The organism is Bradyrhizobium sp. USDA 4541, assembly GCF_024171085.1.
GTDB classification, from domain to species: domain Bacteria; phylum Pseudomonadota; class Alphaproteobacteria; order Rhizobiales; family Xanthobacteraceae; genus Bradyrhizobium; species Bradyrhizobium australafricanum.
In genome coordinates this window covers 2,052,989-2,110,659 of the sequence record NZ_JALJZF010000001.1, presented here as the reverse complement: position 1 = coordinate 2,110,659, position 57,671 = coordinate 2,052,989, and the positions used below count along the sequence as shown (strand labels likewise).

Here is a 57,671-nt window from a genome sequence, read left to right as displayed (position 1 = left end):
ACAGCCTCGACGGCCGCTACTTCGGCCTGATCTCGACCGACCAGATCATCGGCCGTGCCGTCCCGCTGTGGACCGATGAAGACGGCACCGGCCGCTTCGAATGGCGTGCGCCGACACGCTGACCGCCTTCCCATTCGGCGGGAGCGGTGCTCGCCGATGGCTGTCCCAATCCCCACCGCGAAGGAGACTGACATGCCCCAGATTGGCGAATTCACGCATGACGAGACCGGCTTCGTCGGGCATCTGACGACGCTGGTTTTGAACCAGGACGTCATAATCATCGCAGCCGAACCGACCGAGGTTGAGAACGCACCGCAGTATCGCGTGCATGTCTTCGACGGCATGAACAATGAGCCGGGCGCGGAGATCGGCGCCGGATGGAAACGCTCCGGAGAGAAGGCCGGCGAATACGTCGCGCTGCTGATCGACGATCCGACATTCCCGCACCCGATCCGCGCCAACATGTTCCGCGACGACGATGGCGGCTCGGCCTGGTCGCTGCATTGGTCGCGTCCACGCGATCGCGGCGAGAAGGACTGAGCGATGCTTGGCTCTCGTCAATCGACGAGCCGTTCGATTGCGTCCGGGCCGCGCTGCGCTGCCCGGCGCATGGCTCTCCTCCTCCTCTCCGGCCTTAGCCTCGCGAGCATCATGCCGGCGATCACGATGGCGCAGGACTTGGGCGCCGCTCAACCGTCGCCACGCGATACCTATGGCGATCATATCGCCGAGGCTTCGCGGCGCTTCGGCGTTCCGATCGCATGGATCAGGGCGGTGATGCGTGCCGAGAGCGCCAGCGATCCGCGCGCGCTTTCGCCGAAGGGCGCGATGGGCCTGATGCAGATCATGCCGCCGACCTGGGCGGGCTTGCGCCTTCGCCACCGTCTCGGCGCTGATCCTTATGATCCGCATGACAACATCATCGCCGGCGCCGGCTACATCCGCGAGCTGTTCGATCGCTACGGATCGCCCGGCTGGATCGCGGCCTACAATGCCGGTCCTGGTCGTTACGAGGACTCGCTGAAGGGCCGCGCGCTGCCCGCGGAAACGCGCGCCTATGTCGCCGTGGTCGCACCTTCGGTGGACGGTGGCGATGCGGCCAGGCCCATCGTGGTCGCGGCTGTCGACCCGCTCGCCTGGACACGCGCGCCGCTGTTCATCGCGCAGCCGGACCGCAGACCAGGCGCCGATCCCGTACCGGGTGAGCGCACTTCCGATGCCGTGATGACGACATCATCCGTGCGCGACGTTTCCGCCATCGAACCGCAATCGGGCGGGCTGTTTGTGCCGCGCTCGGGCGGAAGGAATGCGCCATGAGCGGCCCGGTTCCCGATCGCACGATAGCGGGCTCAAGCGTATCACTGCGTGCGTGGAGGGTGGAGGCAAGCAACACGACCGTAAGCGTCCGGCGCCGGCACATGGTCCTATCTATTGACAGGATTTGCAGCCTTCCACGCCCAGGGGAACAGTTCGTCGAGCCGGTTGACGGGGTGACCGTCGACCATGCGCTGGAGGATATCGGCGAGATAGGCATAGGGCTCGACGTCGTTGAGCTTTGCGGTCTCGATCAGCGAGCACAGGATCGCCCAGCGCTCGCCACCGGCATCGCTGCCGGCAAACAGATGGTTTTTGCGGCCGAGCTTCACGGGGCGGATTGCCCGCTCAACCGGATTGGTGTCGAGCTCGATGCGGCCATCGTGGAGGAAGCGCGTCAGCCCTTCCCAACGCGACAGCGCGTAGCGGATCGCATCGGCGAGTGTGCTGCGGCCAGGGATGCGCTTGAGCTGTGCGCCCATCCAGGCATGCAGTTCGTCGACCAGAGGCTGGGATCGGCTCCGGCGGGTCGCCAGCCGGTAGGGCGGAGATTGGCCGCGGACCTGCGCTTCCACAGCATAGATCATGCCGATCCGGCGCAAAGCCTCGTCCGCCACCGGCGATCCCGTGGTTTGCGACACATCGTAAAAGTTGCGCCGCGTATGGGCCCAGCAGGCGGCCAATACGATCTCGCCCTTGGCGGTGAGCTGCTCGAAGCCGGCATAGCCATCGACATGCAGCACGCCCTTGAAGTGCTGGAGATGCGATACGGGGCGTTCGGCCCTGCGATCGGGAGCGTACAGATAGACCGCGGCCGGTGGCTCAGGCCCGGACCAGGCCCGTTGCTCACGAGCATAGACCCAAAGCCTGCCGGTCTTGGTGCGGCCACGGCCAGGATCGAGCACCGGGATCGACGTGTCGTCGGCGAACAGATTGTCGGAGGCGAACACGTTGCGGCACAGCCTTTCGTGCAGGGCTTCGAGCCACCAGCAGGCGCCGCCGACCCACCCGGCGAGCGTGGAGCGCGCCAGCTCGACGCCGTGCCGGGCGAAGATCTGCGACTGCCGGTAGAGCGGCGTGTGGTCGCAATATTTGCTCACCAGCACATGGGCAATCAGCGCCGGCGTCGCCATGCCGCCGGCGATCAGCCGCTCCGGCGCGGGCGCTTGCGCCACCGTCTCGCAGGTCCGGCAGGCATATTTGGGACGGACGGTGCGGATGACGCGAAGCTGTGCGGGAATCCAGTCCAGCATCTCGCTGGCGCTTTCGCCGATTGCATGCAACGCGCCGCCACAGTCCGCGCAGACGGTACTGTCGAGATCGATCCGCATGTCCTTGCGCGGCAGATGATCGGGCAAGGATTTGCGACGGGAGGGCTGATCGGAAGGTCTCCTCGCGGCAGCAGGATGGCTCTCGCGGATGCGGGCAATGTCGCTGTCGAGATCTTCCAGAGCGAGTGCCAGTTGGTCGGCGTCGAGACGCTCGGAACGGCGGCCGAACTGCCCCCGCTGAAGCTTCTTGATGATCGATTGCAAGCGCTCGATCTCGCCGTCGCGGCGCTCGACGACACCGGCCATCTCGCGCACGAGTTGGTGCAGGAGGTCGACATTAGAAGGCAGATTGTCGAGGTCGATCAACATGACCGACTCTATCATGAAGTGCCCCAAACCCCAAGGATTCCGGGCATTTACGCACTGTTTGGCGGTGGGTTCTCAGCCTGCCAGAGCAGGCTTCCACACCCGTTCGGGTGCGCGCCAGTCGATGCCTTCGATCAGCATGGCAAGCTGCGCCGGCGTCAGCGTGATCGAGCCATCGAAGCCGGCCATCACCGGCCAGGCGAAGCTGCCCTGATCGAGCCGTTTGGTGAACAGGCACAACCCGTTCCCATCCCAGAACAGGATCTTCAGCATCGAGGCTTTCCTGCCTCGGAAGGCGAACAGGTGGCCCGAGAACGGATCCTGCTTCAGTGTTTCCTGCACCAACATGGCAAGCCCATCGAGGCCCTTGCGCATGTCGGTGTAGCCCAAAGCCAAATGCACTTTCACGCCGGCCGGGACCATCATCATGATGCAAACTCTCCACGCTCGCCCTGCGCCCTAACGACATCGGGATTGCTGCCGACCGGCACGAAGGCTCGCCGCCCATCGGCAAGATCGACCGCCATCATGTCGGCGGGCGGCTGCACGAGGTCGCGCAGGGAAAGCGTCGCCAGCGTGCCATCAGCCTGTGTGACGGATGCGAGCCGGGCGCGCTTCTTCTGCGGCACGCCGCATTCCGTTCGCCAGCGGAACAGCAGCCCAGTAGCGATCCCATGCTTGCGGGCCACACTCGACACAGTGAGGCCGGGTTGGTCGCTTTCGAGGGCGATGGCGCGCTTCTGTTCGTCGCTGAAGAAGCGGCGGACTGGCCGCGCGCGTGTCGTCGGCTCACCGCTTGGCGCTTCCGTCAAGTCGTTTCTGGGAGCCCGGCCGTTAGTGATAGCACTAACGACCGGCCTGGCGGAGGGATGAAGATGCGCCCGCCAGTCGATTTCCACCTCGCCGCTCTCCAGCAGAAGGCACCATCGGCGCAGCGTATGCGGCGACAAATGCAGCGAGCCGGCGTAGTCGCGGATGCTCATGCCGCTCCAGTTCATCGCCTCGACATGCATCGCCCAGAACGCCTGGAGCGCCCTGTTGCGGGTATCCGTGCTGACGGCGTAGTGCCGCCGGACGCCGTTCCTCCGGCGCTTCTCGCGCTCAGCCAATCTCTTCTCACGGCGCAATTGTGCCTGATATTCCGCATGTTTACGAGCAGCGTCCGCGCCAAGAAGGTACTCGAGCCAGCGGTCGAACGTGCCTTTCGTCAGGCGATGCTTACGACAATATTCCGTCCTGGTCACACCGCTGCGGCGCCAGGCATCGATGTGAATCAGCCAGTAATACTGGCGTGCCTTGTTCCCGTAATGTCTCAAATTCATCGCAGATCCTCCTTACTGCGAAGGAACCCGACATGCTGCGATATTGCACGAGGGAAAGAGCGTGCAAGCGGGGCACGCTTACACACGACCGGACGATGGCGAGATAAAAAGCCGCGAGGTGCGGCGTCGGTCGGTTGTGCTGTTTCAATAGGTTATGGCCTGCTTTCGCGAGGTGCGGGATTTCCGCGCACCTCGCGGCGACGCCTGTTCCTCCGCGATTTCATGCGCTTGACGCGATGTGCGGGCTCTCAGCCATGAGCGGCGAGGACGATTTCCGCATCCGGCCTGGTCGCATCCGCTCATCCAGCGCGCAACGCGCCCGACCCTTCATCGCGCAGGCGCTCGCCGCCGCGCAGAAGGCCGGCGCGCGTATCTCTCGCACCGGCCGGATCAGTTCCGGCAACCGCTCGACCTTCGGGCGCGGCCGCACGGCGAGCGTGCGCGCCAATCGTCTGCTGACGGGCCGCTCGCGCATCGTCGTCATCAAGACCAGGCTCGTTCGCCATCACGCGCGCGCCGCGCCGCTTGCCGCCCATCTGAGCTATCTGCGCCGCGAGGGCGTCACCCGTGACGGGGAGAAGGCCCGGCTGTTCGGGCCGGAGACCGATGACGTCGATGGTCGCGGCTTCGCCGAGCGATGCCAGGAAGACCGGCATCATTTCCGCTTCATCGTCTCGCCCGAAGACGCCGTCGACATGGCGGACCTCAAATCCTTCGCCCGCGATCTGATGGGCCAGATGGAAAAGGATCTCGGCACCAAGCTCGATTGGGCCGCGGTCGATCACTGGAACACCGACAACCCGCACGTCCACATCATCCTGCGCGGCCGCGCTGATGTCGGGCAGGACCTCGTCATCGCGCGCGACTACATCAAGGAAGGCATGCGCGCCCGCGCCGCCGATCTCGTCACGCAGGAATTGGGGCCGCGCACCGATCTCGACATCTGCCGCAATCTGGAGCGCCAGATCGAGGTGGAGCGCTGGACCCAGCTCGATCGGCAGCTTGTTCGCGACGGCCGCGACGGAGGCGTCATCGACATGGCGCTCGATCCAAATACCCGGCCTGACGAATATCACGCCCTGAAGGTTGGACGGCTTCGCAAGTTGGAAACCCTTGGCCTCGCCGAGCAGGTCGGTCCCGGCCAATGGATGATCGACGGCAGGGCCGAGGCGACGCTGCGCGAGCTCGGCGAACGCGGCGACATCATCAAGCGGATGCACCGCGCGCTGACCGAGCGCGGTATCGAGCGCGGTTCGTCCAGCTATGTGCTGGCCGCCGAAAGTCTCGACACGCCGATCATCGGCCGGCTGGTCGATCGCGGCCTCGACGACGAGCTGAAGGGCACGGCCTATGCCGTGGTCGATGGTGTCGATGGCCGGACGCATCACATCAAGCTGCCCGACCTCGATGCGGCCGGCGACAGCGCACCGGGCTCGATCGTCGAGCTGCGCAGGTTCGACGACACGCAAGGGCAGCGGCGCGTCGCGATCGCCGTGCGCTCTGATCTCGATATCGACAGCCAGATCACGGCGTCAGGCGCGACCTGGCTCGACCGGCAGAATATCGCCCGCGAGCCGGCTGCCCTGTCCGAGGGCGGGTTCGGCGCCGAGGTTCGGCAAGCCTTGGAGCGCCGGGCCGATCATCTGGTCGGACAGGGCTTCGGCGAGCGTCATGGCCAGCGCGTCACCTTCACACGCAACCTGATCGACACGCTGCGTCGCCGCGAGTTGGAGGCGCTTGGCGAGAAGCTCGCCACCGAGACCGGCCAGCCGTTCAATCGCGCGGCCAGCGGCGAATATGTCGCCGGGTCCTACCGCCAGCGCTTCACGCTCGCATCGGGGCGGTTCGCCATGTTGGACGACGGCCTCGGCTTCCAGCTCGTGCCGTGGACGCCCTCCCTCGAAAAGCAGCTCGGCAAGCACGTCTCCGGCGTCGCCCGCGATGACGGCGGCATTGACTGGAGCTTCGGCCGCAAGCGCGGCCTCGGCCTCTGATCCCTCGCAGAAAGACCCATCGCTATGTCCGCTACGAAAATTCTCTGGGGCCAGATCCTCACCGTCTTCGCCATCGTGCTCATCACGACCTGGGGCGCGACCGAGTGGGTCGCCTGGCGGCTCGCCTTCCAGCCCGAGCTGGGGCAACCCTGGTTCCGGCTGCTCGGGTTTCCCTTCTATCTGCCGCCCTCTTTTTTCTGGTGGTGGTACGGCTTCGATGCCTATGCGCCGGCGATCTTTGTCGAGGGCGCCTACATCGCGGCGTCGGGCGGCTTCATCTCGATCGCGGTCGCCATCGGCATGTCGGTCTGGCGGGCGCGCGAGGCCAAGAAGGTGGAGACCTATGGCTCGGCGCGATGGGCCGAACGGCAGGAGGTGCAGGCCGCCGGTCTGCTCGGCGCCGATGGCGTCGTGCTCGGCCGATATGATCGCGACTACCTCCGCCACGACGGGCCGGAGCATGTGCTGTGCTTCGCGCCGACCCGCAGCGGCAAGGGCGTCGGACTGGTGGTGCCGTCGCTATTGACCTGGCCGGGCTCGGCCATCGTCCACGACATCAAGGGGGAGAACTGGACCCTCACCGCCGGCTTCCGCGCCAAGCATGGCCGCGTGCTGCTGTTCGATCCGACCAACGTCAAGTCGTCCGCCTACAACCCGCTGCTCGAGGTGCGCCGCGGCGAATGGGAAGTCCGCGACGTGCAGAACATCGCCGACATCCTGGTTGATCCCGAAGGCTCATTGGAGAAGCGCAACCACTGGGAAAAGACCAGCCACGCGCTGCTGGTCGGCGCCATCCTCCATGTCCTCTATGCCGAAGCGGACAAGACGCTCGCCGGCGTCGCGGCATTTCTGTCGGACCCGAAGCGCCCGATCGAGTCCACCCTCGCGGCGATGATGAAGACGGCACATCTCGGTGAAGCCGGCCCGCATCCCGTCATCGCTAGCGCGGCGCGCGAGCTGCTCAATAAGAGCGACAATGAGCGATCGGGCGTGCTGAGCACCGCCATGTCGTTCCTCGGCCTCTACCGTGATCCCGTCGTCGCCGAGGTGACGCGGCGCTGCGATTGGCGCATCACGGATATCGTTGGCGGCAAGCATCCGACCACGCTCTACCTAGTCGTGCCGCCCTCCGACATCAATCGCACCAAACCGCTGATCCGATTGATCCTCAATCAGGTCGGCCGCCGCCTGACGGAGGATCTGCAGGCGAAAGCCGGCCGCCATCGGCTGCTGCTGATGCTGGACGAGTTTCCGGCGTTGGGACGGCTCGACTTCTTCGAGTCCGCGCTGGCCTTCATGGCGGGCTATGGCCTCAAGAGCTTCCTGATCGCCCAGAGCCTCAACCAGATCGAAAAAGCCTACGGCGCGAACAATTCGATCCTCGACAACTGCCATGTGCGCGTCAGCTTCGCCACCAACGACGAACGCACTGCCAAGCGCGTGTCAGACGCGCTCGGCACCGCGACCGAGATGAAGGCGATGCGGAACTATGCCGGACATCGGCTCTCGCCCTGGCTCGGGCACCTCATGGTCTCGCGCTCGGAGACGGCCCGCCAGTTGCTCACACCCGGCGAGATCATGCAGCTCCCGCCGACCGACGAGATCGTCATGGTCGCGGGCACGCCACCGATCCGCGCGAAGAAGGCGCGCTACTATGAGGACGCCCGCTTCAAAGAGCGCATCCTGCCGCCGCCTGCGCTCGCGCAACCGAAACAGGGTCGTGCTGACGATTGGACCGCGCTCCCGCTGCCGGCTCGGCTTGTGATCGCCGAAGCGAAGCCTGGGGCGGAGACGGGCGACGAAGATCCGACCGAATCCGAGCGGCGCCAGCAGCCCGAATTGAGCCGCGTGACGCCGGTCGAGAAGAAGGCGCCGATCGAGAATGAGTTCGAGATCGGCCTCGCCGACGAGGCCGAGGATGACGCCGCCCACAACAGCCGGATGAACCGGTTGATGCAGGGTGTCGCACGGCAGGTGTCGCTCGATCCCGGCGACGGCATGGAGCTGTGAGATCACCATGTCGAAACCTTCGAAGAAGCAGCGCCTGTCTGTCTACATCGATCCCGCAGTGATGCGCCACCTCACCGAGCATGCTGCGCGCCGCGATCATTCGCGGTCGCTGATCGCGGAAGCCGCCATCGAATCCTTCCTCTCCCCGGATGCGGCTGAACGACAGGAGGCCGCCATTACCAAGCGCCTCGACCAACTTGATCGCCGCATGATGCGGATGGAACGCGATATCGGCATCTCCGTCGAGATGCTGGCGGTGTTCGTCCGGTTTTGGGTCGCGACGACGCCGGCCTTGCCGGAGCCTGCCGCGCAGGCTGCACGTGCGAAGGCCGGCGAGCGATACGATCAATTCGTCACCGCGCTCGGCCGTCGCCTCGCAAAGGGGCCGAAGCTACGGCAAGAAATTTCGGAAGACGTCACATCCACGCCCCATGAAGATTAGACGTTGACAGGGCATGATGCCGCTTACCGCTGATAGCGAGGGAAATAGGAGAAGGAAGAAGATCAATGACTACCAGAACTGTCCTGGCGATCGGTCTCGATCCGGCATTCGCCGATCTCAGCGGCCATCCAGAGCTTTCTGTCGAACTGGTACGGGCCTTCCTCGATCAACAGATCAACCGAATCCGCGACTTCGGTCACCAGGTCGATTCTTGCTTGGTGGATAACGGTGCGACTGCCGAGGCCACGGTGATGGCAGCGCTAAACGCGCGCGCCTACGATTGCATTGTCATCGGCGCCGGTATTCGCGAGCCTGCCGAGAATCTGCTGCTGTTCGAGAAGATCATCAACCTCATCCATGAGCGCGCGCCGCATAGCCGGATCGCATTCAATTGGAATCCGACTGATACTGCGGAAGCAGCGCAACGTTGGATTGGCTAACGACCCTCTATCGATACCATTCAAGCAGCCACCGATGTCCTTTGTCGCCGCTGGCTGTTAGGCTGGCGATCCACAGCCAACCGGGTAGGGTTATTCCACAAATCGCGCCAGATTCTCGAGCGTCGAACGCAGCCCCACATCGTGATCTTCCTTGCTGATCCCGGCAGGAACATTCTCGGCTACGATCGAAACGTCGGTCCCTTCGGGCGCGGGCGACAGGCTCCACGTCATGCGCATCTCGCCTGCAAAGGCCGGATCGTCGGACTGAAACGTCACGATCTGAACGACGCGATGATTTGGGATCAGCTCTGCGAAGCGACCTTCGACGACATCAGTGTCGTCGGAGGTTTTGCCTGCGCTCGGATGATCCCCGCGATAGGTCAGCGCCATCCTGTAGGTGCCACCTGGCCGGGCGTCGAACTCGTAGATCTGGCCGGTCATGCCATCCGGCGGAAGCCACTGCGGCCATGCCTTGGGGTCAACAAACGCACGATAGATCACGTCCGCGCTGGCGGCGATGAACCGCCTCGCTGAGTCGGTTCTCCCATGGCCGATATTCGCCGTCATTGATCGCTTACCTCGCGCTGTCTGGAGTCTTGCCCCGCCGTTCTCCTGTATTTGCACGCTACACTACTACGCCGATGGATCTTTGTTGAATCGGCCCAAAATCAGGCCCTTTTAATCATCCCCGTCCGGGGAAGGACTGTCTCGACCCCGATGGAACGGGGGTCATGTGGCGGCTTCACATCAACATGCGGAAGGTATCGCGCGCGGCGCACGGATGTTGCGTACTGCGCTCGGCCCTGCGATCGCCCGCTATCTCGACGACGCCAGCATCGTTGAAGTGATGCTTAACCCCGATGGGCGGCTCTGGATCGACCGCCTGTCCGAAGGACTATCCGACACGGGTGAGCGTCTGTCGGCGGCGGACGGCGAACGCATCGTTCGCCTCGTCGCGCACCATGTCGGCGCCGAAGTTCATGCCGGCGCTCCGCGCGTCTCGGCCGAGTTGCCGGAAACGGGAGAGCGGTTCGAGGGCCTTCTGCCGCCAGTCGTCGCAGCGCCGGCCTTCGCGATCCGCAAGCCCGCTGTCGCTGTCTTCACGCTCGACGACTACGTGCGCGCCGGGATCATGTCGGCCGGACAGGCCGAGACGCTGCGCCAGGGCGTGGCCTCTCGCGCGAACGTCCTCGTCGCTGGCGGGACATCTACCGGCAAGACCACGCTCACCAACGCGCTGCTCGCCGAGGTCGCGAAGACCGCCGATCGTGTCGTCATCATCGAGGATACGCGCGAGCTGCAATGCGCCGCGCCGAACCTTGTGGCGATGCGCACGAAAGACGGCGTCGCCTCGCTCTCCGATCTCGTTCGCTCATCGCTGCGCCTGCGCCCCGATCGCATTCCGGTCGGTGAGGTGCGCGGAGCCGAAGCGCTGGAGCTGCTCAAGGCATGGGGCACCGGCCATCCCGGCGGCGTCGGCACGATCCACGCTGGCAGCGCGATCGGTGCGCTGCGCCGGATGGAGCAGCTCATCCAGGAGGCTGTGGTCACTGTCCCGCGCGCGCTGATCGCCGAGACGATCGACATCGTTGCGGTCCTCTCCGGTCGCGGCTCCGCGCGCCGGCTTTCCGAACTCGCACGCGTCGAGGGCCTCGGCCCCGATGGCGACTACCGTATCGAGCCAGCCGTCATCGAAGGCGACGGCGGCCCGACCTCGCTCACCCGAAGCCCTGAAGGAGAAAGCCCGTGATCCAACGCTTGCGCTCAATGCGCCTGCATCAAGTGCGCCAACGTCTCGCCATGACCGTGTCCGTCGCCACGCTGTCGGTCGTGATGGCCGCGCCTGCCCACGCCTCCGGCTCGTCGATGCCGTGGGAGCAACCGCTGCAACAGATCCTGCAGTCGATCGAAGGTCCGGTGGCCAAAATCATCGCGGTGATCATCATCATCGTCACCGGCCTGACGCTCGCCTTCGGCGACACGTCCGGCGGCTTCCGGCGACTGATCCAGATCGTGTTCGGCCTTTCGATCGCCTTCGCCGCGTCGAGCTTCTTCCTGTCGTTCTTCTCGTTCGGCGGCGGGGCGCTGGTTTGATGACGGGCGTTGTCGAACAGGGCGGCGAAGTCCCGGGTTACACGGTCCCCGTACACCGGGCGCTGACCGAGCCGATCCTGCTCGGCGGCGCCCCGCGCGCCATCGCCATCATGAACGGGACGCTCGCTGGCGCCGTCGGACTGGGGCTGCGCCTCTGGCTGGTGGGCATCGCCATCTGGGCGATCGGCCATGTCGCGGCGGTTTGGGCGGCGAAGCGCGACCCGCTCTTCGTCGACGTGGTGCGCCGCCATCTGCGCGTCCCGGCGCATCTCTCGGTCTGACGGGGAACGCGCCGATGATGAACCTCGCCGAATATCGCAACCGCAACAGCCGGCTCGCCGACTTCCTGCCCTGGGTGGCATTGGTCGGCGCGGGCATCGTCCTCAACAAGGACGGCAGTTTCCAGCGCACCGCCCGGTTTCGCGGCCCAGATCTCGACAGCGCCGTCCCAGCCGAGCTGGTCGCGGTCGCCGGCCGCCTCAACAATGCCTTTCGTCGCCTCGGCTCCGGCTGGGCAATGTTCGTCGAGGCGCAGCGCCATGCCTCGAACCTCTATCCCGACAGCCGCTTTCCCGATCCCGCCTCGGCGCTGGTCGATGCCGAGCGCAAGGCGGACTTCGAAGAGGCCGGCGCGCATTTCGAGTCGAACTACTTCCTGACATTCACCTATCTGCCGCCGGCCGAGGACGCTGCGCGTGCGGAATCCTGGCTCTATGAAGGCCGGGAAAAGTCGGGCCTCGACCCCAACGAGGTGATGACCGGGTTCGCCGACCGCACCGATCGCATCCTGCGCCTGGTTGAAGCCTTCATGCCCGAATGCCGCTGGCTCGATGACGCGGAGACGCTCACCTATCTCCACGACTGCGTCTCGACCAATCGCCATCGGGTCCGCGTCCCCGAAACGCCTATCTATCTGGACGCGCTGCTCGCCGATCAGCCGCTCACCGGCGGGCTCGAGCCGCGCCTCGGCGCGTCGCATCTGCGCATCCTCACCGTCACGGGCTTTCCAACGGCGACGACGCCTGGCCTGCTCGACGAGCTGAACCGTCTCGCCTTTCCGTATCGTTGGTCGACGCGCGCGATCCTGCTCGACAAGACCGACGCGACCAAGCTGCTGACCAAGATCCGCCGGCAATGGTTCGCCAAGCGCAAGTCGATCGCCGCGATCCTCAAGGAGGTAATGACCAATGAGGCGTCCGTCCTCGTGGACACCGACGCCGCGAACAAGGCCGCCGATGCCGACATGGCGCTCCAGGAGCTCGGCGCCGACTATGCCGGCATGGCCTACGTCACCGCCACGGTGACGGTGTGGGACGAAGATCCGCGCGCCGCCGACGAAAAGCTGCGCCTGGTCGAGAAGGTCATTCAGGGCCGCGACTTCACTGCCATGGCCGAGACCATCAACGCGGTGGATGCCTGGCTCGGATCATTGCCCGGCCACGTCTATGCGAACGTCCGCCAGCCGCCGATCTCCACGCTCAATCTCGCCCACATGATCCCGCTGTCCGCGGTGTGGGCGGGGCCGGAACGGGACGAGCATTTTTCAGCGCCCCCACTGCTCTTCGGCAAGACCGAAGGCTCGACCCCGTTCCGGCTTTCGCTTCACGTCGGCGACGTCGGCCACACGCTGATCGTCGGCCCGACCGGCGCGGGCAAGTCGGTCCTGCTGGCGCTGATGGCGCTGCAGTTCCGACGCTATGCCCGCGCCCAAGTCTTCGCCTTCGACTTCGGCGGCTCGATCCGCGCGGCGGCGCTCGGCATGGGCGGCGATTGGCATGACCTCGGCGGCGATCTCAGCGACGGCGCGACCGATAGCGTCAGCCTTCACCCGCTCGCTCGCGTTCATGACGTGCCCGAGCGCGCCTGGGCGGGCGACTGGATCGTATCGATCCTGACCCGCGAGGGCGTGGCGATTACACCCGAGGTGAAGGAGCATGTCTGGACGGCGCTGACCTCGCTGGCATCGGCGCCTGTCGAGGAGCGCACGATCACCGGCCTGGTCGTGCTGCTCCAGTCGAACGATCTCAAACAGGCGCTCAGGCCCTATTGCGTCGGCGGTCCCTACGGCCGGCTGCTCGACGCCGAGCGCGAGTATCTTGGTTCGGCGTTCGTTCAAGCGTTCGAGACTGAAGGGCTGATCGGCACCGGCGTGGCGCCCGCGGTTCTCTCCTATCTCTTTCATCGGATCGAAGATCGGCTCGACGGCTCGCCGACTCTTCTCATCATCGACGAGGGCTGGCTGGCGCTGGACGATGACGGCTTCGCCGGCCAGCTTCGCGAATGGCTGAAGACGCTACGCAAGAAGAATGCCAGCGTCATTTTCGCCACGCAATCGCTGAGCGATATCGACGGCTCACCGATCGCGCCCGCCATCATCGAAAGCTGTCAGACCCGGCTCCTGCTGCCAAACGAGCGCGCGATCGAGCCGCAGATCACGGCGATCTATCGGCGCTTCGGCCTCAACGACCGCCAGATCGAGATCATCGCTCGGGCAATGCCCAAGCGCGACTACTACTGCCAGTCGCGGCGCGGCAACCGACTGTTCGAGCTCGGCCTCTCCGATGTCGCGCTCGCGCTCTGCGCCGCGTCATCGAAGACCGACCAAGCGGCCATCGCACGCATCGTCGCCGAACACGGCCGCGACGGCTTCCTCGCCGCCTGGCTCGATCACCGTGAAGTCGGCTGGGCCGCCGATCTCATCCCCACGCTCACCAACAAGGAGACGTCCCAATGAAACTGCGCAATTCCCGCGCAGCGCGTTTTGCTGCCGCGCTGCTGACCGCCCCCGTCGCGCTCGCGCCCATGCTGGCGACGCCTGTGCACGCCATCATCGTGTTCGATCCCTCGAACTATGCGCAGAACGTGCTCACGGCGGCCCGATCGCTCCAGCAGATCACCAACCAGATCACATCGCTTCAGAACGAAGCTCAGATGCTGATCAACCAGGCACGCAACCTTGCGAGCCTGCCGTTCTCGTCGCTACAACAGCTTCAGCAGTCCGTTCAGCGCACGCAGCAGCTTCTCAACCAGGCGCAGAATATCGCCTACGATGTCCAGCAGATCGACCGGATGTTCCAGCAGAAATACGGGAACGTCTCGCTGTCGGCCTCCGACCAACAGCTCGTCACCGATGCGCGCTCGCGCTGGCAGAACACGGTCGGTGGCCTGCAGGATGCCATGCGGGTGCAGGCAGGCGTCGTCGGCAACATCGACACCAACCGCACACAGATGTCGGCGCTGATCGGCCAGAGCCAGGGCGCGACCGGCGCGCTGCAGGCGACGCAGGCCGGCAACCAGCTCCTTGCGCTCCAGGCGCAGCAACTCGCGGATCTCACCGCCGTCGTCGCGGCCAACGGTCGGGCGCAGGCCTTGCAGTCGGCCGAGCAGGCCGCCGCCGCCGAACAGGGCCGCGAACAGCGGCGGCGTTTTCTAACGCCGGGCTCGGGCTACCAGCCCGGCAATGCCCGCATGTTCCCGAACAGTGGCAACTGAGGCTGGCACGATGGACGGCAAGACCCTCGCTCGCGTCGGCGCCATCGTCTTCGTCGCGGTCGCCATCACGGCGACCGTGATCGAGATGAACCGCAAGGACGTTTCGACGGACGTCCTCGCGATGCAGGGCCGTCCAGTCACAGCCTCAGTTCCTCTCACCACAGAACTGCTTCGCTGTTCCGAGATCGGCGAGGCTGGTACGCGCGATCCCAATTGCCTGAAGGCGTGGGCGGAGAACCGGCGCCGCTTCCTCGGCCGGCCGGCCCCGGTTTCATCACCGTCCCGGATCGCGCCGACTACGCTGTTTCCAAGCGCACCCGCGTCGGCTGATCCCATCCACAACGATGGTGCGGCAGCGGGCGTGACCGGGCCTACGATGCAGGCGGAGCCCGCTCGGCTGGAGGTTCGCTGACATGGGCAGCACCGGCGTCATCGACCATTTCCTTGAGGTCTTCACTCGCTACATCGACGGGGGATTCGGGCTGCTTGGCGGCGAAGTCGGTTTCATCGCGACGACGTTGATCGTCATCGACGTGACGCTTGCCGCGCTCTTCTGGTCGTGGGGCGCCGACGACGACATCATGGCGAGGCTGGTCAAGAAGACGCTCTTCGTCGGTGTCTTCGCGTACCTGATCTCCAACTGGAACAATCTCGCCCGCATCGTCTTCGAGAGCTTCGCAGGCCTCGGCCTGAAGGCTTCGGGCACCGGCTTCGCCGTCAGCGATCTCATGCGCCCCGGCAAGGTGGCGCAGACCGGTCTCGATGCCGGCCGCCCGCTGCTCGACTCCATCTCCAGCCTGATGGGCTACTGGTCGTTTTTCGAGAACTTCATTCAAATCGCCTGCATGTTCTTCGCCTGGGCGCTGGTGCTGCTGGCGTTCTTCATCCTCGCGATCCAGCTCTTCGTGACCCTGATCGAGTTCAAGCTGTCGACGCTCGCCGGCTTCGTCCTCATTGCCTTCGGCCTGTTCGGCAAGTCCGCCTTCATGGCCGAGCGTGTGCTCGGCAACGTCATCTCCTCCGGCATCAAGGTGCTGGTGCTCGCCGTCATCATCGGCATCGGCTCGACCCTCTTCTCCGAGTTCACCTCCGGCTTTGGCGGCAATACGCCGTCGATCGACGACGCTATGGCGATCGTGCTCGCCGCGCTGTCGCTGCTCGGTCTCGGCATCTTCGGCCCCGGCATCGCCAACGGCCTCATCTCCGGTGGCCCGCAGCTCGGCGCCGGCGCGGCCGTTGGCACTGGTCTTGCCGCCGGCGGCGTCGTCGCCGCAGGCGCGGCCGCCGCCAGCGCAGTCGTATCCGGTGGCGCTGCACTTGCTGGCGGCGCAGCCGCCGCGGCTCGTGGCGGTGCAGCCCTCGCCGGCGGAGCCTCCACCGCCTACAGCCTCGGCGCAGCCGGACAGTCGGGTGCATCGGGCGTCGCCTCGGGCCTCGGCAGCGTTGCCAGCACCGGCGCGAAGGCGGCCGTCTCACCGTTGAAGCGCGCAGCCGGGCGCGCCGCCGACAGCCTCAAGCAGAGCTATCAGGCCGGTGGCCAGGCCGCGACGGAGATCGCCACCGGCGCATCCGGTGCTGCGACGACAACCGCCGCTGAAGCCGCATCTCCAGGAGCCGCGTCCTCTGCCAGCGACGGCCCGCCGGCCTGGGCGAAGCGCATGAAGCGCTCGCAGCAAATGTCACACGGCGTCTCCGCGGCCGCCCACGCCGTGCGCAGCGGCGACAGCCACGGCGGCGGCTCCTCCGTCAATCTTTCCGAAAGCGACTGACCATGTTCAAACGACCATCCACCCATTACGGCAAAGCCCTGCAGCCCGAGACGCCCTATCAGCGCGCCGCTCAGGTCTGGGACGATCGTATCGGCTCCGCCCGCGTTCAGGCCCGCAACTGGCGCTACATGGCCTTCGGCTCGCTGGCGCTCGCAGGCGGGCTTTCGGCCGCGCTGGTCTGGCAGTCGGCCAACGGCTCGATCGTGCCCTGGGTGGTGCAGGTCGACCGGCTCGGTCAGGCGCAGGCGGTCGCGCCGGCGACTGCGGACTACCAGCCGAACGACCCGCAAATCGCCTTCTACCTCGCCCGCTTCATCGAGCAGGTCCGCTCGATCCCATCCGACGCGATCATCGTGCGGCAGAACTGGCTGCGCGCCTACGACTTCACGACACAGGGCGGCGCGCTCGCGCTCAACGACTATGCCCGCGCCAACGACCCCTTCACCAAGGTCGGCAAGCAGCAGATCGCGATCGAGGTGTCGTCGGTGATCCGCGCTTCGCCATCGAGCTTCCGCATCGCCTGGATCGAGCGCCGCTATCAGGATGGCTCGCTGGCTTCCACCGAGCGCTGGTCCGCCATCCTCACCGTTGTCGTGCAGCCTCCTCGCGACGCCGACACGCTGCGGAAGAATCCCCTCGGAATCTACGTCAACGCCATCAACTGGTCGAAGGAGCTTGGACAATGACACCGACCTTCCGCAAAGCCGGGAGGCCGGCTTTCCTCAACCGTGCCGTTCCGGTTTTCCGTAAATCCAGCTTGCCGCTTCTCCTGCTTTGCACATCAGCGCTCGCGGGCTGTGCCGGACACACGCCGCCGCCCGAGATTTCCTATGACGATGCCGCTCCCGCCGTCATCGCGGCCGATCCGCCGAAACCCGTGCGGGTCGTGGAGTTGCCGAAGCCGCTCCCGCTTCCCGGTCAGTTGAAACCGATCGGCAAGGACGGCAAACCCGAGCCGGAACCGGCCGATCCTGCCGTGCGCGTCAACCAGGCTAACGCCGCCGCGCGCGTTCAACCCGTCCGCAACGGCTTCATCAACTCGATGCAGGTCTATCCCTTCGTCGATGGCGCTCTCTATCAGGTCTACGCATCACCTGGGCAGATCACCGACATCGCGCTTCAGCCCGGCGAGCAACTCGTCGGTTCCGGTCCCGTCGCCGCCGGCGACACGGTGCGCTGGATCATCGGCGATACCGAGAGCGGCATCGGCGTGGCCAAGCAGATCCATATCCTCGTGAAGCCCACCCGCGCCGAGCTGATGACCAATCTCGTCATCAATACGGACCGGCGCACCTATCACATGGAATTGCGCGCAACGCCTTCGACCTACATGGCGTCGGTGTCTTGGCAATATCCGCAGGACCAGCTCATCGCGCTGCGCCGCCAGAACCAGCAGGCCGAGGCCGCGCAGCCTGTCTCCAGCGGCATCGATCTCGCGCGCGTCAATTTCCGATACGAGGTGACGGGCGACCGTGCGCCGTGGCGGCCGCTGCGCGCCTTCGATGACGGGAAACAGGTATTCATTGAATTTCCGCGCGGCATCGCCCAAGGCGAGATGCCGCCGCTGTTCGTGGTCGGGCCGGAGGGCGACACCTCCGAGCTGGTGAATTATCGCGTGCGCGGCAACTACATGATCGTGGATCGCTTGTTCGCCGCCGCGGAATTGCGGTTCGGCGCGGGCAAGAACCAGAAGCGCGTCCGCATCTCACGCACCGACGGGAGGCAGGCATCGTGAGCAACGAACGCGATCCCGAAAGGGAAGAAGGCCGGGCGCTGGGTTCAACGCCCCAGCCTCAGCCGGCCGACGATGATGACTCCCGGCCGCTGGCCGGCGAGCCCACCGCGACGATGCGGCTGCGCGCCGAACCGCCGCGCGTGACCCGCCTGTCCCGCAAAGTGCTGGCTGGGCTGGGGCTCGCTGCAAGCCTCGGTGTGGGCGGGGCGTTGATCTACGCGCTGCAGACCCGCCACGGCGGCCAGGGCCAGGAGCTGTACTCGACGGACAACCGCTCGACACCGGATGGCCTCGCTGGATTGCCGAAGGATTACTCCGGCGTCCCGAAGCTCGGCCCGCCACTGCCCGGCGACCTCGGCCGACCGATCCTCAACGCGCAGAATGGCGCCGCCGTGCCAGCGATCGGTGCGCCGACGACCGGCCCCGTGGGGCCAAGCCCGGAGGAGCAGCGCCGGGCGCAGGAGCTGGAATCGGCGCGGACCGCACGGCTGTTCGCCTCGACTGAGACTCGGCCCGCTAGTGTTGGGGCCTCTGCACAGCCCACCGCAACCGCCACGCCGACCGCCGATCTCGCCAGTCTCGGTCTCGCGCCGCAACCGGCGACGCCCTCGGCGCAGGACCGCCAGCTCGCGTTCCTCAACCAGGCGCCCGACAAGCGCACCGTCTCGCCCGATCGCGTTGCTGCGCCGTCGTCGAAAAACGTTCTGCAGGCCGGCGCTGTCATCGCTGCCGCCCTCATCACCGGCATCCGCTCCGACCTGCCAGGTCAGATCACCGCGCAGGTGACGGAGAACATCTATGATAGCCCAACCGGCCGCATTCTCCTTGTCCCGCAAGGCGCGCGCGTGATCGGCCAGTACGATAACGATGTGCAGTTCGGGCAGCGCCGCGTGCTGCTCGTCTGGAACAGGCTTATTCTACCGAATGGCCGCTCGATCGTCCTGGAGCGTCAGCCGGGATCCGATGGCCAGGGTTATGCCGGTCTCGAAGATGGCGTCGATTATCACTGGTGGGACCTAGCTAAGGCGGCCGGCCTGTCGACACTATTGTCTGTCGGAGCCGAGCTTGCCATCGACGACGGTAATGCGCTGCTTCGCGCAATCCGTAATGGTGGACAGGATACCATCAACGACGCCGGCCAGCAGATCATCCGCCGCCAGTTGCGGGTCGCGCCGACCTTGACGATCCGCCCCGGTTTCCCCGTCAGGATCGTCGTCACTCGAGACCTAGTCCTCGAACCCTACAGAGGCTGACCATGACCACGTTGAAACTCGGTCACATCGCCGATGACAGACCCGTGAAAGTAACGCTAGAATTGCCAGCACCAGTCTTTCGGGACTTGACGCTTTACGCGCGCCTGCTGGCAGAAAACGGTCAGCCTCCTATTGAACCCGTCAAGCTGATCACGCCGATGCTGGAACGTTTCATCGCAACAGATCGCGCGTTTGCGAAGGCTCGCCGCTCCCTGCAAACTTCGAAAACAAGTGCTTGATACTATCGGACTTCCGCAACGCCCGCGATCGCCGCGCGTCAGGCGGTGGCGTTCATTGCCTCGTAGCAATCGGAAACGAGGGCACCAAGCTGACGCGGTCGAGAAAGCTTTAACCCACGCAGAAAAACCCTTCCGGGCTGCCAACGATGGTGCCTTCATGGGCAGATTTTAACCGAAACCTACAGTGCTGAATGGCTGAATGTGCAGATTTAAGGCCAATGTCGGAAGATATGAATTTGCGCGAGGGGTGACCTGGTTCTTCTGGCCTGAGCCTAGAATCCCTTCTTGCTGCGCGAACTGACCGCCAGTTTCTCGACGAGTTCATCAGTGATAGGCTTGCTCACCGAGAACGTAACGCCGGTCTTGGTTGCCTTGAGTTTCAAAGACGCAATCTCATCGGCATGGGCAGCAATTGCACCCGGATCAACATATAGACCACATTGTTTGCTAAAGGCAGCATAGCCCGCGATGATCGTTTCTTCGATCTGAAATCCTGGCATATCGTACTTTATGACTTCATCCGCGTCTGGGAGTGCCCGCGATAGCTGTGCACGCAGTTGACGCAACATGGCGCGAAATTGCTCCGGTGCGGCGGCTATATAGGCGTCATGGCTATTTTTCGTCATGCTAACAGTATGCCTTTCTGCATGTCGAAGCTCAAGAACTGGAGGCGCATCCACACCGCTACGATCGCTGCGCCCCGTACCTACGTCTCGGCCATCGTCTTCGCCGCCGCCGTCATTTTCCTGATCTGCGCTCAATGAGTCCTAAGCCTATGCGGTTGTGTCCTCCTAACGCAAACCACCGCCATCGGCCCGTATCGCGCGATCAGGCTTGAGTTCGTTCTACACCTACAGCTCTCACGTTGGGGAGTACAACCCTACTCCGCCGCGGCTCTCCCCGCGCGAGGGTCAATGACCCTGATCTTTGGTGCACAGGCCTCAATCACAGCGCCGGCTTCGAATGCGACAGCTTCCGCATAGCGAGCGGTCGCGAGTTGCACACCGCATGGCGCTTCACCTTCGGTGAGGATCGGCACCGACAGTCCCGGCAAACCAAGAATAGGTAGCACCGTCTGTGGCGTTTGCGCTGCCATCAGGTCATGTTTTCCCGTGGGCGTCTGATCCGCATCAATCGGGAATGGGAGCTTCCACGACGAAGGCATCAGTAGAACCGGGTATTTTTCGAAGAAGAGCGTCCAGGCGCGTAGCAACGTTGTTCGGCGCGCGAGGCCCTGGATGAACCATTCAGGCGTGAACACCTTCGCGCGGTTCACTCCCTCCATCGACTTGCGAAGTGCCTTGTCGGCAATCTTTTCGGAAGGAACAAGCACGCCATCGAGGTGGTCCTGCGTTGTCAACAGAGTGCGCCAAAGATCAACGGTTTCCTCGAACGAGGGTGGCGCGACAACCTCAATAATATACCCCGCGTCCGCCAGCCAGCTTGCTGCCTGCTTCAATGCTCGTGTCACTGCCGCATCCGCCTTGCAACCGCTCCAGCTATCGAACAGTGCGACGCGGACTGGTCCGGCATCTGGTTGCCCTGTGACCGGTGATGCGGGAACATGCCAGGGGTCACGGGGATCGCGCATCGCCATCGCGTCAAGTCCAACGCTCAGGTCGCGGATCGAGCGGGCAAGAGGACCCTGCACCGACGATTGATGGAGAACGACAGAACGCTCGACCGTCGCCGTGGGATTGTAGGCTGGTACGCGACCGAAGCTCGGGCGAATACCGTAAACGCCGCAGGCATAGGCCGGATAACGGATCGAACCGCCGATATCATTGCCATGGCCGATCATACCGATCCCAGACGCTACTGCCGCTGATGCGCCACCAGATGAACCGCCGGGAGTGATCCGCGGATCGTGCGGGTTCAATGTCCGGCCATGTAGATCATTGTCGGTGAACCAACGACGTGAGAACGCAGGTGTATTCGTGATGCCGATGATGATCGCGCCAGCACGCCGCAGGTTGGCCACGACAGGCGAGTCATCGGCTGCGATATTGTTCTTGAAAGCAACGACGCCGTTGGTATTGGCATGGCCCTTGGTGTCAACGTTGATCTTCACAGTTACCGGGACGCCATGCAGGCCGCCTAGCCTCTCCCCACGTGCCTGTCGTTCATCGAGCGCCGCGGCGGTCGTGCGCGCCTCATCTTCCAGGCTTTCAACGACAGCGTTGATCTTGGGGTTGACGGCGGCCATACGCGTCAGCGCCTCTTCGGTTATCTCGCGCGCGGAAACCTTGCCGGCACGAATGAGATTGGCGAGCGCGACGGCGTCGAGTTCATAAAGCTTGGACAATGTGGGGCTCCTGAGACTTAACTTACGATTGTCGTGAGATAGCTGCCTGCAACCAGCATCCCTGGCCGTGCACCCACCGGGATGTGGCGCTATGTAAATCCGCGATTGAGCATGACGTCGCCCAGCGCCATTAATGCACGGCCGCGTACAGGATCTTGTCCTGCGTCGCGTCGGCGGCGTCGAATTCGGCGACGATACGGCCGGTACGGGCGACCAGGATGCGGTCGGAGACGGCCAGGATCTCCGGCAAATAGGACGAGATCACTACCACCGCCTTGCCCTCGTCGGCGAGACGGCGGATCTCGCCGTGGATATGCGGGATGGTGCCGACATCGACGCCGCGCGTCGGCTCGTCGAAGAAGATGATCGAGGGCTCCTGCACCAGCGTCTTCGCCAGCACCACCTTCTGCTGGTTACCGCCCGACAGCTCGATGATCCGCGCCTTGCGCTGCAACGCACTGATCTTCAGCCGCTCGACCCAATAGTTGGCCAGCTTGCTGCGGCGGGCGCGCGACAGCAGGAAGCTCCAGCCCTTGCGGGTGGCGAGGCTGCCGATATAGACGTTGTCATCGACCACCATGGTCTCGAAGAAGCCGTTGGCCTTGCGATCCTCGGTGATGTAGGCGATGCCGTCGTTGATCGCCTGGCGCGGCACGCGATAGCGGATCGGCTTTCCCCGCAGCCGGATGGTGCCGCCGTTGACCAGATTGCGCTTCAGTGCGCCGTAGACGATCTTTGCGATCTCGGTGCGGCCCGAGCCGATCAGGCCGGCGATGCCGACCACCTCGCCGGCGTAGACCGAGAACGACATGTTCTTGACCGCCATGCCCATGGTGACGTTCTCGACCGTCAACACCTTCTCGCGGCGCTGGTGGGTCTTTTCCTTACGGCCATAGACCGCTTGCGCCACCTCGCGGCCGACCATGTGCTGCACCAGCACGTCGCGGGTGAGCTGCTTGGCGGGCGCTGTTATGACCAGCTTGCCGTCGCGCAGCACGGTGATGCGGTCGGCGATCTGCAGGGATTCTTCCAGCGCGTGCGAGATATAGACGATCGAAACGCCGCGGGCGCGCAGGTCGCGCACCAGATGGAAGAAGTGGACGATCTCCTCCGGCGTCAACGATGCGGTCGGCTCGTCGAAGATGATGATGCGGGCCTTGTTGTAGATCGCGCGCGCGATCTCCACCATCTGCTTCTTGGCGGTGCCGAGCAGCGCCACAGGCGTTGCCGGGTCGACGTGGAAATTGAGCGACTGCAACAACTGCTGGGCCTGGATGTTCAGGGTGCGGAAGCGCGTCAAGAGCTTCTCGTTGCCAAGCTCGATGTTCTGCGCCGCGGTCATGGTCGGCACCAGGCTGGTCTCCTGATAGACCATGCAGATGCCGGCATCGAGTGCGTCGCGCGGCTGCTCGAAATTGGCGGGCTTGCCGTCGAGCAGATAGTCGCCGGAGGTGAGATTGATCGCGCCGGCGATCGCCTTGCACAGCGTCGACTTGCCGGCGCCGTTCTCGCCGACCAGCGCGTGCACCTCGCCGGGATAGAGATCGAAATTGACGCCCTCGATGGCATGGACGCCGCCATAGATCTTGGACCCGTTGCTGATCCGCAGCACCGGCTCGCGGGCAGCGGTTTGCGTCGCGGTCGCCGCCTGCATCACGCCATCATTCATCGCAGGTCTCCCGTGTAGCGCAGCAAACGGCCGGCGCCGCGCGCGGCGATCACAATGCCCGAGGGCGTGGCGCAAGCAGCGGTGATACCGTGGAACCGGCCGCCGGCACGGCTGTGCAGGCTGTCGCTGGCCTCGCCATCGGCATCGAGATGCACCAGGAGGCCATAGGAGCGCGGCGGCGCCCACGGCTTCTGGATGCCGAGCGCCTTGACGCCGCCGATCTGCATCGGCTCCAGGCAATCGCTGCCGCCGACCAACGCCGGCGCCACCCAATATTCGGGCGGCATCGTCGCCATCATCTCCTCGCGGAAATCGTCTTCCTTGAGCACGAACTCGATCAGATGCGTTCGACGTGCGAACATGCCGAGCAACAGCCCGCCATGTCCATCCGGATGCAGCCGCGCCGGATAGCCTGGCATGTTGGCGGCGACGGTCTCGCGCGGACCAAGCCCGTTGGCTGTGAGCGCGAACCGGCTGAGGCGATGCGCCCAGCTCTCGGTGAGCCACAGGCTGTTGCCGTCGGCCGACGCCAACACGCCATAGGGATATGGCAGGTCGCGCAGCATCACCTGCGGATTGTCGAGTCCGGCGCCGCAGCTGATCAGCCGGCCGCCGGTGCGCTTCTCCATCAGGTCATGCCGCCACTCGCCAGGACGGCGGCCGGCGCTGCCTTCGACGGCATAGATGCGGCCATCGGGCGCCGCCGTGACCGACAGCAAGCCCGTGAGCGCACTACCGCCGACAGATTCCAGCCAGCGCAGATCAGGCTTCGCAGGATCGATCGCGGCGAGACCCCTGCCCGCGACGCAGACCAGCAGGCGGCCGTCCGGATGCAGCGCTAGTCCCCCGGCATCGTCCTCGAACTCGGCCACGACCGTACGGGCCGAGAGATCCGCGCCGCTGAGCTTCAGCACCTGGCGGCCGGCGGAGACATAGACCGCGCCGTCGCCGGCGGCGATGACGTCGTCGATGCCGGGCAGCGGCTCGCCGATCGGTACGGCGGTGTCGAGCCGGTCGTTCGGGCTCAGCGCACCGTCGAGCGGCGGGATCGCGTTCTGGCCGCCGTCGCGGTGTACGACACTGCGGATGTCGCGCAGCAGATGATCGAAGAATCCCATTATGTCGTCACCCTGCCTGTTACGCGGCTCTTGGCGCCCCAGTACGCGTCGTAGCCGGTCCAGCTGTCGTCGACGCCATCGAGCTTGATGCGGCCGATCCGGTTGTTCTCGAGCCCGCCAAGATAGAGATAGCCTTTGTGTTCGCGCATCGAGGTCAAACTCGAGTGCGCGATGCCAGTCGGGTCCCACCACGACTCCAGCGCCTCACCATTCTCGTTAAATTTCAGGACACAGCCGTGATTGTGCGAGGGCACGAGCCATTCGTCGGAAGGCACTTTCCTGACCATCCGGAGACGGAAGCCAGGCTTGCGCGCGGCGAGGTCGAAGGTTGGCGTACGAATGCCGATCAGCGCCAGCCAGTAAGTGCCATCCGACGCGCGATTGATGTTGTCGGGGGTGCCCGGTAGCTCATCGATCAGAATCTCGGTGCGTCTCTTGTTCGGCCCCTCGATCCAGTACCGAAACACCTTGCATAGCGAAGTCGAAGCAATCAGCACCGACTTGCCGTCGTGAGAAACACAGATCCCGTTCGGGAAACAGAAGTGGCTGATCACCGTTCGTGTCGTCTTCGTTGCCGGGTCGTAGCAGATCACTCGACCGTTCGGTCGCCCTTCAAGAATATCGACGACGTTGGTCGCCATCTCGTAGCGAGTGGTGCAGTCGCTGAAATAGATCTTGCCGTCGGGCGCGATGTCGAGGTCGTCGGCCATACGTAGCCGCGAGTCGTCATTGAGCTTGTACCAGGTACGGTTTGTGGCATCGGTGATCTTAAAGATATGACCGTCGGGAGCGACGCCGTAAACGCCCATGCCAGCCACCGCCACGATCAAATTCTCGTCGCGGTCAAACTGCATGCCGAGCGGCCGGCCACCGATATGGGCAAACACCTCGCGGGTCTCAAAATTCGGACCGGAGAAGCGGATCACGTTGCCGTCGCGGGCGGAGCCATAGACCCGGCCCTGGCGGTCGAGGATAACGTCCTCAGGACCTTCGACCTGATCGAGGCCAATCGCCTGCGCCTTGGTCAAGCGATCATTCTGCGCGTAAGGCGACGCAGAGCCTCGCTGGACTGATGGCGCCGATGCCAGCGGCACGAAAATCGGATTGACGTAGATCCTCTGGATCACCCCGCCGAGGTTCATTGACCATCTGACATCTGTGCCGGCGGCGACGAGCAGAATGAGGCCCGTCAGCCCCGACGTGACATAGCCCGGAATGCCCATGCGCACGAGGCCATTGATCAGGAGAAAGATGATCAACGCCCCAATCATCGCCCCCCAAATCGTGCCCTTGCCGCCGGCGATTGACACTCCGCCGAGCACGACGGCAGTCAACGCTTGAAATTCCCAGCCCACTCCGGTGGTGGAATCCGTCGAGGCCTGACGCGCGGCATAGAAGAGGCCACCCGCCGCACATAACGTGCCCGACAGCACATAAGCCATGAATTGCATCGAGCGGACGCGGATGCCCGCATGGCGCGCTGCCCTGCGGCTGGCGCCGATCGCAATAAGATGCCAACCATAGCGTGAGCGCGACAAGAAGATCTGGCAGACAATGAGCACAATGAGCAGCGTTGCCGCGTTGATCGGAATGCCGAGCACACTTCCGCCGCCGATAAAATCCCAGGCATCGTTGTCGAGCGAGCTCGTCGCGAGGACCTGCGAATAGGTTTCGTTAAGCAAATCCACCGAAGCGCGAACGATGATGAGCGTCACCAACGTGGTCAGGAACGGCCTCGTTTTCAGGAAACCCACCAAAAGTCCGTTGATGCTGCCAAGTAGCGCGCCGATCAGAAGCGTCGCCAGCATCGCAACGGCAGCAGGCCATTCGCGCACGAAGACGAAATACTGCGCCGCAAAATTGCACATGGCAAAATTCGCACCGATGGAAAGGTCGATGCCTCCTGCGATGATGCAAAACGCCATCGCGGTCACGACGAAGCCGAATTCAGCGAACAGGCGCATCAACGACACAGAATTTTGCACCGAGGCATAGTCCGGAATCGTGCGCGCAAAATAGGCCCAGAGCCCGATCATGACGGTGAATGGAACCACCGGCTCGAACCAGCGCTTGAGCAGAAGCTCTGCAAGTAGAAGCCTCGGTGAAAACTGCCGCATTGTTGTGGCGAAAGAACCAACCCCGATCGACATCGCCTTGTACTCCCTCAATTGCGGCTAGCCTGCGCCGACTCCCTCGCCGTCATTAGTTTTTCTGACGCAGCGCAAAACACGTCCCGCCGGCGGAGGCGTTGCTCTTGTCGATCCAGACCGGATGCGTGTAGTAGGCAAGATTGCGAGTGCCTGGCCTCTCGCCGGACTCCAACAGGGTCTCGGCTGCGATCATCAGGTCGTGGCCCTGCTCAGTCGCATTGTAGCTCAACAACTTATAGAAATTGCCTGAGCTGACCTGATCACAATCGAGTTGCGACCCCTCCCCTGAAGCGAACACCTTTACATCGTTGATCTTGCCGGCATTGCGGATCGCCTGCGCGGCACCGGCCTCCATGACACCCCAGAAGCCAATCGAGGCGCAGAGATCGGGATGCTGCTGGATGACAGTCGCGGTGATGTTGAACGCGGTATTGGTGTCCCAGTTCGCCGCCTGGTTCGATACCACCTTGATGTTCGGATCCTTGTTCAGGACCTCCATAATCGCGCCGACCTGATCGACGCTGGCCGCCGCAGTCAGTTCGCCCTGTACGATCTGCACTTTGCCGGACTTTCCGGAGCCGGTACCGCATGCCTTAACGGCCTCGTTCGCGAGTATCCTGCCAATTTCGCGCCAATCGACCCCGACAAAGGCGCCGGACTTGTAGTTCGAAGCCATATTGACCTGGATCACATGCGTACCCTGGCTCTCCGCACGCTTCAGATCCTTCATCAGCAGTGTCACACTCGGGTTTTGTACGATCAGCACATCAGGCTTTTGGTCGACCAGCGCGCTCAAAGCCTGTTGCATCGCCGACGGGTTGCTGTTGGGATCGCGCACAATGAATTTCATGCCTCGCCATTCAGCCTCTCCTTGCACCACGCGGCCCCATTCATCTGACAACGGCACACCAAGCGAGATCGGCAAATAAGCGATAATTTTCCCCTGCAACGCTTTGTCGTAGACGGCACGCAGCTCACGCGCGGCCTTGGTGCCCTCCTCCTGCCCATGGGCCACGAGCGGCAACATAAGCAGCGCTACGCCTGCGAACAGGCCCTTCAAGATTCTGGTCACCTGCATCATCTCTTCCACACCCATATTTTTGATTGAATGGTCTAATGTCAGGCGACTTGTGGACCGGCATCACTCGCCCTGCCGTGCAGTCTCCTCGTCGCGAGGATGCAACCAGTTGTCGAGCACGAGCGCGGCCAGCACGACCACCCCCTTGATGATGCTCTGCAGCTCGATGTTGATGTCCATGATTGTGAAGGCGTTAAAAAGCGTGCCAATCAGTCCGCAACCGACCACGACACTGAACACCCCGCCCCGCCCACCAACCAAGCTGATGCCCCCGATCACGACCACGAGCACCACATCAAAGATCATGGTGCTCTGCGTAATCGCCATCTGCATGCTGCCGGTGGTGCCAACCCAGACCAGTCCTGCGACCCAGGCCAGCACCGCAACCAGCACATATTCCAGCACAATCAACGGACGGAGCGCGATGCCAGTCAGTCGCGCGGCCTCCGGATTGTCGCCTTGCGCATAGATGAAACGGCCGATCGAGGTGCGCGAAAGGAACAAGTGCATCGCGACCGCCGCGACCGCAAAAACAAGGATTGGAATCGGGATGCCGAACAATCGCCCAGCCCCGAGATACATCAATCCCGGCGCATCCTTTGGGGCATAAACCACCCAGGCTGGCGCGACCCAGAACGCGACGCCAAAGATCACGAAACCAGCGGCGAGCGTCACGAACAATGCTGGCGCCTCGACGAACGCAACCATCACACCATTGACGACGCCGATCGATATAGCGATTGCCAACGCCAACATCGCGGCGGGAAGCACCGGCATGCCATTCTGCATTTCGATCAGCGCGATCGCCCAAGAACCCGCCATGATCGCGACTTCAGAAAGGTCAATTCCGCGGCTGATCACGACCAGGCCGGCACCGAGGCCAAGCACGCCCAGAACTGAGATGCTGCGCAGTAAATTGAGAAAATTGGTTGCAGTGGCAAAGCCGCTCAGCGTCGAACTGAATATCAAAACCAGCACGATCGTGAGCAAGAGGACCATTTGCTCCTGACTTGGCTTGGTGATTATCGAGCCTGAACGAGTGTCAGCTGTCTCGACGCCAACGCCGCGCGATGACGATTGCACGTCCATCGCCTCCTCCCTGCATCGCCGCTGCCAAAACACGGCACCTTCCCACGTCTTTGATGTTTGATGCATCTTAATAGGAAATGCGTCTTTTACAAGTAGGAAAATTTAACGAATTCCTCCCACTTGATGCAGCGTGGCGGAAGAGCTGATCGAGCCGCCTCGCCTCAGCAGAATCCCCCGGGGGCCTGCGCAATTGCCTGAAGAAGCGACTAGAAGCTTGAAGAGGAGTGGAGCAAAAGCCCCGGACTGCATGAGTGGGAAGAGGGTAAACCTGCACCCCGTCGTGGTAGCTCGATATTACCCGGTTAAGGCCCGCGCTCTGCGCTCCCTCACCATGTTTCGGGCGATCTTGATGAGACGAAGCGTGGCGCGCTTAGGGGTTGAGGCAAGCCATACAGCCTTGAGTGAGCCGAAACTGGCAGCACCAACAATTGGCTGCCATACGGTGCCCGCCACGGCGAGCTCCTTGGCGAAACCCTCACCGGCAATCGTAACGCCCTGCCCCAACTTCACCTTGAGCAGGGTAGTCGCATGACTTGCATGGCAACGCTCGATGACTGGCGCGCGAGAGCCGGCGTCTAATTGCTTGAGAAAGCATGTATCGAGTAACGAACCCTCCGCATCCGTCGGAACGAGCAATGTCTCGTCCGCCAGATCTTCCCAGGTGAGTGCATTGCGTGGCGCGAGTTTATGCTCATCGGCAAGAAGGACAAAGATACGCTCTTCGCAAATCGCTAGACTACGACAACCGGCGACTTTGCAATTATTGCACATGAAAGAAACATCGACACTCCGACGACGGACAGCGACGGCCTGCGTGCCACAACTTCCGTCCTGGATCGTGACATTCATCTCAGGGTAGACCTTCAGAAACCGATCGATGAGCCGGAGTAGAAACTCCTGACCGACCGGGGCACAAAAGCCTATGCGGAGACTTTTGCTTCCCTGATTTCGGCGCGAGGTCTCCGTCAACGCTTCTTCCAAGCCTTCAATTCGAGGGCGATTGGCCTCGAGCCATCGAACCCCTTCATTGGTCAAGCGAACGCCACTCGAGAGGCGTTCAAATAGCTGCATATCGAGATACTGCTCCAACGCGCAGATGTTGCGGCTGACCGTCGATTCCTGCACCCCAAATGCTCGAGCGACGCGGCGCAGGCTTCCGTGCTCGGTTGCGGCCAATGCATATCTCAAAAGACGCAATGCGTTCAAGCCGAGCGGCAATCGAGTCTGATCAGCCGTGGACAGCAAGTTTCCCCGACTTGTTCCGGATACAATGAACTTCTTGTCGTTCGCTTGGTTCGCGTCGTGCACTTTTGCCACCGTCCTGCGGAGACCGCGGGGCATCTCTTGTTTCCACTAGAGAAACATTGGCCAGCCCCCCTCCAAGAGTAGCCCCGGCTCGGCCACCTCGTGACCATCACGATATGCGCGACAAAATTGGCCCTGTCGGCGGCGATAGACGCCGCCGCGATCGCCCGCCCTCCATTCTTGCGAATTGTCGAGAGCATCCAATAGGCAGGTGTAGGCTGCCTCGAGACACTGCTGAATAGCATCTCCACGACTCTATACTCTTGGCAGGCGTGGTGTACACGGCGTCAGTCAACCAACCGAGTAGCGGTCTCATGGCTTCCTCTCCGACACGCTGATCGCAGTCGAGCTTACGCCAAGGGCAAATGTTTTAGACCGCTTAACGTCCGATCGAGAGCGAGCCTAAAGCGAGCAACGAGATCGTCGACCTCACTCTCCGAAATGATCAGCGGCGGACAAAATGCGATCGCATCGCCCATGTTGCGGCTGATGACACCGACCGCCTGAAGCTGTGTGTTGACGAGTCCCCCTAACTCTCCCGGGGTGGCGAGTGCGGTTCGAAATGCTTTATCGGTAACCAACTCAACCGCCGCAATAAGCCCGACCCCACGCACCTCGCCAACCAGGGGATGATCGCGAAGCGCGTTGAGGCCGCCGAGGAGCCGCTCACCAACCTTGGCTGCATGCAATACGAGGCCCCGCTCCTCGATAACTGCGATCGATTCAAGTGCAACGGCCGCGGCAACTGGATGACCACCGCCTGTGAATCCATGACCGAACGTTCCGATCCGATCACTCTCTTCGATCACAGGCTCCAGCACCTTGTCGTTTGCGAGCAGGGCAGAAATCGGCAGATAGGACGAAGAGAGCGCCTTCGATAGCACCATGATGTCGGGTTCGATGTCGTATGTCTCGCTTCCGAACATGTTGCCCGTACGCCCAAAGCCGCAAATGACCTCGTCGGCCACGAGGAGAATGTCGTATTTGCGTAGAACAGCCTGGATCTTCTCCCAATAAGTCCGCGGTGGAACGATGACGCCGCCAGCGCCCATTACGGGCTCACCAAAAAAAGCAGCGATCGTCTCTGGCCCTTCGGCGATGATCAGTTCCTCAAGTTCATTGGCGCGCCGCGTCGCGAACGCCTCTTCGCTTTCGCCCAGCAGAGCGTCACGCCAGTGATGTGGGCTGCCCGTGCGCAGAATGCCTTGGATCGGGAGATCGAAAGCACGATGATTATTGGCAAGCCCAGTCAGACTAGCCGAGGCAATGGTCACGCCGTGATAAGCCCGCTCGCGCGCGATGATCTTCTTCTTGCCCGGCTGACCACGCGCGTTGGAACGATACCAGATCATCTTGATCGCGGTATCGTTGGCTTCCGAGCCCGAGTTGGTAAAATACGCCTTGCTCATAGGCACGGGTGCCATGGTGACAAGCTTCTCGGCGAGATCGATGAGCGGTCCATGCGACTTGTGCGAGAACGTATGGTAAAATGGAAGCTTCTCCATCTGACGCGTTGCCGCCTCGACGAGGCGCTTCTCGCCGAAGCCCACGGCCACGCTCCACAGACCGGCCATGGCCTCGATGTAACGATTGCCGGCGGCGTCGACGACGTGGATCCCCTCACCCCGGTCGATCACGAGTGGACCGACTTCGAGATGCTTCTTCGCGTTGGTGTAACTATGTAGATGATAGGCGATGTCACGCGACTCAATAGAATTCGGACTGGGACGCAACATATGAGAGAGGCCTTTCGTGAGACTTCAGGTTAATATCTTGTGAATTGATGCATCGCACTGGAGCACGACTATCGACGACAACTGGCTGGCTTCACGATTGAACGTAGACCGTCTTGACAGCGCTGTAGAATTCGCGCGCATAGGCACCCTGCTCGCGTGGACCATGGGATGATCCCTTCCTTCCGCCAAAGGGCGCGTGATAGTCGACACCAGCCGTCGGCAAATTGACCGTGACCATGCCCGCGCTCGATCGACGCTTGAAGTCCGATGCAAATTTCAGCGAAGTGGTGCAGATGCCCGAAGACAGGCCGAACTCGGTGTCGTTGGCAATTGCCAGCGCCTCTTCGTAGTCTCTAACTCGAATGACGCTGGCAACCGGCCCAAAGATCTCCTCACGGTTGATCCGCATTACGTTTTCGGTATCGGTAAAGAGCGCTGGCGACAGGTAGTAACCCGGCTCGTCACATATGAGCCGTTCGCCTCCGTAGACGAGGCGAGCTCCCTCTGCGCGACCGATCCCTACATAAAAGAGATCTCGCTCAAGCTGGTCAGCGCTCGTCACCGGACCTATCTGGCTGTCGGGTTTCAAAGCATGGCCCACCCGAAGTTTGACGAGTTGCTCCGTCAACCGTTCGACAAAACGTGCGTGGATTCCATCTTGCACAACCAAACGGCTCGATGCCGTGCAGCGCTGTCCAGTTGAGTGGAAGGCACCGTTGAGCGCGACACTCACGGCAGAATCGAGATCGGCATCATCAAGTACGATCAGCGGGTTCTTCCCTCCGAGTTCGAGTTGGACTTTCTTACCCCGCTCAAAGCAGGCGATACCGATGCGCCGACCGGTGGGAACTGAACCGGTAAAGCTGATGCCACGGATTCTTGGCGATTCCACCAGGATCTGGCCGACTTGCGGCCCTGGACCCATCACAAGATTGAAAACGCCCTCGGGCAGTCCGGCTCGCGAAAGAATTTCCGCCAGCGCCCAGGCGGACCCCGGTACGAGTTCAGCAGGCTTGAACACAACCGTATTGCCATAGGCGAGAGCCGGCGCGATCTTCCAGGCGGGAATGGCGAGAGGGAAATTCCATGGCGTGATGATGCCTATCACGCCTTCGGGTTCGCGCAGCACTTCTACCTCGATGCCCGGACGAACCGACGTGATGCGCTCGCCATTCAACCGTAGCGCCTCACCTGCGAAGAACTTAAACACCCGCCCGGCGCGCACCGCTTCGGCGACGCCTTCCGAGAGTATCTTGCCTTGCTCCCGTGATAGGAGTTCACCAAGTCCGTCGCGCTGGATGAGGATCTCTGTTCCGACGCGATCGAGAATGTCGGCACGAACCTCTGGACTGACTCGCGACCAAGCCGGAAAAGCTAATCCGGCAGCCTCGATGGCGCTTTCGACGGTGTCTCTATCCGCATTTGCGTACAGCCCTACAGTGTCGCGAATGTCACTTGGATTTATGTTCTCAACAAAACTGGACCCGTCAACCCAAGCGCCGGCAACGAAATTCGGATAAATGGTCAATTAGATCTCCTCACTGTACGATCGGGTCCCGCAACGCCTGAAAGCAGGCGCTCGGCGATCATGGTTCCGATTGGGATTGCGGAAGTGGCCGCCGGCGACGGGGCGTTGCAGACATGCAGCATCCGCTCACTTCCGATGAACAGGAAATCGTGCACGAGCGCGCCGTCCTTCAACACAGCCTGCGCTCGGATGCCAGCAAGGGGGGCGCCAAGATCGCTGAGCTTCAACTCAGGACAATATTTGCGGCACTCCTCAAGATAAGCGGCCTTCGACATGGAGTTTCTGAATTCGCGGACACCCGAACGCCAATTCTCGGCAAGGACCCGCCAGAATCCGGGAAAGGTGGCCATGCCAGCGACGTCGGCCAGATTTACGCTGCCCTTGCGATAGCCCTCCCGCGCAAAGCCGAGCACGGCGTTGGGTCCGACGATGACACTGTTATCGATCATGCGAGTCAGGTGGATCCCCAGGAATGGTAACTCGGGATCGGGAATCGGATAAATGAGATGTCGCACCAGGCCCGAACGCGCCTGGGGAAGTGAAAAATATTCACCTCGGAAAGGCACAATCTGGTGCGCTATGTCCAAGCCGGCCAATTTCGCCAGTCGATCCGACTGGAGACCGGCACAGGCAACGAGGCGGCGAGCGAGCAACACTGAGCCACCGGCACGCAAGGCGACGTGAGTGCTCTCCTCCCTGATCGACGTCACAGGGGCGCCCAGCCTGATCTCGGCCCCCCGTTCTCGCAACCCCTCCGCCATGGCGCCGCAGACGGCCCGATAATCGACGATGCCGGTCGAAGGCACTAACAACGCACCGACTCCGGCTATGGCAGGCTCTATACGGCCAAGCCTGTGCCCACTTAGCCGTTCGACGAGTATGTTATTGAGCTTCGCGCGCTCCTCCAGCGCCTCCATGCGCTGGAGTTCGCGGTCGTTGGTAGCAACCAGCAGTTTGCCACAGGTCTCGAAAGCGATGGCCCGGCTACGGCAGAACGCCATAGTCGCTTCTGCTCCCTCACGGCATAGTCGAGCCTTCAGGGAGCGGGGTTGATAGTAGATCCCCGTGTGTATCACACCACTGTTGTGGCCCGTCTGGTGCGTGGCAAGCGCCTTCTCTTTCTCAAGTAGAACGATCCGGGCTCCCGGTTCGGCCTTCGACAGAGCCATAGCGGTTGCGAGACCGACGATGCCTCCACCAATCACGCAATAGTCGAACGCAGAGTATTGAGCGGCACGGGTCGCGGTCATACGTGCTGCCCGCCGTTGACGTGGATCTCCGCGCCGTTGATGTAAGATGATGCACTGGTGCAAAGAAGATGGATCGCCTTCGCCACCTCTAAGGCATCGCCGATGCACCTCAACGGCACTTCAGCTGCCACGAGCTCGTCGGTCCCGGGAGACAAGATCGAAGCTTCGATCTCGCCGGGCGAGATGGCGCTTGCACGCACGCCTCGCCCATCAAACTCATGCGCCAATCCGCGCGTCAGCGACGCAAGAGCAGCCTTCGAGGCCATATAAGCGACACCCGCAAAGGGATGGACGCGCTCGCCTGCAATCGAGGTGACGTTGACAATCGAGCCCCTGGGAACCTCCAACTCCGTCAGCAGGGCCCGGACCAACAGTGCAGTCGAGACAAGGTTGACGTCGAGTACTTGCGCCCACGTCGCGGCATCCGTTGTGGCGACGCCGAGCCGAGCTTTGCTTGGACCTTCTGGGGAAATGTCAGCGTTGTTGACGAGGGCTTGCGGCCTGGCGTTCAGCAGGCGCCCGCGGACGCGCGCAGCGAGACGATCAATTTGAGAGTCATCTGACTGATCAGCCTGGATGTGATCTTCCCGCCCCGCTAGCCATGCACATTCCTCCGCAAAGGATTGCCGGGAAACCGTAAGAATCCGCCAGCCCCGTTCCTGAGACAGTTCGGCGGTGGCGTGGCCGACCCCACGACGGGCGCCGGCCAACAGCATGATTGGTTGATCACTCAACAGCAGCTTCCGTCCATTTGGATGTTTGATGCATCATGACTGAATGCAGCTCGCTTGACAAGGTCCCGCTGACCGCCACAACGCTATTCTTCCGAAATAAGCAAACGTTCTGGCTTGCTGGGACTAGCCCTCAAACTCTGCACGATTTCCGCACGGCCCCGTCTCGAGCTTAGGAGGTGAGTCCAGCAAGCGGATTTGGCGTGCGCAGCGCCCCGAAGCCCCTAAGCGAAGATCGGACAAGTAAAAAACAGGCCCGACAAGGCGTGCATGAAAATAAAACTCTACATCACTGTATCAATGCGTAATGAACCAGACGCGTTGCAGGATTACGGATTACGGAGCGGGAGATCGTTAAATCTGCCTGAATAGGAACGATGACCGTTTGATCGAAATCGTCGAAAATAACGATATGAAACATCTTGAAGATGAACATTATGGCTAGCTAATTGCCTTCCAGTCGAGACAATACTTTACATGACGTTGAGCCAGATCAGTCCGATTGCCTCTTCGCTCAGAGCCACCACGCCTGGGGGGGACCGCTTTCATTTAGCCCTTCGCCCGAATGCCGGAACCACAATTGAGCAGGCCGATCAGCTACGCCTAGCTGTACCAGCTAGAAGGTGATTTCGGCACACCACTTTCGAAGTCCAGTTCATGCGTAGCGATTAGAGCTGCTCCTTCGTCTCGCTCGATCTCCTCGATCCGAAGCCAACTTTCCACCATCGCATCGGGATTCCAGAGGAGACCCGGCAACGCCCTCTGCCGCATCTTTGCGACCAGATACGTTGCGTCCGCCAGCAGGAAGAAGCTCCTACCAGGCCCCGATCTAACGAGAAGGGATTGATGACCGGGAGTATGCCCCGGTGTGGGAACCAACAACAATGTGCCATCGCCGAAGAGATCGTATTCGCCCTCTATGAGGTGCCAGTTCAAGTCATGCTCAAAATCGGCGCGAACATAAGCCGCCCGCTGGTAGATAGCGGGATTGCGCGCAAATTCCAGCTCCGGTTTCTGGAGAAAAATCTCTGCATGCTTGAACCATTCGAGTGCACCGGCATGATCAAAGTGAAGATGCGACTGCACCACAACCGGGATATCTTCTGGTCTAAGCTCAAGTTCTGCCAGGCGGGGCACCACCCAATCCTCCGGCTGCATGACCACATCGAATGCGTCCGCGCCATTGCCCAATCTGCTCCTTGGATTGGTTCGCAGATCAGGATGTCCCGCCGTATCGAACAGCACATTCCCCCTTGGATGTGTGATAAGGTAGGCAAAATAGGGATTGAACATCTTCGTCCCAACATTGGGGTCGAATGGATCGAATACAGCCATGTCCATCTTGTCGCCGCCGCAGAACAAGGCGTAGATTCTAATTTCGCCAGTCTCGCAATACGAAACGGTCATTGGCATTCCCCCTACCCTACCGGACTGCATCCGCTTTTCCGAAAAGGCCGTGTGGATAAAATGTAAACACGCCAATGATCAGCGAGAGGCTGATCGCGTCCCGGAATGGCAGCAACCAGTCTGGGAGATAGGCACGAAGAAAGACCTCGAGGCCGCCAAGCAGGAGGCCTCCGACAGCAGCTCCCGGCAAGCTGCCTAAACCGCCAACGACGACCGCGATAAAGGCCTTGAGCAGTGGCAAGACACCCATGATTGGGTCGACGTTTCCTCTCTGAAAAATCCAGAGTGCGCCGGCTACCCCGGCGAACAGACCTGAAATCGCAAAGGCTATCAGAATGACAGCATTGGCGTTAACACCCATTAATTGAGTTGTGCGGAAGTCCTGCGCTGCGGCGCGCATCGCCACGCCAATATGTGTTGTCCGTAAAAACGCCACCAGTGCAACCACCGACACAAGCGACGCGAGGATGGCAATGAGCGGAACAATACCTACGTTGAAGGCCCCGATCGTCCAAGCACCCGACAGCCCTTGAGGAATAGCGATGGCCTTGGGACGCACTCCAATAATATTTTGAAAAAGGACATGCAGGATTGAACTGACCGCGAAGCTCGTCAGCAACATCGTGACTATGTCGGCATTGCGGAAAGGACGAAACGCCACGAGCTCCATGACAACTGCCGCTAGTGCGGCGGCGGCCAGCGATAGCAGCACGGCCGCACCGAACGGCATGCCCATAGCAAGCAGGAAGAAAAGGACGTAGCCGCCAATGGTCATCAACTCGCCATGGGCAAAATTGATGAGATTCATCACCGAAAAAATCATCGCGAGTCCAATCGCGATCAAGGCGTAGGTGCCACCCAATGCCAGTGCGTTTATGATTTGCTGGAGAAAGAACTCCATCGTCAGACCCCAAAGTAAAGATCACCGAGATTGCCGCGCCTGCGCAAATCGGCACTGCTTCCTGACACTGCCACCTCACCACCCCGAAGGACGAAGGCCGTGTGCGAGATATCGAGCGAGACTTCCGCGTTTTGCTCAACAAGCAGGATGGTGGTTCCTGTCTTGTTCAATAGGACGATCAGATCGAAGATCTGATCAACGATGTTCGGCGCCAGCCCGAGAGAAGGTTCATCCAAAAGCAGAAGCTTCGGTTCCGACATCAACGATCTGCCGATAGCCAGCATCTGCTGCTCACCGCCAGACAAGGAGCCAGCCTTCTGGTTCAAGCGTTCACTCAGACGCGGGAATAGCTCCAAGACACTTTCCCGGATGACCTTTCCGCGGGCACGCAACTTCGCTGTCCCTGCACTGCCCATGGCCAGATTCTCGGCAACTGTAAGCCCTGGAAAGACCTTACGACCTTCAGGAGTTAGCGTCATTCCGACACGCACCAGTTCTTCTGTACGCGCCCCCAAAATCGTTTTATCGGCGAAGGTCAGGCTATCTGCAGTTGAGGGTAGAAGTCCCATACACGCCGCCAGCACCGAGCTCTTGCCGGCACCGTTAGCGCCCAACAGTGCGACGATGGTTTGCTCCGGCACCTCGATGCTCACACCGCGAACCGCATGAACCGGCCCATAGCGAACGTTCAAGTTGCTCATCGTCAGGATCGGCTTCCTGCGAGCAGTGGTATCCGCCTTTGTGGTTTCACAGATGTCGTTCATGGCGCGGGAATCTTCGATGCATCGGGAATGATGTCTTCGACGTGCTGGGGCTTTCCATCAACGACCCGCACCAAGGCGACCTGCCGGTTCGGCACCCTGTTCATACCTTTGTACGTAATCGAACCTGTGGTGATTTTCAGATTCTCGATGTTGTTGAGCGATGCCAGCAACGCCCCACCATCAAGGTGGCCGCCAGCACCTTTTACAGTTGCGGCGATCACTTCGATCAGGTCGTACCCCAAGGCCGCAAAAATACTTTCTGGCGCTGATCCAAACTTAGCCTGATAGCGCTTGTTGAACTGACTGAGACGATTGCCAGCCTCGGGAAAACCATGCGTGGAGAAAACAACTCCTTCCGCAGCGCCACCGAGGGCAAAGGTGGTAGCGGTGTCGATTGCATCGGCGCTGAGCACCGGTATATCGACGCCAGCGGCTCGAAGCTGTTTGATAAAGGCCGGAAAATCAGGCTCGAAAGCCGAAGTCACTATGACATCGGGCTTGGGGGAGATATCCCGGATTTTGCTGACTTCGACGGAGAAGTCCTGCTGTCCCATCTTATAGCTGACCGTCGGAAGAACGTTGCCGCCGTCCTTCCTGAACACACTGGCGAAATACTGCGGCAGCTTTTCTGTATAAGGACTGTCCGGCGAGACCAACGTCAGGGCCGTTTTATAGCCTTGCTTCTCGGCGTACTCGGCCAGAGCCGTGCCCTGGATGTTGTCGGGTGTGGCATTCAGGAACAGATAGTCGCCGACATTGCCCGGCAAGATCGGCGGGGACGCACAGCCGCTGATGGTCACGATGCCTGCGGCCTGCCCGGCCTGGCCAGCGGCTATGGTGGTATCTGCATCGCACGGGGTCACTAGGAAATTGACCTGGAGACCAACCATCTCGTTAGCCATTACCGCAGTCTCGCCCGTGTCGGAGCGGGTATCGCGCGCAATCAGCTCAAGTTGCTTGCCGTCCACACCTCCCGTGGCGTTGATCTCTTCGACCGCCAATTCGGCCCCGTGCAGCAGAGGTTGATCGAGGCTGGCAAGTCCGCCCGTCTGGCCGCCGAGTAAGCCGATCTTGACCGTTTCGGCGTGAGCGATCGATATACCCAGCGCCGCAATAAAACTCGCAACTTGTAGATACCGTTGCATTATAATCCTCCTGGAATATGCCCGGTCAGACGGTGGCCGCGGATCGCCGCCCTAAATAAGCTTCCCTGACAGCAACATCTCGTGTCACTTCCAGCGGGCGCCCAACCGTGAGAAGTTCTCCCTTGTTGAGGACGGCTATCCGTTCGCACAGGTTGACGACGAGATGCATGTCATGGTCGACGATGATCAGGCCGATACCCCGTTCGAGCACCAGGCGGCGCAGCGTGGTGAGGAGATCGGCCGTTTCGACTTCGTTCAATCCTGCGGCGGGCTCGTCAAGAAGCAAGAACGCCGGATCGTTAGCGAGGGCGCGGGCTACTTCCAGCCGACGCTGTTGGCCATAGGCAAGCGCACCTGCTGTCCGGTCGGCGAGCGCCTCGATGCCCATATTCTTGAGCAGTTCCCTGGATTTGGCGTCGAGTTCACCCAGACCAGCAGAGCGAAGGTGCTGAGCCATCGCAGCCTTCACATTCTCAAGAACTGTTAGACGAGCAAAAAGCCGGATCGTCTGGAAATTGCGTGCGATCCCGCGCCTTGCCACCGCAAACGAGGGCAAATCGCTGATCATCTCGCCCCCAAGGAGAATAGAGCCCGAAGACACTGCGTGAGTACCGGCGATGCAGCCAAGTAAAGTTGTCTTTCCAGAACCGTTAGGGCCGATCAGTCCAAGAACTTCCCCTGGGTTGACCGTCAGAGACACGTGATCAACTGCCCGTAGACCACCATAAGCTTTGCTGACGTCGACAAGAGTCAGAGGACTCATCCTCTGTTGTGAGGTGGCATCAGGATCAGCCCATTTCGTCGGCCCCGTTTCACGAAGACGTGCAGTCTTGCTCCAAACATGCGTAAAAAAATCCTCGACCTCACGTGTCCCAACAAGCCCTTCCCTACGGCAATAGAGTACGATGAGGATAGCCAGACTGAGCCCAATCGTTGTCAGCCCGAAGATCTGTGGCACGGCGAGACCGAAGATTTGGAAGCCATTTTCCAGACGTCGCAAAATCTCGGTGAGCAATGTAATAGTGGCAGTCCCCAAGACCGCGCCCGTGACGCTGCCCATGCCCCCGACCACAAGCATCACGATGTGGGCGAACATCATATCGAGGAAAAGACTGCGGGCCGAGAAGACCGTCACCGAATGTGCGAGCACGATGCCCGCCACTCCGCAGATGACCGCACTGAAGACGAATGCCCAATAGCGGGCCACTCGTATGTCAATGCCACAGGCAAAGGCAGCCGCCTCGTTCTCACGTCCGCATCGCGCGAACAAGCCCAGGATGGAGTCCTTATGTAGCCGGCATAGAATGAGAGCCAGGACGGCGAAACCGGTGGCTATGGGCACAGTGACAAGAGGCGGAATTCCGAACATCGCCTGGCTGCCACGGGTGACACCTTGCGCGCCGATGATCACGGAGTTCACCACGATCAGGAAGCCAAGCGTGGCTATCGTGGCTGACGCACCACTTAGTCTGCAGATTGGAATGGCGACGACTGCGGCGATCAGCGCGACGCAGACAAGCGTGATCGAACTGGCGGCGAAGAGGCCTAGTTGAGCGCCTTGCAGGAAATCGGGAAGCAGCGGCAAGGACGAAGCCTTGACAATGGGGGGCATTGTCAAGGTGGCGGAGATTTGCGCACCCAAGGCGATGAAGCCAACATGCCCGAAAGACAAAATACCCGTGTTCCCGCTATAGGCATTCAGCCCAAGAACGGCGATTAGGTAGAAGCAAAAATTCATGTAGACCAGCTTGGGAGCCGGTGCCGCACCGCCAGCGATCACTGCCAGAACGAGTAATGGCAAGGCAAGCAACGCAGCCGAGAGAACGGCCTTCTGCGAGAAATATCGGCTCATTACCTTCATGCGGCTCCCTCGTCGCAATGCCCCAAGTCCGCGCGTTGGCGATGAAACGCATCGCCTTCTGCGTCGCCACTGAGCACGAGGAATTAAGGAAATCTGGAAAGATGGCTCAGTTGGTGAAGTTTATTGATGTGTGGTGAAATGGCTCGGAAGGTTCCGAACCTTCTGGATTGGCAATTTCGTCAGTCGTGATCGGCATAAAGGCAGAGTCGGAAAGTACAGAGGACGGACGTTATTGAGCTAATGAAGAGCCAAGCCGCCCTGCCCCCCGCAGCATCGGAGGCCAGCCCGAATAGCGCTCGCGGCATTGTTGAGCTTTACGAGACCACGTTCTGTAGGTTGGAATAGAAGCCGAATCCAAAACAGGCATGAAACGCCAACGCTGCCTTTGCAACGCCAGAATGCAAACGTCGCGAGAAAGGAACAGGGCCAGCAAACAAGGCTATTCGACGAATATGTTCAGCGCTGATTGTTGCGGGCCGCTCCGGAGCCACGGTCAGCACTTCACCGTCCCCCACCACGAGCCCACGCGATAGGTCTTGAGCTCAACAAAAATCACCCCGCTGGTCAGGACGGTTGCATCAGTTGTCACAGCGACTTCGATTTGAGCGTATTCCATCCCGAACTCTTGCTCCGCGATTCTCTTATGCTGCGAAACCATGATGCATCATACATCCAAATGTCAATTCACTCAAAAGTATTATGTCGGGCTATTTCATAGAGTGGTCGCGGTCTTCACCTCCCGCGCGTGCGGCGTCTCCTTACGCCTCGCCAATCCGCAGCCGATCGAAGCAATACTCCACAAATCGCCGAGCGAGATCGGTCCCAATAGCCTCATCGCTCAGGGCCACCTCACCTCCCTCAACATTCACGCTCCAGTTCAAAACATTTCGGACCAGGCGCCGTCTCAGCGTCTCAAGGCGAGCGGCACGATCCTCCGGACGAGATTCGATATTCTCAACGATGAGCAACATCATCGCATCCACCATCAGGGCCATCATGATGCCGAACTGATCTTGATTGGGCGCCGAAAATTGAATGGAGATCCGTTTCATTCAAGCGTTCCGTCCCGTTATTACATGCCATCCGCCATCAACGGGACTCTTTGGGAGAGGGCCACACGCCGCAGCCCGACCACTGATATCGCTAAGGCGAACATTTCCGCCCCGTCAGATTGACAAGGCAAACCTTCGTACGTCTTGTTGTTGGCAAGATCGGCGCCGGGCATAGTTGACACTCATTGTTGCGAAGGCTGTCGGCAAGATCGATGCCAAAGACCTTCAAATAACCCTGCCTGTCTCCCTTCAGCCTTCACAATCGAAAGAATACCGAACCGGAAACACGAGTTCGCGCAACTGGCTCTTTCGGGTATCATCTCTCAATCCCAGGATGGCGAATACTTGTGGTCGCGGAACAGTTCCGGCAGCCCAGAGACCTGTTTGAAACGCAGCACCTCCTCGACGTCCATGCCCAACTCGCGAGCCACGTCGATCTCGTTCCAGCCCGCGCGCAGCAGCATGACCACAATGTCAGTCATCGGCAGCACGCCGTGCACTCCGCGCGCGCGGTTGTGACGGATCGTGGCCGCGATGCGGTCAGCCTGGTCCTTACGCCCGGCGCGAATCGACACCACCGGGACGTAGCCACGCAGCCGCTTTCGGATGCTGCCCGGCTTCTTGCACACCTGCTGACGATGGAAGCCGTCGACAACCACATAATAATTCGGCGCTTCCTCGTGCGTGACGATGGGCTGGGTGAAGCCGTCGGCTTCAACGGACAGCGTCAACAACTGCATCTCAGGTGGAGCGACTGTGTTGGGATTATAATCATTGCCATGCACTCGGTCACAGCGCACCCACTGCACGCAATCCACCGGCTCGTCGGCAAATGGACTGTGTGCATGCAAATGCTGTCGTATCCGGTTAATGGCTTCGACTCGCTGGCCTAGCGGCAGGCTATCCAACTCCCGGAACAGACCCTCGGCTCGCTGCACCAGTTTTGCCACTTGTTGCATGTCGGCTCCTTACCAAGGTCACCCAGCTTCCTCGGGCGCTTCGCACTTGAAATCCATATGGCTCCAGACAGGTCGCGCAGGACCGCTGTGCTCGCATCGAACACTCGAGACCAAGGTCATCGATGTACTGCAGCACTTGCTGGCGCAGCATGCGGAACAGGCCATGCCCGCGGGCCTCGCTGCGCAGGTAACCCTCGCGGATGCGCACGAGATCTGACTGCTGCTCAAGGCTGATGAAGCCAAGAACGCGCATCTGATCCTTGCGCCTCACGACGAACCATCGATAAAGCGGCCCGTCGTTGAGCGGGTACCCGCCGCATTCGCGGCGCACCACGGCGCTCGCGAAGAAGCGCCCCATGACAGCGAAAAACGCCGCTTCGTCGGCCGATGAGCGCAATTGCTCGAACACGCAATCTTCCAAACGGATCATGATGATCTCTCCTGGGTCAGACCCAGCATGTCGATGTCGCGGCGCGCGTAACCGAAGGACAGCGATCGAGCCATGTCCTGCTTGAGCAGCGACATGGCCACGCGCCGCCAGGACGGTTGTTTCTTGCGGTTCTCAAGGGATGGCACACCAGCGTCCGGCCAACGCGCCAGCGGATAACCGTGTTGCGCCCACCAGTTGATGAAAGTCTCGATACGGCGCTGATAGACCATCCGCAGCGGCTCTGGCATGCTAGCCAAAAGGAAGTAGCTATATTGCCGCCAAGTGCTGAAGGTCGGAGGCAGGCCTAACCCACCGCGATAGCCGAGCAGCCGCTGACGCGAGTAGCGCGCCGCGTAATTGGCGCCGGCCACGCGCCGGACGACACGAAACCACGTCTCGGGCTCAACCCGGTGGAACAGATCCAGCCCCTTGCGCTGATCGTCACCATATGGCTGACAAATTCGCATCTGGGAGAATGGTACACCGGCCAAGTGCATATGGTCGTAAAGGCGGTTGTAGGGATGACCGTTCTCGCCAGTGTAGCGCCACACATCCGCGAACTTCCAATCGTAGATCGGGAAGAAGGTCACCGCCCGTCCGCCCGCGAGATCGCGTGCGCTCCACTGGATGGCCGCGGCCGCGCCGCGTGGCGTCCAGGCGGATTTCTTGACCCGTGCCCGACGTTTGACCGCGAGGTAGCGGTTGAGAGATTCGTCGGAGCGAATGCCGACGAGGAAGGCCGTGGCTACGTCCTGCGCTAACCACTCGTTGAAGGCTGGGACGAACTCCTCGAACTCCATGCGGTGCCGGAAAAAGGAGAAGAAGGCCGGATCATTGATGACCGATGGGTGTGTTGGCATGGGGCGCACCCAATCCACCTCGCGGCCCGGCTCCCACGCACACCAATAAGGCTCTTCCAGACTGGAGGCATTGCGCAGATTGAGCGGCAGGCAGATCCACCACGGCCGCACATTCTCATACGCGAACACTTCATCGACATGCTCGATAGTGGCCCGATACTGCCCCTCAAGGTCGATGAACACGGCATGCACGGGACCGCGCCCCATCTCGCGTCCCACTTCCAGCGCCAGATGCAGTAGGACCGAACTATCTTTGCCGCCCGAGAAGGCCACACAAACGCGCTCGAAATGTTCGAAGACGAGCCGAATGCGGGCCCTAGCAGCGTCATAGACATCCATGTCTTGATAGCACTTGCCCCCCACAGATTCCGCCATCCTTCCTTTGCTCTGTGTTCATTCCAACGAACGATTGATGCTTTTGGTTATCTTACCAGCGGTAGCGGACGCCGAGCGTGCCACGCGCGGCATAGTTGTCGGCGGAGCCGGAGGAGATGGCCAGCGCATAGCTAGCCTCGCCATAGGCGCTCCAATGGCTGCCCCAAGTGTAGCTGCCGCCGACACCAACCTCAGCCCACAGCCGCTGCGGCTTTTGCAGCAGCGTCACATCATTGATGCTGACGGAGGTCCCACCAAGGAACTCCTCCTTCAGATTGCCGATGCCGTAGAGCTGCAAGCTTTCGAGCTGGCCGCCACGGCCGCGCCAAGCATTGATATACTCACCGCGTAGCCCGACGCGCCCCTTTAAGCTATCGCCGGAGGATAGCCAGATGTTGTTGCCGAAGCGGTCGCTGAAGCTGTCGAAGTCGACATGGGTCCAGTACAATTGTGCCTGCGGTATCAGTGCAAATCCGTCGCCGAGATCGAAGCGCTGTCCCACTTCACCACTCACCACCGATGCCCAGCCCTGGTTGGTACCGGACTTGATACTGAGCGAAGTGTCGTAACCCGTGAGCTGCACGACACCATCGGCATAGAAGCCTGAGCTACCGAGCCAGGTCGCATTGAGGCCGCCGCCATAGGTGTTGCTGTAGATCGAGCCTTTGCCACGCGAGTGTCCAGAAACCGGGTCCGGCGTGAGATCGACTTGAGTGTTGGAGGTGCCGCCGAAGACATAGCCACCGACTGTGAGTTGGCCCAAGGCATTAGAGAACACCGTGGCGTCATAACCGGCCTGCAGGAAACTCAAGCTTTGCTGATAGCGGACACCGACGGAAGGACTGGTCGAACCATATTGCCCGCCGACCCGGGCCCACGCGCCCTGGCCGTAGTCGGAAGTGTTGACGCATCCTTTGGGTGGTGCTTTGTACTTAAGGCCGCGGTCTTCCAGATTGCTTGCTGTGCACGAGTAATCGCCAAGCCAAATGCGGTTGCTATTACGCTGGGTCAGAGTGCCGAGAGTTGCTTCGGCATCGTTTATCATGGTGTCGGCATAAGGCAGTGCGGTCTGCGCCAGCGGCGAAAGCAGGGGCTTACCGGGCTGCTGCGGATTGTTCGGTGGAGGCTCAGGATTGTTCGGTCCCACCGGTGCCAGCATCGAGCGGAGATACCAGCTTTGTGCCACCGTTTCGCCGGCGCCCGAAGCGCCCGGACCACCACGATAGATGTCATAGTCGTAGGGACCGACCGATATCGCCGCTGGAATAGAGAACGCTCCCGGAGCCGAAGTGGCCCCATTGATCGCACTGACGACGAGAATACCATTGGTCAGAGTTTGCTCACCGGGACCGCCGACATTGGCGAATTGCAGCTGTGTCTGGCCTGTTGCCGAACCACCGTTGAGCACCAACCGATCCGATGGCGCATAGTCCGCTCCGAAATAAGTATCGAAGGTGATGCGGCCACCAGTGCCGCTGTAGCGTCCGGTCATCACAGTCTGGTCGCCGACGATCCCGTTCTGCATCTGGATGACGCCGGCGTTGTTGAAACCGCTTAAGCCAATGCCGTTGAAGGTGGTTGCGACCGGCGCTGTTGCGCCGTTGGCAGCGGCAATTACCAAGCCGCTGTTATTGATGGCACCCTGGCCGCCATTGATCGCCGAGCCATCGAACCAATTGGTTCCGCCCGCGGTGTTCCAGGTGCCGATGTTGGTGAAGGTGTTGAGGATACCGGGTGCGAAGTCGACCGTACCGGTTACGAGCTTGCTGTTGTTGATGGTTGTCGGCCCATGGGCATTAGTCGTGGCGCCGTGACCACCAGCCGCCAGGATGGCGAGATCGGTCGACAAGCCCGAAAGGTTCCGGATTATGCCGGTGTTATCGATGGTGACCGACTGAGCGTTGCCGGGGGTCACACTGATGCCGCTACGCAGCCCCTGCACCAGACCGCCATCGTTGGTGATCGTTGTCGCCGCGCTCGCGCTCGAATTTGCGGTGATACCGTCCCACAGCGTTCCCGTGACTGTTCCGGTCGTGGTGATATTGAGCTTGCTGCCGACAGTGTTGCTGTTGTTCAGCGTTCCAATGCCGGTGGCGCCACTGGCGTCGACCGCAGTAATGGATACGTCGGTCCCAGTTTGGCTGTTGAGGGCAATGATACCGTAGTTGTCGGCAGCGTTACCGCCCGAGACCTGCGCGGCGGTCACTGTTGTAGTGCCAACTCCGAAATTCACCGCCCGGATGCCCACGTTCGCCCCTGCAACGGCGCCGCTGGCCTTGATTGTGAGATCGGTTGCTTCTGCTTGGTTCTGCGCAAAGATGCCGTCGTGTAAATTGCCTCTGACTTCACCGGTGGTCACTATCGTGGAGGAGCCGGAACCGGTATGAGATTGAAAGATGCCAGTACCATTGCTTATGACGGCACCATTCGCAGTAGTCGATACGGCATCGGCGGCGAGACCATCTAGCACTTTGATACCGAAATTGCGGTCGGCTGTGACTACACCGTTCGCTGTTACGGTTGTTGTTCCGAAACCATTGTTGTTGACACTGATCCCATCGGTACGACCTATCACGTCGGCCTGCGCAACGACCGACAGGCCGGTGCCGTCGCCGTTAACGTTCTGTGCTAAGATGGCGGTTCCATCGGTGCTGATGATCTTACCGGTGGTGGTCAAGCTGAGTTTGCCAACACCATTATTTTCAACAGCGACCCCGAACATGCCACCTGTGACGCCTGCGGTCTTAACGGTAACTGGATCAGCGTCCTCATTTGCAGTAGTTACTTGGACTCCATAGATGCGCGGCACCGGCGCTGTCGCCGGATCTGTCGGGCCAATTTGTCCTCTCAGGTTCACATCAACGGTACCGATACCCCTGTTCGTTATACGTGCACCGATGTATGAGTCGGCGATGACAGCGGCGGTATCGACCGTAACGTTACCGGTCCCGCCCTTCATTGCTATGTCGAGGGCCGGTGTGTTGGGGACCATACCGGGAATCGACGATACGGTTGATCCGGGCACCGCATCGATGAACGTCACATCGCCGATGCCACCAACGAACATCTTGGAGGTGGCCTTAAATTGGTCCTGTATCGTAACGGTGATGGGTGTGTTGGGGCTGATTATTGTGGGCGCTCCCGTGCCGAAACAACTCCAGTTCGTGGCATCGGTCTTCACACATTCCGCGTAAGCAGCGGCTGTCATGAACATCGTCAATACGGCGGCGATCGCGCCAACGCGTGACACACTCGAAATCCGGCAAAACGCCGTTGCATACGCAGCGCTTCCGCCAATCGTGACAAAGCGTCCAATCGCGACGCCCGACGAACCTTCGGCGGCGATCGATGACCGGGTGCCTACAGCAATCGACTCTTGTGCTGCTGCAGTTACAAACGCTTCCAAATTCGCAGTCGGATCGTTACTGCGACCGACATCGATAGATGACGCGTCATTTGCGTTCGCCCGTGCACCCGCGGCGGTTGCGCCATCGGCCATGGCACTGGTGCCAAGCGTCGATGGCCATACAACGGTGGCCCCTGAAGCTCCCTTTTCCATCCTGTTTACCTCCGCCGGCATACATTTCAATTGCCGATCAATCCCATCGGCCCGCGATTATTTGCCCCTCCCGAGATCCGCTGCTCCTGATCGCCCGTTTCAATCGGAGGCTGGCATCGATTGCTCAGCCTCACACTGCCTGATGCGTTCCGCATACAAGGCAAGACGCTTGATCCGACTGCCCCCCTCCTCGACGCCCCGCTCTTCCGGCCCGTTAAAAGGCGCGATTGTCTCGGCGAAGTGGCAAGCCACTTCATGCTGAGGTGCGAGCTGATTGAGGATCGGAGCCTCCGTCCGACAACGATCTTGCACAAATGGACAACGAGTATGAAAACGGCACCCGGAAGGCAGAGCCAAAGGACTCGGCACATCTCCGGCTAGAACGCGCCAGTTGCCGCGCGACGTCGGATCAGGTTCCGGAACTGAGGCCAGCAGCGCACGCGTGTAGGGATGGCGTGGATTCGCAAAGAGGGAATGCCTGCTGGCAATCTCCACCACTTGGCCAAGATACATCACCGCAACCCGATCGGCCATGTGCCGCACGACAGCCAACCCGTGGGAGATAAACATGTAAGATAAATTGAACTCGCTCTGCAGATGCTTCAGCAGATTGATCACCTGGGCCTGGATTGAGACGTCCAAAGCAGAAACAGGCTCATCGCACACAATGAGTTTTGGCGAGAGCGCGAGGGCTCGTGCAATGCCGATCCTCTGGCGTTGGCCACCTGAGAATTCGTGCGGATAGCGCGTTGCGTGGTAGGGTGCGAGGTCAACGCGCCGTAGTAAATCCATCACGTGGGCCCGGCGCGATGCCAGCGTGCCCTTGCCGTGCACCAGCATCGGTTCCGCAATCAATTCCTCCACGGTCATGCGTGGATTTAGACTGGAATATGGATCCTGAAAGACCATTTGCATGTCCTGACGCAGGCCACGCAGTTCACGGGGAGGAAGAGCTGTGATGTTCCGTCCCTCAAACCAAACGGCGCCCGCGGTCGCATCGATCAAACGCATGGCAATCCGCGCGATCGTTGACTTTCCGCAACCACTTTCGCCCACGATGGCAAGCGTCTCGCCCGGATCGATGCAGAGACTTACGCCATCGACTGCACGTACTGTCCCGACTTGCTTCTGCCGGATAATCCCTTTGCGAACAGGATAATGCTTCTCGACGTTTTCAAGCTTTAAGAGCGGTGCGATCATATGTGCGCCTCCAGGGGGGCCTTTCGGCAGGCCACGAAATGCCCAGAGCCGATCACACCAAGGTCAGGCAAAACCTGACGGCAATCGAGATCTGCAAAGGGGCAACGCGGATTGAAGCGACATCCAGAGGGAAGCTGAAAAGGCGGCGGCACCAGGCCACCGATGGCAACCAGCCTGTCAACGTGTTGGTTTACCCTCGGCATCGAACCAAGCAGCCCGATCGTATAGGGATGCTGAGGGTCAAGGAACAGTTCTCTGACAGGCGCGTGCTCCACGACCGTCCCTGCGTACATGACAGCAACATCGTCAGCAATCTGTGCAACAACGCCGAGGTCATGGGTGATAAGCAAGATTGCCATCCCCGTCTGTTGCTGCAGTTCCTGCAACAGACTGAGAATCTGTGCTTGGATGGTCACATCGAGGGCAGTCGTTGGCTCGTCCGCGATGAGAAGATCCGGTTCGCACGCGAGCGCCATCGCAATCATGACCCGCTGCCGCATGCCGCCGGAAAGTTGGTACGGATATTCATGGAACCGCCGCTCCGGCGCCGGAATCTTTACCCGGCGCAGCCCCTCAATCGCTCTGTCACGAAGCTGCCGTATCGATGCTCTTTTATGCGTACGAAGAGCCTCAACCAATTGATATCCGATCGTATGGACCGGATTAAGACTCGTCATAGGCTCCTGAAAGATCATGGCAATGCGATTGCCACGAATATCCTGCATCTCTCCTCTAGAGAGCTTCAGCAAATCAAGCCCGCCGAAATGAACTGCTCCACCAAGTACGAGGCCCGGCGGCGGGACGAGCCTCATGATTGAGAGAGCGAGCATGCTCTTGCCGCAACCGCTCTCCCCCACAATGCAGAGAGTTTTCCCGCGAGCGATCGACAATGAAACATTATCGACCGGACGAATATCGCCGCTAGCCGTCTTAAACGACGTGGAGACATTCTGAAGTTCGATAACAGTCGTCATGATGCGTTGTACCGTTCAACAGAAGGATAGGTGCCAGACACCTACCAAGGTCGAAATTATGTTGTTTGCATGCGCCGCGAACTTGCTCAGCAGGAGCTACCCTCAACGCTTCAACTTCATGTCCAGGCCCTTATACAGGCCGGCTCCCCACAGCCCGTGGACGCGCGCGTCCTCCACGCGATCGCCTGAGACTAGCCACAGCGGCTCAGACGCGAGAGGAACCCAAACGTTCGCCTCGGTCAGCAATGACTGAACCTCGCCTATGGCTCGTTTGCGGTCTTCGGCACGCGTTGCCGTCGTCGCCGCGGCGAGCAACTCGTCGGTCTTCGGGTCTTTCCAGTTCATCCTATTAGGCGTTGGTATTTGCCTGCTGGCGAAATAGCTGTTCAGCGCCTCGGTCGCCGTGACATAGGGATAGGACATCAAAAGTGCGTCGAACTCTTGGGTCGAAAGCTTGCTCCACACGATAGTGGCGTCCCAGAGTTGAACTTTCATCTCGATACCAATTCTCCGAAGATCGGCCTGGATCGCTTGTGCGATCATCTCGAAGAACGGCATACGGATTCCATAGACGGTAAAGGAGGCCCGCAATCCATCCTTTGCGCGAACACCGTCAGCGCCCTTTAGCCACCCAGCTTGATCGAGAAGTGCCGCAGCACCCGCCGGATCATATTTCGGCATCTTCTTCGCTGCCTCGGCGTCATAGTCGGGAGCATTCGCGTTCAAGAGACCGGGCAATACCGAGCCGACGCCGTGAAAGACGGCCTTAACAAGGGCCTCCTTGTTAACCGCCATGTTCACCGCTTGGCGGATCGTTCTGTCATTCACAACTGGCTTATCGACCTTGAAGCCCATGTACACGTCATAGATGTAATGTTCCTGCTGCTGCACAGTCATGCCAGGAAACTTTTGCATCACTGGAATTGCGAGATATGGCAAATTGTAGGAGAGATCCGCCCGCCTCGACTGAAGCGCAGCCATCAATGTGTTGTCTTCTGGGATGATCTTCCAGACGATCTCGTCGATCTGCGGCCGCGGATCTTTGTAGATCGGTGAGCCCCAATCGTAATAGGGATTCTTCTTCATCACCATCTGGTCGCGTGGCGTCCAACTCACCCAGCAATAAGGCCCGGTGCCATTAAATCCTTGGACGCCAAAGTTCGGGCCGAGCTTCTCAACGGATTTTTTGTCGACGATAGAAGCAAAGTACAGTGTGAGCTGGTACAGAAGGTCGCTATTTGGTTGCTTCAATTCATAGACAACTGTGTAGTCGTCCGGCGCGCGCACATCCCTCACCTGGCCCGCGCGAGTGGCCGTTGGTGATTTGTTAGCAGGGTTAGTCCAGCGCTTAAGAGAATAAACAACGTCTTCGGCTGTCATCGGGCGCCCATCGCAGAATTTCACGCCCTTGTGTAATTTGAACGTATATGTGAGGCCGTCTGGCGAAATCGTCCAGGAGTCGGCGAGGCCGGGCTTGATCGTCTTCATGTCGAAGTCGATCGTGACCAACGTGTCCGCGAGCATGAAAACAATCTCGGCCGTAGCCGTGGCGGTCGTGCTGATTGGGTCATAACTACTGGCATCAATCTGACGCAGAATAGTGAGGGGCGCCTTTTGCTGCGCGCCGGCCGGCCATGGGAATGTCCATCCAGCAGAAATTGCCGCGAGCAACAGACCTGTGTTCAGATACCTCATTGTGCTCCTCACTCTTTCTGGTTCTTATCTTCTCAGCTTCGGGTCGAACGCATCGCGCAGGGCATCGCCGAGGACATTGAATGCCAGGACGATGAGGAAGATCAGGAAGCACGGCAGAGCTGTAATGTGAGGGGCGAAGAAAAGGACGTCACGTCCTTCAGCAGCCATCGCTCCGAGTTCAGCGACTGGTGGTTGCACACCCAGCCCGAGAAATGACAGGGCGGCCCCAAAGAGAATGACCTGGCCAAAGCTCATCGTCACAACAACAAGGACGGTTGATAGGCAATTTGGCAGTAGATATTTTCGGAGTATCCGCCCATTGCTCATGCCAATCGACCGAGCACTCTCTATGTAATCCTGCTGCAAGACAACAATGGCCGCGCTCCACATCACACGAGCTGTGGAGGGGAGCGAAGCAACGACGAGCGCGATGATTACGGTCGCGACCCCCGGTCCAAAGATCGACGCCACCGCGAGCGCGAAAAGGATCGCAGGAAAAGAGAGGAGCACGTCCATCAGGCGCATCACCGGGCCTGTAAGTCTCGGATAAAAGGCCGCGACAAATCCGACCGCACCACCTGTCGTACACCCGATCAGAACGGACGCGACGCTCAGCAGCAGCGACATGCGCAGGCCATAGAGCAAACGGGTGATCATATCCCGCCCCTGCGTGTCCGCACCAAGCCCACCAAATTCGCTTGGACTTTTCAATGTATTTGCGAGATCGTTGCTATATGGATCGGTCGGTGCCACCAAAGGAGCGAAGACCGCTGCAAGAACAGCAAGCAAGACAAAGAGCAGCGCCAGGCAGGCACCGGGGTCCGACAAAAGGATGAAAAGCGTGGAAGGACGTCGAACGGCAGTAGGTTGATCGTCTACTTTCGCCACTGCGAGCGGAACTTGCGTTGTCATTCTCACACCGCGCCCCGAACTCTCGGATCAAGAACGGCGTAGAGCAAATCAACCGCGATGTTGATCAGGATGAAACCGACGGACAGGAGGATGACCGCTCCCTGAGCAACCGGAACGTCGGCCGACACAATCGCACCGACGATTAGGCGCCCCACACCAGGCCAGCTAAAGACGGTCTCGGTGACGACCGCGCCGCCGAGCAAGAATCCGATCTGCAAACCGATCAGAGTTACAACTGGTATGAGTGCATTGCGCAATCCGTGCCGAAGCAGAACACTACGTTCGGGCAGGCCTTTTGCGCGTGCAGTCCTCACATGGTCGGCGCCAAGAACATCAAGGACCGATGAGCGCGTCATTCGGGCGACCGGCCCAACAAATATCCCACCTAGAGTCACGGCAGGCAGAATGATCCCCTGCAGCCCCTCCCATCTCCAAACTGGACCGGCGCGGCCAGTAAAAGGCAGGATTGGAAATCGGTAACCGAACAGCCAGACAAGCGTTAGACCAAGGAAGAACACTGGCACCGATACACCCGCCACAGAAAGCGCCATAATGGCGCGGTCAAGGATCGAGCCGCGCACATAGGCCCCCACCGTACCCAACGTTATTCCCAGCGGGATTGCCCAGATCAACGACGTCACCATCAGTTCGAGCGTAGGCCCGACAGTGCTCCCGAGCTCTTGCGAGACCGGGACATTGTTGATGATCGATACGCCGAGATCGCCGTGAGCGAGTCGACCCAAATAGATCAGAAATTGCCACCAAAGCGGCTGATCGAGGCCAAGCTCGTGCCTGATGGCGCTGAGCACGTCTTGTGTCGCCATTGGCCCAGCCCGCACCATCGCCGGATCCGCAGGCATGACCTGCATTAACAGGAATCCGAGCAGAAGAACGCCGAGCAGTATTGGTACGCCCAACAGGACGCGTTGCAACGCTTGCCGCAACATGGGCGCTACTCGGCAGCAGCAGCGAGCCGGCCGGCTCGATCGAAGACGATCTGCCCAGCTAGCAAGGTCATATCGCAGCGCACGTCCGTTTCCACCCGCTCAATCGGCATGCTGAAAATGTCGTGCGACAGGATCGCAATATCCGCTGCGAGGCCCGGCGCCAAACGCCCAATCTCATTCTCCGCGAATTGCGTATAGGCGCCGAGCGCCGTATAGGCGTGAACGGCTTCCTCCAGGGTCAGACGTTCAGCCCCCCCAGTCACATGATGCCGCTTGGTCATGCGTGTGACCATGGTGAAGAGGTTCTTGAACGGATCCGTTGTGCAGACGGGAGCATCCGAGCTTGCCGCAGGATGCAACCCCGCTTTCAGCCATTTCTGCATTGGGTAGGAGCTGTCCGCCGCCTCTTGGCCAAGGTTTGTGACGTAAAGTTCGCCGAACTCGTAGATAAAGATCGGCTGCGGCACTGGGTCTATACCAACTTTGGCCATCCTGCCCAATTGATCGTCAGTCAGCCATCCGCAATGCTCGATCCGATGCCGACGCTCTCTCACCGGGTTGTCCAAGGTATCGAGCTTCTCCATGCCCGATAGAACCTGCTCGATCGCCGCGTCACCAATGGCGTGAATAGCAAGCTGGTAGCCGAGGCGATGGAAATGCTCCAACCTCCAATGCATCTGCTCGTCGGAGTAAATGAAAATTCCACGATTTTCAGAAGCTCCCGCGCGATAGGGTCGACTCATTGCCGCGGTTAAACTGCCGGCACTGCCGTCGGCAAACACCTTCATTGCGCCGTAACGCAGCAGCCCCACTTCTCGGCCAAAGCAAAAGCCTTTCGCGTGAGCCGCATCTCCTATGCCGCCAGCGTTTCCATAAAGACAAACCCAGACCCTAAGAGGCAGTCGACCAGCCCTGGCCAACTCCTCGTACGCATCGACTTCTACAAGTCCGGCCCTCATGCCGACAGCCGCATCCATGACACTGGTGAAGCCCTGCGAAAGCATAAATTTGCCGGCTCTTTCAATCGCCGACATCAATGTTGCCTTGCCCGGCGAGGGCATTGCGCTGGTGATCATCGTCATTGCGTTTTCAGCAACCAACCCCGTGAGCTTGCCGGCGCGCTTCTCGATCAAGCCTCCCGATGGATTGGGCGTGTCCTGTTCAATACCCGCCTTGCGCAGCGCCTGGGTGCTTGCGACGCCGACATGGCCGCACGTCCGTCCAACAAAAACAGGATTATCAGGCGAGACATGGTCCAGCTCTTCAGCCGTCGGATGGCGGCGCTCCGTCAGCTCATTGTGGTCATAGCCACGACCGACAATCCAATCACCTGGCTTCTTTGTCGCCGCAGCAGCCGCCACGCGACGCAAAATCTCGGCGATTGAGCCAACACCGGATTCTGGACGCAAATTGATGGACTGCATTGCCAAGCCAAGTGGCAGCAAATGCATATGCGCGTCGTTCAATCCGGGAACCGCGACACGGCCATCCAGCTCAATCGTCTCGGTCTGCGGTCCCCTCAGGTGATTGATGTCCTCGGATGCTCCGACGGCCAGAATCTTGCCATTCGCCACAGCGACGGCCTCAACGAAGCCCTCGTTCAAGCCGCAAAAGATCTTCCCACCCTGTAAAATTATCGCTGCTTTCATCGCAGGCTCCAGTGCGCAATCCATCTGGGCCGGGATGTGTATCACCATACATTTTCGACATCAAGATGTATGACGCATCATATTTTCGATGCAGCGCGGTGACCAAGCCTGACGGCTTCCGCCTCGCACACCTCCATAATGGATTGTTAATCCGATACAATAATACAAATCGGGTCCGCTTATGGCACCTATCCCATTAACTCAAACGGGGACTGCTCGCCGGTTGACAGTCTCTAAATGTTTGATACATCTTATATGCTGAGGTGACTTGGTCAGCCAGCCCCTTCAACTGCTGAGCGGTTGGGACGAGAACCAGGCTCCGCAGAGCTTGTAGGCGTATTCACTGCGGGATCGAGAGAGACAACCCAGCAACGTTAGGATCGCGAATGCGCGCGAGGGACAGAGCTGACGCGTGACTCGAACTCGAGACGCGGTTCGCATCGGCATGCAACTTCAATTGACCTCAACGCTTCAGGATTAAGCCATGTCTGTTTTTGTCAGAACTTTCGTCCTTATCGGGAGCCTGGTTTTCCCTCTCTTCGTAATGAGCCCGGCTGTCGCGCAGACCGCGTCGCGCGATCTGGTGAAGGAAGAAGCTAACCGCAAGCTAGTGTTGGAATTCTACGATCGCGTATTCAATAGGCACGAACCAAAAGAAGCGGCGGAAGTGCTTGGCGACGTCTACATTCAGCACAATCCGACAGTGCCAGACGGCAAATCGCACTTCGTTTCCTTCTTCACCGAATTATTCAAACAGAAACCGGAGAGGCGCGCGCGTATTGTACGGAGCGCGACCGATGGTGACCTCGTCTATCTGCATAGTCACGCGACGAACGGGGCGGGAGACCGCGGCCGAGCGATCGTCGACATCTTCCGCGTCAAGGACGGCAAAATTGTCGAGCACTGGGATGTAATCCAGTCCGTGCCAGAGAAGGCCGCCAACAACAATACGATGTTCTAAACAGGGGGAAGCCCCAATCGGCAAAATGCCGGATCCAATCGGCTTTTCGTTCAGCGAGTCTGCTGAATCTCTTGCGTGGCTCGCGACGAAGTGGCCTAGATTTGCCATCCATTCGGGCACCGTTTTTGATCGCCGGATCCAGCTTGGGCGTGCCCGGCCTTTTTCTCGCGCGTGCCACACGGGCACCTTCTGTCTGTCTGTGCGTCGCGCGAGGTCTAGGTTGTTCACTCACCAAACGCCTCCGCTTGGCGGGTCGGGACTTTTATGGACCGCAATGTTTAGGCCAGAAATCTAGGAATCTCGAGCGTGGTCAGCGATTA

53 protein-coding genes (2 of these 53 running past the window's edge) are annotated in these 57,671 nt (G+C 60.7%); 19 read left to right on the top strand and 34 right to left on the bottom strand.

Translation table 11 applies throughout. The features are described 5' to 3' along the window. From J2R80_RS09825 to J2R80_RS09815, 3 genes are all read left to right on the top strand, one after another. On the top strand, window positions 1-122 hold the 3' portion of the coding sequence (locus J2R80_RS09825) for a S26 family signal peptidase (RefSeq protein WP_253638479.1). It extends 424 nt beyond the left edge of the window; the window shows 122 of its 546 coding nt (coding positions 425-546); its start codon lies beyond the left edge, outside the window; its stop codon occupies window positions 120-122. 70 nt (window positions 123-192) lie between these two features. After that, the gene (locus tag J2R80_RS09820; protein ID WP_253638478.1) at window positions 193-540 is read left to right on the top strand and encodes a DUF736 domain-containing protein; all 348 of its coding nucleotides are present in this window, start codon (window positions 193-195) and stop codon (window positions 538-540) included. Between the two features lie 3 nt (window positions 541-543). Next, window positions 544-1,317 (top strand): lytic transglycosylase domain-containing protein, encoded by a 774-nt coding sequence (locus J2R80_RS09815; protein ID WP_253638477.1) that lies wholly within the window; start codon window positions 544-546, stop codon window positions 1,315-1,317. A gap of 107 nt (window positions 1,318-1,424) precedes the next feature. Here J2R80_RS09815 and J2R80_RS09810 read toward each other — a convergent pair whose 3' ends face one another. The 3 genes from J2R80_RS09810 to J2R80_RS09800 all read right to left on the bottom strand — a co-directional run bounded on the left by J2R80_RS09810 (window position 1,425) and on the right by J2R80_RS09800 (window position 4,273). Continuing rightward, a complete protein-coding gene (locus tag J2R80_RS09810; protein ID WP_253638476.1) occupies window positions 1,425-2,954 on the bottom strand; it encodes an IS66 family transposase in 1,530 nt (509 codons plus the stop codon). A 72-nt stretch (window positions 2,955-3,026) separates the two neighbouring features. Further along, window positions 3,027-3,380 (bottom strand): IS66 family insertion sequence element accessory protein TnpB, encoded by a 354-nt coding sequence (tnpB, locus tag J2R80_RS09805; RefSeq protein ID WP_253638475.1) that lies wholly within the window; start codon window positions 3,378-3,380, stop codon window positions 3,027-3,029. Further along, window positions 3,377-4,273, bottom strand: coding sequence for a transposase (locus J2R80_RS09800; protein WP_253638474.1), 897 nt, complete (start codon window positions 4,271-4,273; stop codon window positions 3,377-3,379). The genes tnpB and J2R80_RS09800 overlap by 4 nt, the downstream gene beginning before the upstream one ends. Window positions 4,274-4,527: 254 nt before the next feature. On the opposite strand from J2R80_RS09800, the gene J2R80_RS09795 reads away from it, so the two are divergent. The 4 genes from J2R80_RS09795 (at window position 4,528) to J2R80_RS09780 (ending at window position 9,159) form a co-directional block, all read left to right on the top strand. After that, window positions 4,528-6,267, top strand: coding sequence for a VirD2 family relaxase/mobilization nuclease (locus J2R80_RS09795; RefSeq protein WP_253638473.1), 1,740 nt, complete (start codon window positions 4,528-4,530; stop codon window positions 6,265-6,267). A gap of 24 nt (window positions 6,268-6,291) precedes the next feature. Beyond that, complete coding sequence (locus tag J2R80_RS09790; RefSeq protein ID WP_253638472.1) at window positions 6,292-8,277, top strand: conjugal transfer protein TraG; 1,986 nt, start codon at window positions 6,292-6,294, stop codon at window positions 8,275-8,277. Window positions 8,278-8,284: 7 nt separating this feature from the next. Beyond that, window positions 8,285-8,719, top strand: a complete 435-nt coding sequence (locus J2R80_RS09785) for a CopG family transcriptional regulator (RefSeq protein WP_253638471.1) — start codon at window positions 8,285-8,287, stop codon at window positions 8,717-8,719. Window positions 8,720-8,784: 65 nt separating this feature from the next. Next, on the top strand, window positions 8,785-9,159 hold the full coding sequence (locus J2R80_RS09780) for a hypothetical protein (protein ID WP_253638470.1): 375 nt from the start codon (window positions 8,785-8,787) through the stop codon (window positions 9,157-9,159). A gap of 90 nt (window positions 9,160-9,249) precedes the next feature. Here the strand turns inward: J2R80_RS09780 and J2R80_RS09775 are convergent, their stop codons facing one another. Beyond that, window positions 9,250-9,726, bottom strand: coding sequence for an SRPBCC family protein (locus tag J2R80_RS09775; RefSeq protein WP_253638469.1), 477 nt, complete (start codon window positions 9,724-9,726; stop codon window positions 9,250-9,252). 166 nt (window positions 9,727-9,892) lie between these two features. Between J2R80_RS09775 and trbB the strand changes: the two genes are divergently transcribed. From trbB to J2R80_RS09720, 11 genes are read left to right on the top strand one after another with little or no spacing between them, the layout of a single operon-like run. Further along, window positions 9,893-10,909: a P-type conjugative transfer ATPase TrbB gene (gene trbB / locus J2R80_RS09770; RefSeq protein WP_253638468.1), complete on the top strand. Its 1,017-nt coding sequence runs from the start codon at window positions 9,893-9,895 to the stop codon at window positions 10,907-10,909. Window positions 10,910-10,959: 50 nt separating this feature from the next. Further along, a complete protein-coding gene (locus J2R80_RS09765; protein WP_231712474.1) occupies window positions 10,960-11,253 on the top strand; it encodes a TrbC/VirB2 family protein in 294 nt (97 codons plus the stop codon). Next, window positions 11,253-11,534, top strand: coding sequence for a VirB3 family type IV secretion system protein (locus tag J2R80_RS09760; protein ID WP_253638467.1), 282 nt, complete (start codon window positions 11,253-11,255; stop codon window positions 11,532-11,534). Before J2R80_RS09765 ends, J2R80_RS09760 begins: the two co-directional genes overlap by 1 nt. Window positions 11,535-11,548: 14 nt before the next feature. Beyond that, window positions 11,549-13,987 (top strand): conjugal transfer protein TrbE, encoded by a 2,439-nt coding sequence (gene trbE / locus J2R80_RS09755; RefSeq protein WP_253638466.1) that lies wholly within the window; start codon window positions 11,549-11,551, stop codon window positions 13,985-13,987. After that, window positions 13,984-14,745: a P-type conjugative transfer protein TrbJ gene (trbJ, locus tag J2R80_RS09750; RefSeq protein WP_253638465.1), complete on the top strand. Its 762-nt coding sequence runs from the start codon at window positions 13,984-13,986 to the stop codon at window positions 14,743-14,745. The genes trbE and trbJ overlap by 4 nt, the downstream gene beginning before the upstream one ends. A 10-nt stretch (window positions 14,746-14,755) precedes the next feature. Beyond that, window positions 14,756-15,157: a putative entry exclusion protein TrbK-alt gene (gene trbK-alt / locus J2R80_RS09745; RefSeq protein ID WP_253638464.1), complete on the top strand. Its 402-nt coding sequence runs from the start codon at window positions 14,756-14,758 to the stop codon at window positions 15,155-15,157. Window position 15,158: 1 nt separating this feature from the next. Continuing rightward, window positions 15,159-16,514, top strand: a complete 1,356-nt coding sequence (gene trbL, locus J2R80_RS09740; protein WP_253638463.1) for a P-type conjugative transfer protein TrbL — start codon at window positions 15,159-15,161, stop codon at window positions 16,512-16,514. A gap of 2 nt (window positions 16,515-16,516) precedes the next feature. Beyond that, window positions 16,517-17,200 carry a conjugal transfer protein TrbF gene (gene trbF, locus J2R80_RS09735; protein WP_253638462.1) on the top strand — a complete coding sequence of 228 codons (684 nt, stop codon included), beginning with the start codon at window positions 16,517-16,519 and terminating at the stop codon, window positions 17,198-17,200. Continuing rightward, on the top strand, window positions 17,197-18,249 hold the full coding sequence (gene trbG, locus J2R80_RS09730) for a P-type conjugative transfer protein TrbG (protein WP_253638461.1): 1,053 nt from the start codon (window positions 17,197-17,199) through the stop codon (window positions 18,247-18,249). The genes trbF and trbG overlap by 4 nt, the downstream gene beginning before the upstream one ends. Further along, window positions 18,246-19,502 carry a TrbI/VirB10 family protein gene (locus J2R80_RS09725; RefSeq protein WP_253638460.1) on the top strand — a complete coding sequence of 419 codons (1,257 nt, stop codon included), beginning with the start codon at window positions 18,246-18,248 and terminating at the stop codon, window positions 19,500-19,502. Before trbG ends, J2R80_RS09725 begins: the two co-directional genes overlap by 4 nt. Before the next feature lie 2 nt (window positions 19,503-19,504). Continuing rightward, entirely contained in the window at window positions 19,505-19,741 is a 237-nt protein-coding gene (locus tag J2R80_RS09720) for a DUF2274 domain-containing protein (RefSeq protein ID WP_253638459.1), read from the top strand. Between the two features lie 272 nt (window positions 19,742-20,013). Here the strand turns inward: J2R80_RS09720 and J2R80_RS09715 are convergent, their stop codons facing one another. The 29 genes from J2R80_RS09715 to J2R80_RS09575 form a co-directional block, all read right to left on the bottom strand. Then, window positions 20,014-20,502 (bottom strand): iron chaperone, encoded by a 489-nt coding sequence (locus J2R80_RS09715; RefSeq protein WP_253638458.1) that lies wholly within the window; start codon window positions 20,500-20,502, stop codon window positions 20,014-20,016. 119 nt (window positions 20,503-20,621) lie between these two features. Continuing rightward, complete coding sequence (locus tag J2R80_RS09710; RefSeq protein ID WP_253638457.1) at window positions 20,622-22,046, bottom strand: amidase family protein; 1,425 nt, start codon at window positions 22,044-22,046, stop codon at window positions 20,622-20,624. Between the two features lie 130 nt (window positions 22,047-22,176). After that, the gene (locus J2R80_RS09705) at window positions 22,177-23,715 is read right to left on the bottom strand and encodes a sugar ABC transporter ATP-binding protein (protein WP_253638456.1); all 1,539 of its coding nucleotides are present in this window, start codon (window positions 23,713-23,715) and stop codon (window positions 22,177-22,179) included. Next, the gene (locus J2R80_RS09700; RefSeq protein ID WP_253638455.1) at window positions 23,712-24,833 is read right to left on the bottom strand and encodes an SMP-30/gluconolactonase/LRE family protein; all 1,122 of its coding nucleotides are present in this window, start codon (window positions 24,831-24,833) and stop codon (window positions 23,712-23,714) included. Before J2R80_RS09700 ends, J2R80_RS09705 begins: the two co-directional genes overlap by 4 nt. Next, complete coding sequence (locus tag J2R80_RS09695; RefSeq protein ID WP_253638454.1) at window positions 24,833-26,983, bottom strand: SMP-30/gluconolactonase/LRE family protein; 2,151 nt, start codon at window positions 26,981-26,983, stop codon at window positions 24,833-24,835. The genes J2R80_RS09700 and J2R80_RS09695 overlap by 1 nt, the downstream gene beginning before the upstream one ends. Before the next feature lie 52 nt (window positions 26,984-27,035). Next, window positions 27,036-28,064, bottom strand: coding sequence for a sugar ABC transporter substrate-binding protein (locus J2R80_RS09690; protein WP_253638453.1), 1,029 nt, complete (start codon window positions 28,062-28,064; stop codon window positions 27,036-27,038). 60 nt (window positions 28,065-28,124) lie between these two features. Further along, entirely contained in the window at window positions 28,125-29,150 is a 1,026-nt protein-coding gene (locus J2R80_RS09685; RefSeq protein WP_253638452.1) for an ABC transporter permease, read from the bottom strand. 294 nt (window positions 29,151-29,444) lie between these two features. After that, complete coding sequence (locus J2R80_RS09680; RefSeq protein ID WP_253638451.1) at window positions 29,445-30,491, bottom strand: LysR family transcriptional regulator; 1,047 nt, start codon at window positions 30,489-30,491, stop codon at window positions 29,445-29,447. Window positions 30,492-30,805: 314 nt separating this feature from the next. Beyond that, the gene (locus tag J2R80_RS09675; RefSeq protein ID WP_375162569.1) at window positions 30,806-32,191 is read right to left on the bottom strand and encodes an aspartate aminotransferase family protein; all 1,386 of its coding nucleotides are present in this window, start codon (window positions 32,189-32,191) and stop codon (window positions 30,806-30,808) included. Window positions 32,192-32,282: 91 nt separating this feature from the next. Beyond that, on the bottom strand, window positions 32,283-33,719 hold the full coding sequence (locus tag J2R80_RS09670) for an aldehyde dehydrogenase family protein (RefSeq protein WP_253638450.1): 1,437 nt from the start codon (window positions 33,717-33,719) through the stop codon (window positions 32,283-32,285). Then, the gene (gene lhgO, locus J2R80_RS09665) at window positions 33,716-34,969 is read right to left on the bottom strand and encodes an L-2-hydroxyglutarate oxidase (protein ID WP_253638449.1); all 1,254 of its coding nucleotides are present in this window, start codon (window positions 34,967-34,969) and stop codon (window positions 33,716-33,718) included. The genes J2R80_RS09670 and lhgO overlap by 4 nt, the downstream gene beginning before the upstream one ends. Next, entirely contained in the window at window positions 34,966-35,685 is a 720-nt protein-coding gene (locus tag J2R80_RS09660) for an SDR family NAD(P)-dependent oxidoreductase (RefSeq protein ID WP_253640952.1), read from the bottom strand. Before J2R80_RS09660 ends, lhgO begins: the two co-directional genes overlap by 4 nt. Before the next feature lie 618 nt (window positions 35,686-36,303). Continuing rightward, window positions 36,304-37,107, bottom strand: a complete 804-nt coding sequence (locus tag J2R80_RS09655) for an N-acyl homoserine lactonase family protein (RefSeq protein WP_253638448.1) — start codon at window positions 37,105-37,107, stop codon at window positions 36,304-36,306. Window positions 37,108-37,123: 16 nt separating this feature from the next. Continuing rightward, window positions 37,124-38,008 carry a branched-chain amino acid ABC transporter permease gene (locus J2R80_RS09650; protein WP_253638447.1) on the bottom strand — a complete coding sequence of 295 codons (885 nt, stop codon included), beginning with the start codon at window positions 38,006-38,008 and terminating at the stop codon, window positions 37,124-37,126. 2 nt (window positions 38,009-38,010) lie between these two features. Continuing rightward, window positions 38,011-38,772, bottom strand: a complete 762-nt coding sequence (locus J2R80_RS09645) for an ABC transporter ATP-binding protein (RefSeq protein WP_256527823.1) — start codon at window positions 38,770-38,772, stop codon at window positions 38,011-38,013. Beyond that, window positions 38,769-39,917: an ABC transporter substrate-binding protein gene (locus J2R80_RS09640; protein WP_253638446.1), complete on the bottom strand. Its 1,149-nt coding sequence runs from the start codon at window positions 39,915-39,917 to the stop codon at window positions 38,769-38,771. The genes J2R80_RS09645 and J2R80_RS09640 overlap by 4 nt, the downstream gene beginning before the upstream one ends. A gap of 25 nt (window positions 39,918-39,942) precedes the next feature. Then, window positions 39,943-41,778 (bottom strand): branched-chain amino acid ABC transporter ATP-binding protein/permease, encoded by a 1,836-nt coding sequence (locus J2R80_RS09635; protein ID WP_253638445.1) that lies wholly within the window; start codon window positions 41,776-41,778, stop codon window positions 39,943-39,945. Between the two features lie 493 nt (window positions 41,779-42,271). Next, complete coding sequence (locus J2R80_RS09630) at window positions 42,272-42,436, bottom strand: hypothetical protein (RefSeq protein WP_253638444.1); 165 nt, start codon at window positions 42,434-42,436, stop codon at window positions 42,272-42,274. A 100-nt stretch (window positions 42,437-42,536) separates the two neighbouring features. After that, a complete protein-coding gene (locus J2R80_RS09625; RefSeq protein WP_253638443.1) occupies window positions 42,537-42,830 on the bottom strand; it encodes a hypothetical protein in 294 nt (97 codons plus the stop codon). 323 nt (window positions 42,831-43,153) lie between these two features. Then, complete coding sequence (locus J2R80_RS09620) at window positions 43,154-43,789, bottom strand: ParB/RepB/Spo0J family partition protein (RefSeq protein WP_253638442.1); 636 nt, start codon at window positions 43,787-43,789, stop codon at window positions 43,154-43,156. Then, entirely contained in the window at window positions 43,731-44,219 is a 489-nt protein-coding gene (locus J2R80_RS09615) for a hypothetical protein (RefSeq protein WP_253638441.1), read from the bottom strand. Before J2R80_RS09615 ends, J2R80_RS09620 begins: the two co-directional genes overlap by 59 nt. After that, window positions 44,216-45,418, bottom strand: coding sequence for a DUF3440 domain-containing protein (locus J2R80_RS09610; RefSeq protein ID WP_253638440.1), 1,203 nt, complete (start codon window positions 45,416-45,418; stop codon window positions 44,216-44,218). The genes J2R80_RS09615 and J2R80_RS09610 overlap by 4 nt, the downstream gene beginning before the upstream one ends. Window positions 45,419-45,506: 88 nt before the next feature. Continuing rightward, window positions 45,507-49,013: an autotransporter outer membrane beta-barrel domain-containing protein gene (locus J2R80_RS09605; RefSeq protein WP_253638439.1), complete on the bottom strand. Its 3,507-nt coding sequence runs from the start codon at window positions 49,011-49,013 to the stop codon at window positions 45,507-45,509. 99 nt (window positions 49,014-49,112) lie between these two features. Beyond that, the gene (locus J2R80_RS09600; protein WP_253638438.1) at window positions 49,113-50,213 is read right to left on the bottom strand and encodes an ABC transporter ATP-binding protein; all 1,101 of its coding nucleotides are present in this window, start codon (window positions 50,211-50,213) and stop codon (window positions 49,113-49,115) included. Continuing rightward, entirely contained in the window at window positions 50,210-51,187 is a 978-nt protein-coding gene (locus J2R80_RS09595; RefSeq protein ID WP_253638437.1) for an ABC transporter ATP-binding protein, read from the bottom strand. The genes J2R80_RS09600 and J2R80_RS09595 overlap by 4 nt, the downstream gene beginning before the upstream one ends. Before the next feature lie 102 nt (window positions 51,188-51,289). Next, window positions 51,290-52,882 (bottom strand): ABC transporter substrate-binding protein, encoded by a 1,593-nt coding sequence (locus J2R80_RS09590; protein WP_253638436.1) that lies wholly within the window; start codon window positions 52,880-52,882, stop codon window positions 51,290-51,292. Window positions 52,883-52,906: 24 nt separating this feature from the next. Then, on the bottom strand, window positions 52,907-53,794 hold the full coding sequence (locus tag J2R80_RS09585; RefSeq protein ID WP_253638435.1) for an ABC transporter permease: 888 nt from the start codon (window positions 53,792-53,794) through the stop codon (window positions 52,907-52,909). Between the two features lie 2 nt (window positions 53,795-53,796). Continuing rightward, complete coding sequence (locus J2R80_RS09580; RefSeq protein ID WP_253638434.1) at window positions 53,797-54,741, bottom strand: ABC transporter permease; 945 nt, start codon at window positions 54,739-54,741, stop codon at window positions 53,797-53,799. A gap of 5 nt (window positions 54,742-54,746) precedes the next feature. Then, window positions 54,747-56,390 (bottom strand): amidohydrolase, encoded by a 1,644-nt coding sequence (locus tag J2R80_RS09575; RefSeq protein WP_253638433.1) that lies wholly within the window; start codon window positions 56,388-56,390, stop codon window positions 54,747-54,749. Window positions 56,391-56,934: 544 nt separating this feature from the next. Here J2R80_RS09575 and J2R80_RS09570 point away from each other — a divergent pair. Then, window positions 56,935-57,351: a nuclear transport factor 2 family protein gene (locus tag J2R80_RS09570; RefSeq protein ID WP_309143804.1), complete on the top strand. Its 417-nt coding sequence runs from the start codon at window positions 56,935-56,937 to the stop codon at window positions 57,349-57,351. A 317-nt stretch (window positions 57,352-57,668) separates the two neighbouring features. Here J2R80_RS09570 and J2R80_RS09565 read toward each other — a convergent pair whose 3' ends face one another. Further along, window positions 57,669-57,671 carry the final stretch of a GntR family transcriptional regulator gene (locus tag J2R80_RS09565; RefSeq protein WP_253638431.1) on the bottom strand. 666 nt of this gene lie beyond the right edge of the window, so 3 of the gene's 669 nt are visible here — the last part of the coding sequence; the start codon falls outside the window, past its right edge; the stop codon is at window positions 57,669-57,671.

Coding starts and splice junctions, on each gene's coding strand:
- J2R80_RS09820 (WP_253638478.1), top strand. CDS start 193: ATGCCCCAGATTGGCGAATTCACGCATGACGAGACCGGCTTCGTCGGG.
- J2R80_RS09815 (WP_253638477.1), top strand. CDS start 544: ATGCTTGGCTCTCGTCAATCGACGAGCCGTTCGATTGCGTCCGGGCCG.
- J2R80_RS09810 (WP_253638476.1), bottom strand. CDS start 2,954: ATGTTGATCGACCTCGACAATCTGCCTTCTAATGTCGACCTCCTGCAC.
- tnpB (WP_253638475.1), bottom strand. CDS start 3,380: ATGATGATGGTCCCGGCCGGCGTGAAAGTGCATTTGGCTTTGGGCTAC.
- J2R80_RS09800 (WP_253638474.1), bottom strand. CDS start 4,273: ATGAATTTGAGACATTACGGGAACAAGGCACGCCAGTATTACTGGCTG.
- J2R80_RS09795 (WP_253638473.1), top strand. CDS start 4,528: ATGAGCGGCGAGGACGATTTCCGCATCCGGCCTGGTCGCATCCGCTCA.
- J2R80_RS09790 (WP_253638472.1), top strand. CDS start 6,292: ATGTCCGCTACGAAAATTCTCTGGGGCCAGATCCTCACCGTCTTCGCC.
- J2R80_RS09785 (WP_253638471.1), top strand. CDS start 8,285: ATGTCGAAACCTTCGAAGAAGCAGCGCCTGTCTGTCTACATCGATCCC.
- J2R80_RS09780 (WP_253638470.1), top strand. CDS start 8,785: ATGACTACCAGAACTGTCCTGGCGATCGGTCTCGATCCGGCATTCGCC.
- J2R80_RS09775 (WP_253638469.1), bottom strand. CDS start 9,726: ATGACGGCGAATATCGGCCATGGGAGAACCGACTCAGCGAGGCGGTTC.
- J2R80_RS09765 (WP_231712474.1), top strand. CDS start 10,960: ATGACCGTGTCCGTCGCCACGCTGTCGGTCGTGATGGCCGCGCCTGCC.
- J2R80_RS09760 (WP_253638467.1), top strand. CDS start 11,253: ATGACGGGCGTTGTCGAACAGGGCGGCGAAGTCCCGGGTTACACGGTC.
- trbE (WP_253638466.1), top strand. CDS start 11,549: ATGATGAACCTCGCCGAATATCGCAACCGCAACAGCCGGCTCGCCGAC.
- trbJ (WP_253638465.1), top strand. CDS start 13,984: ATGAAACTGCGCAATTCCCGCGCAGCGCGTTTTGCTGCCGCGCTGCTG.
- trbK-alt (WP_253638464.1), top strand. CDS start 14,756: ATGGACGGCAAGACCCTCGCTCGCGTCGGCGCCATCGTCTTCGTCGCG.
- trbL (WP_253638463.1), top strand. CDS start 15,159: ATGGGCAGCACCGGCGTCATCGACCATTTCCTTGAGGTCTTCACTCGC.
- trbF (WP_253638462.1), top strand. CDS start 16,517: ATGTTCAAACGACCATCCACCCATTACGGCAAAGCCCTGCAGCCCGAG.
- trbG (WP_253638461.1), top strand. CDS start 17,197: ATGACACCGACCTTCCGCAAAGCCGGGAGGCCGGCTTTCCTCAACCGT.
- J2R80_RS09720 (WP_253638459.1), top strand. CDS start 19,505: ATGACCACGTTGAAACTCGGTCACATCGCCGATGACAGACCCGTGAAA.
- J2R80_RS09705 (WP_253638456.1), bottom strand. CDS start 23,715: ATGAATGATGGCGTGATGCAGGCGGCGACCGCGACGCAAACCGCTGCC.
- J2R80_RS09700 (WP_253638455.1), bottom strand. CDS start 24,833: ATGGGATTCTTCGATCATCTGCTGCGCGACATCCGCAGTGTCGTACAC.
- J2R80_RS09695 (WP_253638454.1), bottom strand. CDS start 26,983: ATGTCGATCGGGGTTGGTTCTTTCGCCACAACAATGCGGCAGTTTTCA.
- J2R80_RS09690 (WP_253638453.1), bottom strand. CDS start 28,064: ATGATGCAGGTGACCAGAATCTTGAAGGGCCTGTTCGCAGGCGTAGCG.
- J2R80_RS09685 (WP_253638452.1), bottom strand. CDS start 29,150: ATGGACGTGCAATCGTCATCGCGCGGCGTTGGCGTCGAGACAGCTGAC.
- J2R80_RS09680 (WP_253638451.1), bottom strand. CDS start 30,491: ATGCCCCGCGGTCTCCGCAGGACGGTGGCAAAAGTGCACGACGCGAAC.
- J2R80_RS09675 (WP_375162569.1), bottom strand. CDS start 32,191: ATGTTGCGTCCCAGTCCGAATTCTATTGAGTCGCGTGACATCGCCTAT.
- lhgO (WP_253638449.1), bottom strand. CDS start 34,969: ATGACCGCGACCCGTGCCGCTCAATACTCTGCGTTCGACTATTGCGTG.
- J2R80_RS09660 (WP_253640952.1), bottom strand. CDS start 35,685: ATGCTGTTGGCCGGCGCCCGTCGTGGGGTCGGCCACGCCACCGCCGAA.
- J2R80_RS09655 (WP_253638448.1), bottom strand. CDS start 37,107: ATGACCGTTTCGTATTGCGAGACTGGCGAAATTAGAATCTACGCCTTG.
- J2R80_RS09650 (WP_253638447.1), bottom strand. CDS start 38,008: ATGGAGTTCTTTCTCCAGCAAATCATAAACGCACTGGCATTGGGTGGC.
- J2R80_RS09645 (WP_256527823.1), bottom strand. CDS start 38,772: ATGAACGACATCTGTGAAACCACAAAGGCGGATACCACTGCTCGCAGG.
- J2R80_RS09640 (WP_253638446.1), bottom strand. CDS start 39,917: ATGCAACGGTATCTACAAGTTGCGAGTTTTATTGCGGCGCTGGGTATA.
- J2R80_RS09635 (WP_253638445.1), bottom strand. CDS start 41,778: ATGAAGGTAATGAGCCGATATTTCTCGCAGAAGGCCGTTCTCTCGGCT.
- J2R80_RS09630 (WP_253638444.1), bottom strand. CDS start 42,436: ATGGTTTCGCAGCATAAGAGAATCGCGGAGCAAGAGTTCGGGATGGAA.
- J2R80_RS09625 (WP_253638443.1), bottom strand. CDS start 42,830: ATGAAACGGATCTCCATTCAATTTTCGGCGCCCAATCAAGATCAGTTC.
- J2R80_RS09620 (WP_253638442.1), bottom strand. CDS start 43,789: ATGCAACAAGTGGCAAAACTGGTGCAGCGAGCCGAGGGTCTGTTCCGG.
- J2R80_RS09615 (WP_253638441.1), bottom strand. CDS start 44,219: ATGATCCGTTTGGAAGATTGCGTGTTCGAGCAATTGCGCTCATCGGCC.
- J2R80_RS09610 (WP_253638440.1), bottom strand. CDS start 45,418: ATGGATGTCTATGACGCTGCTAGGGCCCGCATTCGGCTCGTCTTCGAA.
- J2R80_RS09605 (WP_253638439.1), bottom strand. CDS start 49,013: ATGGAAAAGGGAGCTTCAGGGGCCACCGTTGTATGGCCATCGACGCTT.
- J2R80_RS09600 (WP_253638438.1), bottom strand. CDS start 50,213: ATGATCGCACCGCTCTTAAAGCTTGAAAACGTCGAGAAGCATTATCCT.
- J2R80_RS09595 (WP_253638437.1), bottom strand. CDS start 51,187: ATGACGACTGTTATCGAACTTCAGAATGTCTCCACGTCGTTTAAGACG.
- J2R80_RS09590 (WP_253638436.1), bottom strand. CDS start 52,882: ATGAGGTATCTGAACACAGGTCTGTTGCTCGCGGCAATTTCTGCTGGA.
- J2R80_RS09585 (WP_253638435.1), bottom strand. CDS start 53,794: ATGACAACGCAAGTTCCGCTCGCAGTGGCGAAAGTAGACGATCAACCT.
- J2R80_RS09580 (WP_253638434.1), bottom strand. CDS start 54,741: ATGTTGCGGCAAGCGTTGCAACGCGTCCTGTTGGGCGTACCAATACTG.
- J2R80_RS09575 (WP_253638433.1), bottom strand. CDS start 56,390: ATGAAAGCAGCGATAATTTTACAGGGTGGGAAGATCTTTTGCGGCTTG.
- J2R80_RS09570 (WP_309143804.1), top strand. CDS start 56,935: ATGAGCCCGGCTGTCGCGCAGACCGCGTCGCGCGATCTGGTGAAGGAA.